This is a genomic window from Nannocystis punicea (assembly GCF_026965555.1).
Taxonomy (GTDB): Bacteria; Myxococcota_A; Polyangia; order Nannocystales; family Nannocystaceae; genus Nannocystis; species Nannocystis punicea.
The window spans coordinates 7830686-7887766 of record NZ_CP114040.1; the positions used below are offsets into that span (position 1 = coordinate 7830686).

Sequence of the window (57081 nt, forward strand, 5' to 3'; positions counted from 1 at the left end):
GGGCCCGCGCCAGCCCGAAGTCGACCACGCGCGGGCGGCCGTCGTCGCCGACCAGCACGTTCTCCGGCTTGAAGTCGCGGTGGACCAGGCCGACGGCGTGGGCCGCCGCCAGGCCGCGCCCGGCCTGCACGTACATCGCCAGCGTCTCGCGCCAGCTCCGCGGCGCCCGCTGCTGCCAGGCGCGCAGGGTCTCGCCCTGGACGAACTCCATGGCGATGTAGACCTGCCCGCGGGCCTCGCCGACCTCGTAGACCTGGACCACGTTGGGGTGCGACAGCCTGGCCAGCGCCTGCGCCTCGCGCTTGCTGCGGGCCGCCGCCTCCGGGTCGTGGTGGCCGGGGTGGACCAGCTTGAGGGCGATCCGGCGGTCGAGCTGCTCGTCGTAGGCGGCGAACACCACGCCCATGCCGCCGGCGCCGACGCGGCGCAGCACCGCGAACCGACCGACCCGCTCCGACTCGCTGGGCGGCCCGAACAACCTGGCCTTCAGGTCAGCCCGTGCCAGCGCGTGCGCCAGCCGCTCCGGGTCGATCCGGAGCGGCGTGTTGCGGACGCTCCGCGGGTCGTCGGACATCCTCCGCGAGTCTAACCCGCAGCCGCGCCGCCCGGGACGCGCGTCCCCGCGCGCTCGCGCGGACCCTCGCGCCCACCCCCCGGAGCGCCTCGCGGGCGGCGGACGAGCCGCGTCGGCGAGGCGAGGCGAACCCGGCCGTCCTGGTCCAAGAACCAGGTGGCGGGAAGCTGTCGACACCGACATGTCCGCCGGGACCGGTCCGTCCGCGCCGCGAAGCCGATCCCGCGCTCGCGCGCCGGGCGGCGACCTCGCGGGCCGTGCCGCCCGGTGCAGTGCGAGGCCGGGCTCGCGGGCGTGCGCGGCGGCGAACGCGGGCCCTCGCTCCCCGACGCACCACTCGGGCATGTCCTTTGGGTCATATCGACGACGCCGGCCTCGTGCAGGCAGCCGGCTCGAACAGCGGCGCCGCGACCAGGCAGCTCACGCGAGCCGGCACGCCTCACGAACATGTCCATCAAGACATGTTCATACGACCAGACTCATGCGATCGCCTCTCGCCCGAGCGAAGGCCGACTGCGCTCGCCGCTCACCCCGCGCGCCCGCGCTCCGCCGCGCGCACCCCTTCGACGCGCCAGGCGAACTCGAGCGGCAGGTCGGGCCCGGCCCCGTCCGACACGTACGCGATCCGGCCCTGCCGGTCGAGGAACCACGTGGTCGGGAAGGACCACACCATGGCGCGCTCGCAGTAGCCGTCGCTCATCGCCACCGGGAAGCGCTGCGGGTGCTCGCCCAGCCACGCCTGGACCTCGTCGGGGCTGCCGATCGCGTGCACGCTCAGGACCTCGACGTCGCGCTGCTTCGCGTGGGCGTCGACGAACTCCTGCCAGCGCGGCAGCTCCTCGACGCACGGCTCGCAGGTGGTGAACCAGAAGTGCAGCACCACCAGCTTGCCGCGCGTCGACTCGCTGCTGACGACCCCGCCGTCGAGGCGGGTGAAGCGGAACTCCGGCGCCGGCTTCGGCTCGGCGGCGATCGCCGCGAACACCGCCTGCCGCCGCTGCTCCCGCGTGCGCGCCAGCATCTTCGCCACGTGCGCGTCGAGGCCGGCCAGGCCGCCGTGCGCGCGCTGCCACGCGGCCGCCAGCCCGCGCCGGCACGGGTCGTCGCCGGGGTCGCCGTCGTAGGCGTCGCTGCAGGCGACGAGGATCCGGTCGGCCTCGTCGGCGTCGCCGCGCAGCCGCGTCAGCTCGGCCTGCGCGAGCGCATGATCGTCGCCCTGGCTGCCTCGCTTGTTCGCCTCGGCCAGCGCCGCCTCGGCGTCTCTCACGCGTCGCTCGGCCAGGCGCACCCGCGCCAGCAGGTCGTACAGCCCGCCCTCGAGCCAGCCGTCCATGCCCTGGAAGGCGTGCCCCCTCGCCTGCGCCGCGGCGACCTCGTTCGCCACCGCCTGCAGCCCCTGGCGCACCAGCGCCTCGGCGCGCTCCAGCTCGGCGCCGCGATCGATCAGGGCGCGCGCGGCCGCGGCGAGGAACTCTCGCAGATCCTTGTGCACCAGCGGTCGCGCGGCGTCGATCGCCGCCACGACCTCGGCCGCCGACTTCGCCGGGTCGGCCAGCGTCGCCTCGAACCGCCGCAGCGCCGCCTCCTCGCGCAGCAGCGGATCGTGCAACCGCGGCCGGGCCAGGAACGCCTCGTCCGCGGTCCGCTGCGCCTCCAGCTGCGCCGCCGTCGGCTTCGCGCTCGCGTACGGGTTGGCGCCGGTGAGCGCGCGGTTGCGGCGAGCGAGCAACGCCTCGGCCGCGGGCGAGTCGGCGAACTCGCCGGCGATCCGGGCCTCGAGCTGCCCGGCCAGGCCCTCCTCGCCGACGAACCGGTACGTCTCCGCCGCCGCGAGCAGCACCGCCGGGCGCTCGCCGGTGCGCGCGAGCGTCGACGAGATGTCCTCGAGGACATCTCGCTTCCTGTCCGCCGGCTCGCGCGGCTGCAGCTGCAGCAGCCACCAGCGCTGCCGGCGGAGCTGCAGCGAGTCGGGCGCGCGCGCGAGGCCGCGGTCGACCCACGCCAGCGCCTCGCTCACCCGATTGGCCCGCAGGAGCTCGGCCCCGAGCAGCGCCGCGGTCGTCACGAACTCCGGGTCCGTCTCTGCCACCTCGTGGGCGTCCGCGAGCGCCAGCGGCAGCTGCGTCGCGTCGCCGGTCCGCAGCCGCGCCACCGCCCGGGCCCACCGCGGCGCCGTCGGATGCGCGGCCGCCAGCGCCATCAACTCGTCGCCGTGGCCCCACTTCGCCAGGGCAGCCGCCCGCAGCCGCACCGCGTCGGGGTGCCCGGCCAGCGCCTCGATCAACGTCGCGGTGCCCGCCAGGTAGAGCGGGCGCGCCGGCTCCGACTCCTCGTGCCACACCGCCATGCGGGCCCACAGCGCCCACGCGTCGCCTGGCCTTTCGGACACCCAGCGATCGGCCAGCGCCGCCGCCTCGAGGTTGCGACCGGTCCGGGCCACGCACGCGAGCCACCACGCCCGCGCCCGCCCGCTGCCCGGGTGCTGCTCGACCAGCGCCGCGCCCTCGGCCGCGCAGCCCTCCCCGTCGTCCTCGGTCAGCCGCGCCCGCAACCTGTCGGCGGCGACCTCGGCGGCGTCGACCGCCGGCGCCTCGCGCGAGACGACCCCCTTCGGCGCCCGCGGCGAGCAGCCGCCGAGGCCCAGGCCGAGCATCAGGCACATGACCTTCAGGACAGATGAACTCCGCAGCATCGCCTCTCTCTCACTCCCAGCCCTGTCGCCGCCGCAGCTCGCGGGCCCACGCCTCGAGCTGCTCCGGCGAGACATCGACCGCCGCGGCCGCGGGCGCGGCCGCCAGCAGCGCCGCGACCCGCTCGCGCAGGCGCTGGCGCCCGCGGGCGATCCGGCCGCGCACCGTCCCCTCCGGCAGCCCGAGCAGCGCCGCCGCCTCGCTGCCCGACAGGCCCTCGAAGTACATCAGCTCGAGCACGATCTGGTCCTCGACCGCGATCTCGCGCAGCGCCTGGACCAGGCACCGCGCCTCCCGCTTGTGCGCCACGATCGAGCTCGGCGACGCCCCCTCGCAGTCCTGCACGCACACCGCGGCGAAGTCGACCGCCTCGCTCCTGCGCTTGTAACGGCCGCGGATGTACTTGCGCAGCACGTTGCCGGCGATCGCGTACAGGAACTGGCGCGCCCCCGCCTCCCCGCGCCAGCGGTCCTTGCCCGCGGTGCAGCCGAGGAAGGTCTGGCCGACCAGCTCGGCGACGTCGTCCTCGCCGCACACCTTGTTGCGGAAGAAGCGGGTGATCGCGTCGAAGTGGCGGTCGACGAACGCCTCGCCGGCCGCGACGTCGCCGGCCTGCCACGCGCCCAGGAGCTCCCCGTCGCCGCGCTCGACCACGGCGGCACTCTACCTCACTGCCCGGCCGCGGTCGACCGCGCCGCCGCACCTCGGCCACGACATGCACGTTCCGCCATGTCTTTTAAAACAGATCGTCGTTCTCACTCGCGGGCGACCCGCGGGAACGCGGCCGGGCTGCGGTAGCCGTCGCGGTCGTAGGCGCGCACTGCGAACAGCCAGTCGTCCTTGCTGAACGGCAGGGTCGCCTCGGTGACCGGGCCCACGTCCACGGCGTGCTCCCACGCCGGCGCCGAGGTGGCCCGGCGCAGCACCTCGTAGCCGGCCACGTCGGGCTCGGGGCTGGCGGTCCAGCGCAGCGTCGTGTCACCGGTCAGCTCGGCCGCCATCAGCTTCGGGTCGCCGGGCGGCGACGGGGCGTTGGCGAGGTGGGCCAGCGCCGCGGCGTTGAGGCGGGCCACGTCGGCCAGGTACGCCGCGTCGACGTGAGCCGGCAGATCGCCGTAGGCCCGCCCCGCCTCCTCGCGCACGTCCTGGTGCTGGCGGTCGTAGTCCTCGGCCACCTCGGTGAAGCGCACGGCCGCGAAGCCCTGCTCGTTGAAGGCCGTGTGGTCGCCGCCGCGGAGGAATCGATCTGGCCGAAAGACCAGGCGAGGTCGCACCGGCAGCTCGTGCAGCGCGGCCACGTCGGCGATCAGGCGCGCCAGCTGCCGCGACGGCGCGTCGGCGAACCCTCCGGTCTGGCGCGCCAGCTGCCACGCGGCCGGGTCGGCGGTCGCCGGCACGCCCTCGGAGAACAGCCGGATCTCCGCGCGATGACTGCCGCCGCGCGGGTCGCTCGGATCGCCGACGATGTCGTTGGAGAGCGCCCCGGCGATCTCGAGGCCCGCCGCCCGCGCCGCCTCGGCGTGACGCCGCGCCCCGATCAGCCCCTGCTCCTCGCCGGCCGTGGCCAGGAACACCAGCGTCGCGTCGAAGCTGCGCGGCGCCATCACCCGCGCCAGCTCGAGCACCAGCGCAGTGCCCGAGCCGTCGTCGTTGGCCCCGGGCGCGTCGGACGTCGCGTCCATCGCGTCGCTCGCCCGCGAGTCGTAGTGACCGAGCACGTAGTAGCGCCGCCGTCGCGCCTCCGGCATCGACCCGGGCAGCACCGCGACCACGTTGACCACCTCGACCTCACGATCGATGCGCTTGCCGTCGGGCGCGACGCGGTGCGCGTCGAAGTCCGCGGTCATCGCCAGCTCGCCGGTGCGGCCGCTCGTCTGCGCCGCGCGCTGCAGCTCGGCCAGCAGCCACCGCCGCGCCGCCCCGATCCCGCGCGTCTCCGACGTGGTGTCGGACAGCGTGTGGCGCGTGCCGAACCCGGCCAGGCGATCGACGTCGGCCCGCAGGCGCGCCGCGTCGATGTCCGCCAGCATCGCAGTGACCGCGGCCGGCGCGGGACCGGCGAGCGACACCGAATCGCCCGCCGGCGCCGGAGCGGAGCGCACCGCGCCGGCGACCGTCGCCGGCTCTGCGGGCTGCGGCGTGGGGCTCACGGGAGCAGCGGCCGGCCCGCCGGGCCCGGCGGAGGGACCGCCGCACGCCAGCACCGCCGCCATGGACATGAACACGCGCTCGCGCAGCACCGCGCGATGGTAGCGGAGCCGGGCGCTCGCGTCGCCGTCGCGCGCTCGACGGCGGCGATCGGGCGGCGCGCGCCGGCGCGGGGGCGGTCTGCCACGACCTGTCCTTTAAGACTGGTGATGCACGCCCGTCGCCGCGGCGCTTCGCCCGATCGCCTCGCCGCCGCCGACGCCGGCCGGCGGGAGCGGCGCTGCCGACCGCCGCCCGCCCGCGGGCCGGCGCCACGCTTGAAAAGGGTCGGATCGGTTCTATGCCCCCTCCGAAGGAAGGATGGCCCGCGAGCGTCGCACCATCGGAGAGCTCCTCGCCGCGTCCGGCGCCTTCGTCGGTGACCACGACGACCTCGTCGAATGCCTCGAGCAGAGCGCCCTCGGGATCCACGTCGTCGACGGCACCGGCGCGATCGTGTGGGTCAACGCCGCGCTGTGCGCCGCGCTCGGCCGCGCCCCCGACGACTGCGTCGGCCGCCACGCCGCCGAGCTGCACGTCGACCCGGATGTCTTTACGGACATCTGGGCGCGGCTCGGCGCCGGCGAGCGCGTGCGCGGGCGACCGGCCCGCCTGCGCGGCGCCTCGGGCACCTGCGACGTCGTCCTCTCGGCCAGCGCCGGCCGCGACGCCCACGGCAACCTCGCCGGCGCCCGCTTCTGCGTGCGCGCGCCGGCCGTGCCCCCCGATCCCGCGGCCGCCGCGATCGTCGACGCCGCCCCGCTGGGCTTCGTGCGGGCGCAGCTCGACGGCACCGTCCTGGCCGTCAACCGGGCCCTGTGCGAGCTGCTCGACCGTCCGACCGCCGAGCTCGTGGGCAGCGACCTGTTCGCGCTCACCCACCCCGACGATCGCCAGTTCGACCAGGACAAGTTCGCCCAGCTGTGCGAGGGCCAGATCCGCAGCTACGCGCTCGCCAAGCGGCTCCTCCGCGGCGACGGCTCGAGCGTGTGGACGCGGCTGCACGCCGGCGTCGTGCGCGGCCCCGAGGGTCAGCCGCGGTTCTACTTCGGCATCGTCGAGGACATCGACGCCCGCCGCCGCGCCGAGGACGACCGCCGCCGACGCGAGCGGCAGTACGAGATCCTCACCCGCCTGTCGCCGGTCGGCATCTTCCTCGGCGAGGCCGACAGCGAGTGCGTGTTCGTCAACGAGGAGTGGGTGCGGATCACCGGGCGCACCCTGCCCGAGGTCCGCGGCGGCGGCTGGCGGCGCGCCCTCCACCCCGACGACGCCGAGCGGGTGATCGCCGGCTGCCGCCGCGCCTTCACCGATGGCGCGCTGTTCACCGCCGAGTGGCGCATGCTCCGGCCCGACGGCGCCACCGTGTGGGTGCTCGGCCGGTTCGCCGGCGTCGTCGACGACGGCGCGCGCAGGCTCTACGTCGGCACCATCACCGACATCACCGCCCGCGTGCGCGCCGAGCTCGATCGGGCCCGCCTCGCGGTCATCGTCGAGAACGCCGCCGACGCGCTGTTCCTGCTCCACTCCGACGGCACCGTGGCGATCTGGAACCCGGGCGCCGAGAAGCTGCTCGGCCGCCCCGGCGACGCGCTCCGCGGGCGCTTCATCGGCGACCTCGTGCCGGGCCACCGCCGCGACGTCGCGGCCGCGCTCCGGCGCGTGCTCGCCGGCGAGGTCGTGCGCGAGATCGAGGCCCAGGTGCAGCGCGACGACGACGGCCTGTCCTCCGTCACGGTCACTGCCTGCCCCGTGCACGACCCGAGCGGCGAGGTCTCGGCGATCTCCGTCATCCTCCACGACGTCACCGAGCTCAAGGACGTCGAGCAGGCGCTGCGGACCAGCGAGGCGAGGTTCCGCAGCCTGGTCGAGGCCACCGCGCAGATCGTGTGGTCGACCAAGCCGAGCGGCGAGGCGTTCGAGGACGCGCCGTCGTGGCGCGCCTTCACCGGCCAGACCTACGAGCAATTGCTCGGCGCGGGCTGGCTCGACGCGGTCGCCCCCGAGGATCGGCCCCGCGTCCGCGAGGAATGGCAGCACATCGCCAGCGGGCGCGAGCCCGGCAGCATGGCGTACCGCCTGCGCCGCGCCGACGGCACCTACGCTCACACCGAGGTGCGCGCGGTGCCGATGTTCGGGTCCGACGGCGAGGTCCGCGAGTGGGTCGGCGTGTGCGTCGACGTCAGCGACAAGCGGCGCATCGAGGAGCAGCGCGAGGCGCTGGTCACCGACCTGCGGCGGGCCATGCACTACCAGGAGATGTTCATGGCCGTGCTCGGCCACGACCTGCGCAGCCCGCTGTCGGCGATCCTCATGGCCACCAGCCTCGGCCTGCGGCGCAGCTCCGACGATCGCACGCGCCGGGTCCTGCATCAGATCGCCAGCAGCGGCCACCGCATGTTGCGGATGATCGAGCAGCTGCTCGACGTCACGCGGATCCGGGCCGCCGGCGGGCTCGAGATCCGGCCGACGCGGGCCGACCTCGCCGCGATCTGCCGCACCATCATCGACGAGCACCAGCAGGCCAACCCCGCCGCGCGGGTCGTCCTCGACGTCCGCGGCGACACCCGCGGCACCTGGGACGTCGATCGCCTGTCGCAGCTGGCCTCGAACCTGATCGGCAACGCCATCCAGCACGCCGAGGGCACCCCGGTGGCCACGGCGCAGGTCGACGGCCGCGACGCCGGCGTGGTCCGCTTCGTCGTCCACAACCGCGGCACGATCGCCCCCGACCTGCTCGGCGCGATCTTCGACCCGTTCCAGCGCGCCGCCAAGGGCTCGGCCAAGACCGCCGGCCTCGGCCTCGGACTCTACATCACCGAGCAGATCGCGCTCGCCCACGGCGGCTCCGTCGCCGTCGAGTCGACGCGCACCGGCGGCACCTACTTCCGCGTCGAGCTGCCGCGCCACCCGGAGCCGGCCACGCTGTCGCCGCCCGGCGCCCGCGACCCGGAGGGCGTGCCGCTCGTGCGAGGAGACGTGGTCGGATGAGCGGCGGCCCCTCTCCCCGCAACTACGAGCCGAGCGGCGGCGGGCCGGCGCTGCAGATGATCGTCGGCCTCGCCCGCGCGATCGCCCAGGCGCGCACCGACCCGGCCGCGATCGTCGAGGTCACCACGCGCACCCTCGTCAAGGACTTCGTCGACGGCAGCGCCGCGCATCTGCAGGCCGGCTTCGACGTCCGCGCCTACGCCCACCGGGACCTCGCCGCCGAGGAGTTCCTGCACGACAGCGTCGCCGCCATGCCGCTCGACCTGCTGCCGACCGGGCGGGTGATCGCCAGCGGCCGCGCAGTGTTCCACGCCCACCTGCCGAGCGACTTCACCGAGGACCTGCCGCCGGAGCTGCGCGCCTACGTGCGGCGGTTCGCCATCACCAGCGTCATCATCGTCCCGATCCGCGCCCAGGACGCCGTCGTCGGCACGCTGTCGCTGTGGCGCGACGACCGGGCGCGGCCGTTCTGCGACGACGACCTCGACACCGCCCACGTGTGCGCCGAGCACGTCGGCCTCGCGCTCGAGCACGCCCTGGTGTTCCGCGCCCTGCGGGACCGAGAGACCCGCTTCGAGCTGGCCGCGCGGGCCACCCAGGAGGTCCTGTGGGACTGGGACGTCACCACCAACCACGTGTTCTGGGGCGACGCCCTGTACGACGCCCTCGGCTGGCCGCGAGACCAGGTGCAGGCGACCTACGCCTGGTGGGCCGACAACATCCACGACGAGGATCGCGAGCGCGTGATGCGAGAGGTCGAGCAGGCGATCCGCGACAACCCCGACCGCGTGCGCTGGCAGCTCGAGTACCGGTTCCGCCGCGGCGACGGCGGCTTCGCCTACATCATCGATCGCGGGTTCGTGCAGCGCGACGAGGCCGGCCGACTGCAGCGGCTCGTCGGCTCGATGCAGGACGTGAGCGAGCGCGTCGAGGTCACCCGGCGGCTGGCGCGGCGCGAGGAGAGCTACCGCGCCTTCGTCACCAGCAGCAGCGAGGCCATCTGGTGCCTCGAGGGTGACGAGCCGGTGCCGATCGACCTCCCCGCCGAGCAGCAGATCGACCTGTGGTACGAGCGCAGCCGGATCCGCGAGTGCAACGACGCCATGGCGCGCATGGTCGGCTACGAGCGGGCCGACGAGCTGCGCGGCGCGCCGATGGGGCTGCTGTTCTCGCGCGACGACCCCCGCCTGCGCGAGCTCTACCGCGCCTTCATCGCCGGCGGCTATCGCCTCGTCGACATCGAGACCGTCGAGCACGACCGCTTCGGCGGCGAGCGCCACTTCCTCGGCTCCCTGCTCGGCACCGTCGAGGACGGCGGGCTGCGCCGCATTTGGGGCACCCGGCGCGACGTCACCGCGCTGACCCGCCAGGCCGCCGCGCCGCACGCCAGCGCCATCTTGCAGGCCGTCTGCGACAACACCCCGGACCTCGTGTTCGCCAAGGACCGCGAGGGCCGGCTGGTGTTCGCCAACCCGGCCACCATCGACGCCATCGGCAAGCCGGCCGAGGCCGTGCTGGGCCGGCGCGACGTCGAGTTCATGGACGCCGGCGTCGGCCGGGACATCAGCGACAACGACCAGCGGGTGCTGACCAGCGGGCGCTCCGATTTCTTCGAGGAGCAGGGCCCCGACGGCCGGATCTTCCTGTCCTCGAAGACCCCCTACCGCGACGCCTCCGGCGCCATCGTCGGCCTCATCGGCATCTCGATGGACATCACCGACCGCAAGCAGGCCGAGACCCGCCTGCGCACCACCCAGGAGGCGCTGTCGCTGGTCCTGCGCGCCGGCCACATGGGCACCTGGATGCTCGACGTCGGCACCGACGCCGCCTGGCTGTCGCGCGAGCTCGAGGACATCCTCGGCCTCGCGCCCGGCGGGGTGCGCGGGGAGAGCAACTTCTACGCCGCCGTCCACCCCGACGACCGCGCGCACTTGCGGGCCGAGATCCACGCCGCGGTGGCCGAACGGCGCGACTACATGATCGAGTTCCGCCTCGTCCGCGCCGACGACGGCGGCGCCCGCTGGATGGAGGGGCGCGGCCGAGCCGTCTACGACGAGTCTGGCCGTCCGACCATGATCTATGGGATAGGTATCGACATCACGCAGCGCAAGCAGGCCGAGCTCGACCTGCGAGAGAGCGAGCAGCTGTTCGCGCGCGCCTTCGGCAAGAACCCCAACCCGATGACGGTCAACGAGCTCCCCCGCGGCGAGTACCTCGAGGTCAACGAGGCCGCGATCAAGGCCCACGGGTTCTCGCGCGAGGAGATGCTCGGCAAGACCCCGCTGCAGCTCGGCGTCCTGGTCGACTCCGACGACGCCGAGCGCTTCAACCGTCTGCTCACGCGCCGCTCCTCGGTCCGCGACGTCGAGATCCGGCAGCGCACCAAGGGCGGGCGGATCCACACCGTCCTGATGTCGGCCGAGCGCATCGAGTACCGCAAGCGCCCGTGCGTGCTCACCGTCGCCGTCGACGTCAGCGCCCGCAAGCGGGCCGAGTGGGCCCTGCTCGAGAGCGAGGAGCGCTTCCGGCAGATCGCCGCCACCATCGACGAGGCGTTCTGGTTGATGGAGTTCTCGCCGCACTGGCGGTTCGTCTACGTCAGCCCCGGCTGGGAGCACGCCTGGCGCCGCGCGCCCGAGGAGCTGTACGGTGACCCCACCCTGTGGACCCGCGCGATCCACCCCGACGACCGCGCCGCCGCCGAGGCCTCGCAGCGCGACCTCGTCACCGGCGCCGTCGACTCGCGCGAGCTCGAGTACCGCGTCGTCCGACCCGACGGCGCGGTCCAGTGGGTCCGCGACCGCGGCACCCTGATCCGCGACGCCGCCGGGCGGCCGTGGCGGGCCGCCGGCATCGCCGAGGACATCACCGAGCGCAAGCTGGCCGAGCGCGAGCGCGAGCGGCTGGTCTCCGACCTGCAGGTCGCGATCGCCGTGCGCGACGACTTCCTCTCGGTCGCCTCGCACGAGCTGCGGACCCCGCTCACCGCGCTCGGCTTCCACCTCGAGCATTTGGTGCGCCTGGTCGACCGCGGCGAGCACGACTCGGCCGTGCTCTCGCGCAAGGTCGACGGCGCGATCCGGCAGATCGAGCGCGTCACCGCGTTGGTCGACAGCCTGATCCACGTCAGCCGCATGAGCCTCGGCCGGCTCTCGCTCGAGCTGACGGAGTTCGACCTCGTCGCCCTCGTGCGCGACCTGGCCGCGCGGGCCGAGCCCGACGCCGAGCGGGCGCGCTGCGAGATCCGCGTCGACGCGCCCGCCCAGCTGGTCGGCGCCTGGGACCGCAAGCAGCTCGACCAGGCCCTGCACAACCTCCTCGCCAACGCCCTCAAGTACGGCGCCGGCCGGCCGGTCGACGTGCGCGTGTTCGAGTCCGGGCGCGACGTCGCGATCGAGGTGCAGGACCGCGGGATCGGCATCGCCGAGGAGGACCGGCCGCGGATCTTCGACCGCTTCGAGCGCGCCGTCTCGTCGGCGCACTACGGCGGCTTCGGCCTCGGCCTGTACATCGCCCGCCGGATCGTCGAGGCGCACGGCGGCGTCCTCGACGTCACCAGCACCCCGGGCCAGGGCTCGACCTTTCGCCTGCAACTCCCGCGTCAGGCGGCGCAACCATGAACGTGGAGAACGAGGGACCGATGAACCGCGCACCGATCATCCTCATCGTCGAAGACGACCGCGACATCCGCGACGTGCTCGCCGAGATCCTCGCCGAGGAGGGCTACCAGGTCCTGGTGGCCGAGGACGGCGCCGACGGCCTCCGGCGGCTCGCCGAGGGCCCGCAGCCCGACCTCATCCTCCTCGACCTCATGATGCCGCGCATGGACGGCTATCAGTTCCGCGAGGAGCAGCGGAAGAACCCGGCCTGGAGCAGCATCCCGCTGGTGCTGCTGACCGCGGGCGTCGAGACCTCCGACAAGATCACCGCTCTGGGCGCGCTCGACGTGGTGCGCAAGCCGGTCAAGATCGACTTCCTGCTCGAGCTCATCGGCGGGGTGGTCCGCCGCGCCGCCTGAGCCGTCGTCACGCGCGCGGCGGGATCGGCTTGCGGTCGGTCGCCAGCCAGGCCGCGCTGACCGCCAGGATCACCGCCCCGATCCAGGCGACCCGATCGACCTCCTCGCCGAACAGCCAGATCCCCGCCAGCATCGCCAGCAAGACCTGCACGTAGCCCAGCGCAGTCGCCCGCCCGGCGCGCACCAGGTGCAAGCCGTAGGTCATGCTCTGCTGATGTAGAAACGTGCAGCCCCCGATCGCCAAAAGGATGGTCCACTCCCGCGGTTCGGGCGCCACCCACGTCGTCGCCGCCCACGGGGCCGACAGGATCGACGCCACCAGGGCGTTGTAGAACACCACCCGCGCCGGATGCTCCGTCGCTCGCAGCTCGCGGATCAGGACGTACACGCCGGCCGAGACCAGGGCGCCGAGCACCGCGACCGTCAGCGCGAACGGGTCGGCGCTCGTCGCCTCTGCCCCGAACAGCGCCTGCGGCTGCGTCACCAGCACCACCCCGACGAAGCAGCCGACGATGAAGACCGTCTCGCGGCCGTCGAGCGCCTCGCCGAGGACCACTGTCGCCAGCAGCAGCGTGAATACCGGGTGGATGTAATGAATGACGATCGCGTCGGCGATCGGCAGGTGCATCAGCGCATAGAAATAACAGGCCAGCGCGATGAACCCGAACAGCCCGCGCAGCCCCAGCATCGTGCGTCGCTTGCCCCATACGGGGATGTCACCACGCGCGAGCGTCCCCAGGGCGAAAGCGACCGTCACCAGGCTACGGACGAGAATCACCTCCGGGAGCGGTACGCGCGCGCCGACCAGCTTCGCCAGCACGCTGAGTCCGCTGAAGAGAATCGCGGCGACGACGAGGTGGACCACGCCCCGCTGCGTGTCTGCCGCCTCCGCGTCTCGCGGGATCTCGACGACACCCACGCGACATTGACTGTACCATGGACCCACGACGTTCGCATGAGCCTCGCTGTCCCTCGCACGTCCGCAGTCACCGCGCACGGCGGCGACTGGGCGCGTGCCTACGCCGGCCCGGAGCGCGCGGCTTGAGTCGTTCCGGCCTCGCCATCGACCCCGCGAATCGACACCTCATCGAGCTGCTGTCGAGCATCTCGTCGGGCATCGCGTCGGTGAACGACCTCGCGGGCTTCGCCCAGGAGATCGAGCACGCGCTCGACCAGCTTTGCGACGCCGAGTACATCGCGCTGTACCTGTGGGACTTCGAGGCGAAGCGGCTGCGGACCTTCGCGGGCCGCGGGTTCTCGCCGACGGAGCGGGCCGAGGCCGAGCGGACCGCGTGGGAGCGGCACCCGGGCAGCGTGTTCCGCGAGCCGCGGCTGCTGCACGTCCCCGACGTCTTGAACGACCGCGAGCAGCAGACCCAGAACAGCGCGCGCAGCTTCGTCGTGCGGTCGCGCCTGTTCATGCCGGTGATGTGCCGCGACGAGGTGCTCGGCGTGATCGGCCTCGCCTCCGGCACCCTGAACCGCTTCACCGACGGCGACATCGCCGTGCTCGGCTTCATCAGTCGGCTCACCGGCGTGGTCTACCGCCAGCTGCTCGACCGCATCGAGAGGCAGCGCGCCGAGACCTCGCTGGCGACCACCGCGAGGCGCCTCCAGCTGGTCGTCGACGCCCTGCCGATCGCCCTCCTCAGCCTCGACCCCGACACGCGCCGGATCTCCCTCGCCAAGGGCGCCGGCCTGCGCCAGCTCGGCCTCGATCCCGCCGCCTGCCTCGGCGCCCGCACCGACGAGGCCCTCGCCGGCTTCCCCGCCCTCTCCGACGCGGTCCGGCGGGCCGTCGCCGGCGACGCGGTGAGCGAGCAGCTGGCCATGGGCGACCGCGTGATCTCGTTCCAGGCCGCGGCCCACCGCGGCGGCGAGCTCACCGTCCTGCTGTTCGACATCACCGACCTGCGGCGCGCCCTCGACGAGCTGACCCTCGCCAACAGCGACCTCGAGCAGGCGCGCGACCAGGCGCTCGAGGCCACGCGGGCCAAGAGCTCGTTCCTCGCGGCGATGAGCCACGAGCTGCGCACGCCGCTCAACGCCATCATCGGCTACACCGAGCTGCTGCTCGAGGAGCACGGCGACCTGGCCTCGCCGGGCTTCGCCGCCGACCTCGAGCGCGTCGGCGCCTCGGCGCGGCACCTGCTCGGCCTCATCAGCGACGTCCTCGACCTGTCGAAGATCGAGGCCGGCAAGTTCGCGCTGCACCCCGAGGACATCGACCTCGGCGCCCTGCTCGCCAGCATCGACGCCGCCTGTCGCCCGGGCCAGCAGCGCCGCGGCAACCGCTTCGTCCTCGACGCCCCCGAGCCCCTGCCCGCCCTGCGCGCCGACGCCACCGCCCTGCGCGGGATCCTCATCAACCTCCTCGGCAACGCCCACAAGTTCACCCACCACGGCACGGTGACCCTGCGGCTGCGCGAGCAGGTCGAGGACGGCGCCCCCCGCGTGGTGTTCGTCGTCGAGGACACCGGCATCGGCATGAGCGAGCCGCAGCTGCGCCGGATCTTCGACAACTTCACCCAGGCCGACGCCTCGATCGCCCGCCGCTTCGGCGGCACCGGCCTCGGCCTCGCCATCACCCTCAACCTCGTCCAGCTGATGGGCGGCGACATCTCCGTCACCAGCCAGCCCGGCGCCGGCTCGGTGTTCACGTTCTGGCTGCCGAGCGCGCCAATCTGACCCTTCGGACATGCCTCGAAGGGCCTGTCTACCGGGTCATGCTTCAACGAGCATGTCCACTCAGCCAGGCTGATCCCGCGGATCCGCGGGCAGCGGCGCGGGGGCGCCGCTCGCCGCCGCCAGCGCCCGCCGCAGCTCGGCGCGGACGTGCCGCTCCACCAGCCCGCACACCAATTGCGGCCACACCAGAGCCGCGGCGATCAGCGTCCAGAACGGCCACTGCAGCTGCACCATCGCGAAGAACAGCAGCGCCGTGAGCGGCAGCGAGATCGCGGTGATCAGCGGCCGCACGAGGCGCTGGCACTCGTGGTCGTTCCAGAACCACCACGTCGGCAGGAATCCCAGGCGCTGCGGTCGGTCCAGGAGCGCGCGGCGAACGAGGAGATCGGGCATGACGGAGCCGCTCGGCGGGCGCTCGAGCGAATAGCACATGCGACCCGAGGCCCCGCGCGCATGCGGGGAAACTCTCGAGCTCGACCCAATTTTCGCCGCCGGTCGGCGACTCCACGTGCCTCGGCGCGCTCGTCCCCGGCGCGCACGGCCGTCGCGCTCGCGGCACGACGGCTGAGTGCGCCGCACCCCACGGGCGAGCGATCTGCGCACTTCGTCGACTTGCTGTCGAGCCGGCTGGCGGACCCCGCGGGCCACAGCCATCGCGCGCCTGCGAGGTCTCCGTTTGCACAGCCTCGCGGGTTGCTCACAGTCCCCGCGCGAGCGCCGGCTCGCGACAAGGAGTCGACCATGAAGTTCGAACCGCAGAAGGAACACCAGTGGCTGCAGCAGCTCGTCGGCGAGTGGACCTGGGAGACCGACGCCTCGACCGACCCCGAATGCCCGGCAGGAGCCACCCGCGGCCGCGAGACAGTGCGCGCGCTCGGGGACCTGTGGATCGTCGCCGAGGGCCACGGGGACCTGTCCGGCGGCGGCCAGGGCGGCACGCTCATGACCCTCGGCTACGACCCGAAGAAGGAGCGCTTCGTCGGCACGTGGGTGGGCTCGATGATGCCCAACCTGTGGGTCTACGAGGGCTCGCTCGACGCCAACAAGCGGATCCTCAACCTCGACAGCGAGGGCCCGGCGATGACGGGCGAGGGCCGCGGCAAATACCGCGACGTCATCGAGCTCGTGGCCGACGATCGCCGGACCTTCTCCGGCCACGCCCTCCAGCCCGACGGCACGTGGCGCCAGCTCATGCGCATGCATTACCGCCGAGTCCGCTAGCGAGTCCGCGGCGCCTGCTCGGTCTCACTCGCCTCTCGTCCGCGGCGGTCGGCGAGCGTGGATGCTGGCGGCAAGTAGTTGGGCACCTCGATCTCCCCGCCAGGAAGCACTTCAGCATGGCCCCTCCTCCGAACGATCAGGCGGCGCAGCCACTTCTCGGCGAGTCCCATCGAGAGGACGGAAGACAGGCCCAGCAAGCCGACCGACAGCCAAGATGGTCGGACGTATGTGAAGATGAGGAAAGCGAACGGCACGTTCACCACCGACCAGAGGATCGTGAAGAACGCGGCCACCATTGGGTCCGTCCGATGGAGTTCATTCCAGAACCAATAAGACGGCAGGATGCCGAAGCGCTGCGGCTTGCTCATGAGCGGACGCGGGCGACGTGATTCGCGCCCCATCACCGCACGCTCGCGCGCTCGCATGAGCGTTTCGATGGTGCGGGGGTGGTGATACCGTGCCATCGCCGCAGGTCTCAGCATCCCTCGGAGTTGACCGGCGCGGTCAGCACGGCGGTGAGGGCGAGGGCGGGTGTCATCGTGAGCGGACCGTAGCGCCCCGGTGGTTGTTGGCAAGCGAACGAGCGAGCTCGGAGGCATCCGAGCCGGCACGCGAGCGGCTCGCGGTGCAGGAACCCGCTCCGCTCGGATCGAAGCGAGGCCTCTCGTCTGTCGCCTTCGCTTGAAGTCCAGCGATCTCGAGCAGATGGCCAGCGCGACCCGGCGTCTGGAACCGCCGCGTTGGCGGTCTGTACGCCGCAGGCTGGGCGGTCCGCCGGCGTTGGACCCGTGAAGCCGCGCCAGAGTGAATTTTCCCGCGGCCGGCGCTACGCTGAAAGCGATGCGTCCGCTCGCGCTCGCTCTCCTCATGCTCGCCGGCTGCAACCGCGACGGCGGTGACATGACGGGCTTCGGCCCGAGCGTCACCACCGCGCCGCCGGCGACCGACTCGACCAGCGTGGACACCTCGACCTCGACCTCGACCAGCTCTGCCGAGGACTCGACTGCGTCGAGTTCGACGAGCACGAGCCACTCCAGCAGCACGACGCACTCGGACGGCGTCCCCGATCTCGGCACGATCCCGGACGGCGGCGATGGGCCGCCCCCGGGCTGCAAGGGGAAGGTCGACTTCCTGTTCACGATCAGCAGCGCGAAGACCATGGAGGACCAGCAGGACAAGCTCAAGGCGAGTTTCCCGGGCTTCGTCGCCACTCTCGAGAGCCAATTCGCAGACTTCGACTACCACATCCTGTCGACCAACACGTTCGGTTCGTGGAACTTGCCGTGGTGCGAGGGCTGCACAGATCTCTGCGCTCAGACGCCCGACTTCCCCTGCAACGCCTCTCTGGAGCCGTGCGACTCCGTCCAGGGCGCCGGCGTCACCTTCCCCCGAGGCGACAATGCGACAAATCAGCGCTGCGACCTCGCCATTGACCGCCGCTACTTCGCGTCCGGCCAGCCCGACCCCGCGGGAGCGTTCCAGTGCATCGCATCGCTGGGGACCAACGGCGGCGCCCAGGTCGCCGAGGCGACGGTCAAGGCCCTCGCGGACGACATGAACGCGCCCGGAGGTTGCAATGAGGGGTTTCTCCGGCCCGACGCGCTGCTCGTCGTCGTCGCCATCCAGGACACCTTCGACCAGGACAGCGAAGGCACCGCGAAGGACTGGAAAGACGCGCTGGTCGACGCAAAGGGTGGTGATGCCGACGCGGTGGTTCTCCTCGTGATCTCGAGCGACGTCGACGACCCCGACAGCCTGTGCGGCTACACCGGGACGATCACCGAGCACGAGCTTCGCACCTGGACCGAGCTGATGCAGCCGAACTCGCTGTTCGGCTCCGTGTGCGCGAAGGACTATGTCTCGTTCTTCGAGACCGCAGCGACAATGATCCAGTCGCAATGCGACGTATTCGTGCCGCAATGACGGCTACGGGTAGAGGCGCAGCGCGAACGCGCGGGGCTGCAGCGCTTCGAACTCGCTCCCGACGACGTAGATGTAGCCCCATGCGTCGAGGGCCAGGCCCGCCGCCTCGTCAGGCCCGTGGCCGGGTCCGTTACGGACCACCTCCCAGACCGGCGCTCCAACCGGCCCGGGAACGGCGAAGATCCATGCGTTCGCGTCGGTCTGCGGCTGCTGGAGCGACCCGGCGATGATGATCTTGCTCTCGCGGTCCTCAGCGACCGCGAAGCCGATCGCGTCCGACGTCGTCGGTTCGATGCGTGGGACACCTGCCTCCCCGTCGGACGAGAACCAACGCGTCAACACGAGGCGCATTGTGCTCTGCTTGTTCCGACCCCATCCCGTGACGACGAAGCCGCCCGCGCGCAGGGGCGCGACGGCCATGCCGCCGTCTTCGTCCATCAGCTCGCCCGGCGATGTCCACTCGGCGAGCGCATCACCGTCCATGCTGTAACGAAGCACCACGGCACGCCGGACGAGATCGAGGTTATCGCCATCGACCTCGCGCTCGCCGACCACGACAATGTCCCCGTTGACGATCGCCACGGCGCGCGCGACCTCGTCGCGCTCGTTGAAGAAATCCTCCTCCGCCGGCGCGGCGAACGTCCGTTCGTCCAGGACCTGACCGCCCGTCGCCGAGAGCCACCAGACCTTGAGGTCGTGCGTCCCTGCGTTGACCTCGTCCGCGCCGACGAGGATCAACACGTCTCCTTCGACGGCGATCGCATGGACCGAGCTCCCGAGCCCCCCGATCGTCGTCGGCTCCTTCCCCTCGCCGAACTTCACCCGCGACATGGCCCACCGCGTCGACCCGCTGTCCGGCATCGTCCACGCCACGAACGCCGCGTCATCTTCATCACCGACCGCGATCGCCGGCCCGCGCCCGCCGCCCGTCACTGCGACCGAGCCGAGCAGGATCGGCTCCCCCTCCGGCTGCCCTTTCGTTCCATCGATGCGCACCGCCACCGCCTTGAGTCCGTCTTTCGTCTCGAAGTAGCCCGCCACGTCGATCCCGTTGCCGCGGATCGCCGCGCTGGTAAAACCGTTGATCGGCCCGGCCTTCACGTAGGGCGGCCAGACGTCGGTCCCGCCGGGCTGGACGTCGATCGTCAGCTCTCCCACGCCCTCGCCGCTCACGCCGTCGGCCGCGTGCGCGACGGCGCGGATCGTGTGCGTGCCGTCGCCGGGGACGTCGTCGGACGTCACCTCGAACACGTGGACGGGGTTCTGCGGCGCCGCGCCGAGCGCCAGCGGCACGTCACCATCGAAGATGTCGACCGACGCGACCGGCCGCGACGTCGAGACCGAGACCTGCACCTCGCCGACGTCGATCATCGGCGACGGCTCGATAAAGATCTCGACCTCGACCGGCACGGCCTTGCCGTCGTCGTCACCGGCGCCCCCCGAACTCGAGCCATCCCCGTGGCTCGCGCTCCCGCCAGCGGTGCTGCCGCCCGGATCGGTCTCGGGAGCGCTCGGATCGGGCGGCGCGTCGCTGGTCGTCTCGTTCGTCGAACTGCTCGAGGTGCTCAGGTCCGGGGGAGCTTCGTCGGAGAGGCCATACCACGCCGGCGCGTGGAAGGAGCACGCTGCAAGCACCAGAATGGCGCACAAGATCTCGAGTACGTGGCGAATCAGCATGGCATCGGCCTCGTTGGCCAGAAATAATAAGCCAGTCTACCCCGTCGCACGCGTAGCCATGGCGTAGGAAGTGTCGGGCGCGACCGCGGCCGACAGGTCCAACCCGTAATGCGCCTTACAATCGTGTCAGTGCCCGCGTCGGGAGCATCGACATCTCAGTAGATTCATAACCTTGGTGTGGATCTCCAGATCCCCGTCGGGCTCGTCTCGAAGCTTCACGAGCGTCAGCAATGGCGTAGAACACCTGTGCGGCGAGAGATCGTGCACGCGCCGCGCTCACCCGAGCGCGCGCTCGAGGTTGAAGGCCGAGCTGATCAGCGACAAATGAGTAAACGCCTGCGGGAAGTTGCCGAGGGCCTCGCCGTGTTCGCCGGTCTCCTCCGAATAGAGGCCGAGGTGGTTGCCGTAGCCGATCATGCGCTCGAACAGCAGGCGGGCCTCCTCGAGCAGGGCCGGGTCGGCGCGGCCGGCCCGGGTCAGCGCCTCGACCAGCCAGAACGAGCACATGTTGAAGGTGCCCTCGCGGCCAGGTAGCCCGTCGGGCAGCTGCTCCGGGTGGTAGCGATAGACCAGGCCGTCGGACACCAGCCCGCCCTGGTCCGGCGAGCGGCGGATCGCCGCCAGCGTCTTCAGCATGCGTGGGTCGCCGGGGCCGAGGAAGAACACCAGCGGCATCAGCAGCGCCGACGCGTCGAGCGAGCGCTCGTCGAACGCGGCCACGAACGACTGCTCCTCGTCGCTCCAGCCGCGGCGGAAGATCGTCTCGTAGATGTCGTCGCGGGCCCGGTACCAGCGCTCGCGCGGGGCCGGGAACGAGCGCTTGTCGGCCAGGCGCAGCGCCCGGTCGAGCGCCACCCAGCACATCACCTTCGAGTTGACGTTGTGGCGCATGCCGCTGCGCGGCTCCCAGATCCCGTGGTCCGGCAGGTGCCAGGCGTCGCTGACGTAGTCGACGATCCGCCGCAGGTGGATCCACGCGTCGTACGAGATCGGCCGGCTGTGCTTGTTGGACAGGTAGACTGCGTCGAGCAATTCGCCGTAGATGTCGAGCTGGACCTGATTGTGGGCGGCGTTGCCGATCCGCACCGGCCGCGCGCCGCGGTAGCCGGCCAGGTGCGGCAGCTCGAACTCATCGATGCACGTCGCGCCTTCGACCGTGTAGATGAGCCCCAGCGGCGCGCCGTCCGGTCGGGGCGGCTCGTGGTAGCGGCGGTCGAGCCAGTTCATGAACGCGTCGGCCTCCTCGGTGAAGCCGATCCGCAGAAATCCGTACAGCGTGAACGCGGCGTCGCGCATCCACGTGTAGCGATAATCCCAGTTGCGCACCCCGCCGGGGTCCTCCGGCAGGCCGCAGGTCGGCGCGGCGACGATCGCCCCGGTCGGCTCGTAGGTCAGCAGCTTGAGCGTCAGCGCCGAGCGGTGCACCGTCTCGCGCCAGCGGCCGCGGTACGAGCAGCGCGACAGCCAGCGGCGCCAGTACGCCACCGTCCAGCGGAACAGAGTCTCCGCCTCGTCGGGATCGGGGCCGCGCGGGCAATGATTCTCGCCGCCGCCGCGAAACACGAACATCGCGTGGTCGCCCTGGTGCAGGCGGAAGCGGGCGCGCACGCCCCCGCGCTCCGCGACCTCCAGCGGCACGTTGGCCGACAGCGACATCGTCACCGCGGGCGAGCGGAACACCGCGCCGTGCTGGGTGAGCTCGACCTCGTGCTCCGCCCGCGCGTAGTCGAAGGCCGGGCGGCACTCGGCGCGCACCCACACCTCCCCGCGGACCGCCCGCACGCGGCGCACGATCTGGTGGTGCCAGCCGTGGTCGAGGTTGTCGCCGACCGGCATGAAGTCCTCGATCTCGACCACCCCGCCGGCGCAGAAGAAGCGCGTGATCAGGATGTTGGTGTCGGGCCAGTAGAACTGCTTGCTCGGCGCCGCCTGGTCCTCGGCGCAGATCCGGAACTCGCCGCCCTTCTCGTCGTCGAGCAGCGAGGCGAACACGCTCGGCGAGTCGAAGCGCGGGTGGCAAAACCAGTCGATCGCGCCGTCGGTGCCGACCAGCGCGATCGTCCGCATGTTGCCGATGATCCCGTGATCGTGGATGGGCAGGTACGCCATCGGGTCACTCCTCGTGGAACCACGTCATTCCGCCGTCGACGAAGTACGTCGAGCCGGTCACGTAGGCCGCGTCGTCCGAGGCGAGGAACGCGGCGATGCCGGCGACGTCGGCCGGCCGCCCGAGCCGCTTCAACGGGATCCGCGCCAGCAGCCCGGCGCGCGCCCGCGGGTCCTCGGTGACGTCGCGGTTGATGTCGGTGGCGATCGCGCCCGGGGCGATCGCGTTGACGGTGATCCCGCGCTCACCGAGCTCGACCGCGAGGTCGCGCGTCAGCATCCGGATCGCGCCCTTGGCCGCGCAGTAGGTCGCGTGGCCGGGGAACGACAGCTCCTCGTGCACCGAGCTGATGTTGACGATCCGCCCGCCGCGATCGCCGGCGATCCACCGCCGCACCACCGCCTGCGCGGTGAAGAACGTGCCCTTGAGGTTGGTGTCGATCACCCGGTCGAAGTCGGCCTCGGTCACCTCGACGAACGGCGCCTTGATCTCCATGCCGGCGTTGTTGACCAGGATGTCGAGGGGCCCGAGCGCCTGCCACGCCTCGGCCACCAGCCGCTCGCAGTCGGCGGTGCGCCCGACGTCGGCCTGCACCACCACGGCGCGGCGCCCCTCGGCCCGGATCGCGCCTGCGACCTCCTCGGCCGCGTCGGCGCTGCCGTAGTAGTTGACGGCGACGTCGGCGCCCTCGCGCGCGAAGCGGAGGGCGATCTCGCGGCCGATGCCGCGGCTCGAGCCAGTCACCAGGGCCGTCTTTCCGTTCAGTCGCATGCGAGCTCCCGCCGCGCCGACGTCGTCTCGCAGCCGGACGACCCGCGGCGACGGATCCCTTGCGGTGCGTGGTCGCGCGTGCGCATCGCCCATGTGTGACGCACGCTCGCCCCACGGGCACGACGAGCGGCTCGGTTTCGCCGCGACGAGGCCCACGACGCGGCCTCGCCCGCGACCACGCGGCCGTCGCTGGCGATCCGCGGAGTTGACGCGACCCGCGACCTCGATCGCGCGCCCGAGTTGACGCGGCCCGCGGGGTGCGCTTGGCTCACCGGGTGGTGATCGTCGTCATGGGCGTGTCGGGGGCCGGCAAGACCACCGTCGGCCAGCGCCTCGCCGCCGCCCTGGGCGCCCGCTTCGTCGACGCCGACGACTTTCATCCGCCGGCCAACCTGGCCAAGATGGCCGCCGGCGCCCCGCTGGACGACGCCGACCGGACGCCGTGGCTGCAGGCCCTGTCGGCGGAGATCGACGGCTGGCTACGACACGACGGCGACGTCGTGCTCGCCTGCTCCGCGCTGCGCGCGGTCCACCGCGCCATGCTGCGCCGCGATCCGGCCCGGGTCGTGTTCGTGTTCCTGCAGATCGACGCCGAGGCGGCCCGCGCCCGCCTGCTCGCCCGCCGCCACCACTTCTTCAAGGCCGACATGCTGGACAGCCAGCTCGAGACGCTCGAGCCGCCCGCCGACGCCCTCACCGTCGACGCCGCCCAGCCGGTCGACGCGGTGGTCGCCGACATCCTCGCGCGGCTGTGACCGCTCACCAAAATATGACTGTTCGGACATGCCCTTGGCAGCATGTCACTGAAGACATGAGACTTTGAACATGTCCGAAGTATCAGCCTAACCAGCTCAGCCGACCGTCAACCCGAGGCTCTTGCGGACGGTGAAGTAGTCGTCGCTGACGCTGTAGAGCGCGAGCTCCTGGATCTTGTCGCGCGGCGTCAGGAACGTGAACCCCTCTCGCTCCTGGTGGATGTGCCGCGCGGCCACGTCGAGGTCGTCGGCGAAGAGGAGGCCGACGCGGTACGCCGTGATCTCGGCGCCGCGTGCCCACCGCCCGGCGTCGAGTGGGTTGTTCGCGTCGGCGAGGCCAGGAACCCGAGGAAGGCCAGGCCGAGGACGAGTCGCCCAGCGCCGCCGCGGCCTCCTGCACGCGCGAGGCGATCAGCTGCCGCAACAGGTCGTCGGTCAGCGGGACGTTCCCCGGCAGCGGCGGCCCCGGCCACGCGGCCCAGTGCCGTGCCCACTCTCGCCAACGCTCCAGCTCCGCCTGCGCCTCACTCATCGACCGCAGGATACCGTCGACCCGCCCGCGGCACCAGCCGCCTCGTCGGCCCCGCGAGCCGCGTTCCCGGGCGTGGCGCGCATTCGTCCGGCGACGCGGGCCGGGCGAGCGTCATGCGTGTCCGTTCGGACATGCTCAAAGGAACATGAAATGAATCATCCCCGGCGCGCCGGCCGTTCGAGCAGCATCAGCGTGGCCGCCATCAGCTCGAGGTGGCCGTGGAAGCGGGCCATGCGGAAGTAGCCGCGGTCGGCTGCGGCCAGGTCGACCACGGCCCACACCGCGAGGCCGGCGCTGAACAGCGCGGCGAGCACGAGGCCGACGTCGCCGAGGTCGCGGCGCAGTTCGGCGTAGCTGGCCCGGAAGGTCGGCGGGGTGTCGCGCCGCCGATCGTCGTCGGGGATCAGCTGCAGCCACACCGCGTAGTGCAGCGACTGCGCGAAGCAGAACAGCAGCACCAGCCGCGCGCCGAGCTCGGCGTCCACACCGGGCGCCAGCCGCCAGCGCTGGAACTCGGCGCTCACGCCCGCGCCGGTCCGCTCGAGCCCGCCGGTCCATGCGACCGCCCACGAGCCCACGGGGCTCAGCAGCAGCAGGACGGCCGCGACCAGCAGCGCCAGCGGCCACCGGTGGGCCCGCCCGCCGCGCTCGCGCCACAGCCACCACAGGCCGACCGCAGCGAAGTTGTGAAGGTGGCCGAAGACCACCTCGGCCATCGCCCCGAGCGCCGCCATCCCGGCCCCGGCGAGCCCCAGCAGCGAGACTGCGGTCGCCCGCCGCCGCCGGTCCGCGCGGGCGACCAGCGCCACCGCGGCGGCGCCGAAGAAGCCCCACACCAGATCGCCGCCGCCGGCGATCCACAACAGCGGCGCGCCGGCCAGCCAGCACAGGGCGCGGCGTCGGCAGTAATCTGTCCGAACGACCAGGTAACGCAGATCGGCCACCACGTGCGGCACGCCCCACACCAGCGGCCCGAGCACGAGCAGCCACAGCGGCAGCAACAGCGTGCCCGCGAGCGCCGTGACGATCATCGCCGAGAACATCACCGCGACCCGCAGCTCGCGGCGGCGTACCAGCCGTCGGCCGACCTCGCCGAGCAGCCGAGCCAGCGCCGCCGCAACCAGTCGGCCCCGGCGATGGTCGCGTCGACCCAGGACCCGCTCGCCGCGGCCGTACCCGCGATCACGAGATGATGTACCGCCGGTTCGGATCGATGACGACGTCGAGGCGCGCGCGCACGCTCGGAGTGACCACCACGCGCCGGGTCACGTCGACGTGGCGGTAGAACACCTGCACCGTGTATTCGCCCGGCGGCAGCTCGCGCAGGCTGAACACCCCGCCGGGATTGGTGAGCCGCTCGCGCTCGCCAGTGATGCAACGGCAGGTCACGATCACGAAGGCGCCGGGGATCGCGTGCCCCGTGTCACGATCGCGGACGACCCCCAGGAGCTGGCTGGCCCGGCCGGCCTCCAGCGGCTCCAACACGACCTCCGGCGGCAAAGCGTCGCGCTCCAGCACCCCGGCTGCGCACGCAGCCGAGACCGCACCCACCACCAGGGAGACGCTCGCCCGTCTGTCCATGCAGCGAGCTTCGCACGGCCGCGGCGCTCGGTCCGCCGACCGCGATCGGACCCGCCACCTCTGCAGGGGCGGGTCCTACGAATATCCTTTAGAACATGTCTTATCGGACATATTTATCCGGACGGCGACCGCGGCGCTCCGTCGGCCGACGCCCGCAGGAGGCCGGCGCACCGGTGAGAGCGCCCCTGCCTACCCGGACGCGTGCACCTGCACCTCGCCGACGCCCTGGTACGTCCCGTACAGCGTCGGCGACGTGTAGATCCGGACCGCGTAGGTCCCGGGCTGGAGCGGCCCGCACGACACCGCGACCGAGCGGGTGCCGGTGAGGTCGCACTCGACCGCCGTGGAGCTGTCCTCGGGGACAGCCTTGACGATCAGGTTGCGCCCGCGCGGGTTGTCGAGGCTCAGCGTGAACTCGCGCTGGACGGTGACCTGCGAGCGGCGCGGCTCGACCAGCTGCAGGCCGTCGGCGAAGAACTTGGGGCGCATCATCGGCTGGCGGGCGAACTCGCCGCGGGTGAGCGGCTGCTCGCGCAGCTGCCAGGCCGGGTCTTCCGGGAAGTGGGTCACCCCGATCAGCGCCGGCGGCACGAACAGGTAGTCGGTGCGGTACTCGCGGACGAACGCGCCGTCCTTGAGGTGGCCGGAGTCCCAGGTGGCGTCGACGAGGTACCAGCGGCCGTCGACGCGCGCGGCGTTCCACGCGTGCGACTCGCCCTCGACCTCGCGCGACAGGCCGCGCGCGTCGCCGACGACCACCACGACCTCGTCGCCGGTGACCGCGGCGATGGCCCGCATCAGGTTGGCGTAGCCGGCGCAGACGGCCAGGCGCGAGGCGAACACCGCCTCGGCGCGCTGGTCGGGGTAGACGTCGCGGTTCAGGTACGACGCCGCGTCGTAGGCGAGGTGGGTGGCGACGAAGTCGTGGATCGCCTTGATCCGCCGCGCCGGATCGGGCTCGCTCGCGGCGAGGTGGCGGCCGACGCTGTCGATGCTGACGCGCGCCTCGTCGGGCATCGCCAGCACCGCCGGGTGCACCTCCGCCGGCGACGGCCAGGCCGGCCCGATCGCCGCCTGCGGCTCGCTCGCGGGCGCGGGCGCGACCTCCGGCGCAGGTGTCGGCTCGGCGCCCGGCTCGGGCGCCGGCGTCGGCTCGGGCGTCGGCTCGGGCGTCGGCTGCGGCCGGCGCTCCCACGGGTCGCTCCAGGCGTCGTCCGCGGGCACCGGCTGCGGCGCCGGGGTCTCGGCCGGCCGGGTCTCGATCAGCTCCGCGTATTGATTGTCGTGCGCCGCCTCGTACAGCCACTGCAGGCCGTCGGCCGCCCGCAGCAGGCCCGCGCGGGCGCGGTCCGCCAGCGGGTGATGGACGCCCTCGAGGAACCAGTCGCCGCGCGTCGAGATCGCGGTGAACGCCGCCTCGGGCCGCGACCACACCAGCGCGGTCAAGAACGCCAGGTTGACCACGAGCGTGCGCAGGACGATCCGGTCCCAGGCGGTCAGCACCCGCCGGTCGCGCAGCGGCGCCCGCCGCCGGCGCAGCAGCTCCGACAACATGTCCCATGCGACAGGTACGATCGGGAACAGCAGCAGCCCCGCCACGCACACCAGCCACACCGGCCCGTTGCGGTAGGCCGCCAGCGACGAGGCCACCCACACCCCGAGGGCCGGCGCCACCACCACCAGGGCCGCCCAGATCGCCCTGAAACCGCAGAATAACAACGTTCCGAGCCAGCTCAGCCGCGCACGCGTCATCCCTGATCAGCCTAGCACGGGCGGACCGGGCGCGCCGGGGTCAGCGCCCGCGCGAACCCGGCGGGCGGCGGCGCTCACTCCGCGGCTCGCGGTGGAACACGAGATCGGTGGTCCTCGGCGCTCACTCGGGCCGCGGCTCGATGTGGAACACGAGGTCGGCGTGGTCCTCACGGCCCAGCGCGTCGCTCACGGTCAGCGCGAACACCCAGTCGCCGGGGGCGGTGAAGTCGACCGCGACCATCCACTTGAAGCCGTCGGGCGTGATCGGCCAGGTCTTGGCAGCCAGCTCGACGGCCCCGTCGTCGGCCATGCGGAAGGCCGGCGCGAGCGTCAGGGTGAGCGGGGGCCGCGGCAGGTCGCCGTTGAACTGCGGGTCGTTGGGCGGCGGATCGGGCCCGACCTCGATGTCGGCCGCGAGCGCGGTCGGGCCGATGTACTCGGGCCACCCGCGGCCCTCGGCGGCGCGCAGGGAGATCGAGAACTGGCCGTTGTCGGTGGCGATCGGCGTGTCGCTGTCGACGTAGGGATTCGGGTCCTCCTCGGGCGTACACGCGGCCACGGCCACGGCCGCGGCGACGCCGACGCAACTGCTGAGAACGGTTCGGACACAGGGCACCATGGTGCACCTCCCGTGGAGGCATACGCCTGCGCGCCGGCCGGGCAACCGCAACGCGTGCGAGCGGCCCGGTCGGCGCGCGCAACGATTGCTCGCGCGCCGCTCGCACGACCTGTCTCATCGACCAGGTGACGCCGGCGCGATCACGACCTCGGCCCGGAGGATGCGGTCGCCGACCACCAGCGCGAGCGCTGCGGGCAGGCCGTCGCGGACCTCGCCGATCCGGGTGTAGCGGCCGTCGAGGTGCGGGGCGCGGGCGTGCATGATGAAGAATTGACTGCCGCCGGTGTCCTTGCCGGCGTCGGCGATCCCCACGGCGCCGCGCGCGAATGGAGCGTCCCCCGGCTCCGAGGGCAGGGTGAAGCCGGGTCCGCCCCACCCCGTACCGCTGGGGTCGCCGCCCTGGACCACGTAGCCGGGCACGACGCGGTGGAACGTCAGGCCGTCGTAGAAGCCGCGCTGCGTCAACGCCACGATCGCGGCCACATGCCACGGCGCGACCGCGGGCTCGAGAGCGACGTCGACGCGGCCGCGCTCGGTGTGCAGCCGCCACAGCAGTGCTTGACCGAGCACTGCCTTCGGATCGTGCGGCGGCGTCGGAGGGGGCGCGGCGGCAGCAGTGCCCCCCGGGTCTTCGCCGCTCGCAGTCTTCACGCAGGCGCGAGCCGCCGCGCGCACGCTCGCGTTGGCGTCGCCCAGCGCGGCGCGGCACAGCTCCAGACCTCGCGCCCCACCCACCGCCGCCAGGGCGCCGGCCAGGCCCGCGAACAGCTCCGCGTCGCGCTCGCCCGTGGCCCGCTCGAGCAGCGCGTCGACGATCGCCGGCGCCGGCTCCGGCCGCGTCGCAGCCTCGCCGAAGCGCCCCTGCACCGCCTCGGCCGCCGTGCCCGCGACGGCGGGCGAGCTGTCCCGAAGGCCAGCCGCGATCGCGTCGCCGACGTCGACCTCGTCCCACAGCCGGACCGCCGCCGCCAGCGCGGCCGCTCGCACCCGCGCGTCGTCGCTGCCCATCAAGGCCGTCAGCCGGGCCCCGCGCGCCTCCGCCGGCCCGCCGAAGCCCTGGCCGATCAGACCTGTCTCGAAGGTCAGCCGCCCGATCTCCGCCGCCGCCCCGGCCGCCTCGGCGCAGCGCAGCGGCGGCCGCCACTCGCCCGAACGGGCCGCCAGCGCCGCCAGGCCGCAGCACAGCCGCGCCCACACCCGCCGCGCGGCCGGCTCTGCCGCCGCCAGCCGGGCCTCGGCGCGCGCGTGGGCCTCGGCGGCCCCGGGCAGGACGTCCTTGCGGCCTGTCAGAACAGACATGCCCTCGAGGACAGGGTGAATGGAACCTGCTCCATCGACCATGTCCTTTCGATCGATCTCCGCGCGCAGCCAGTCCCACAGCGCCGCCGTCGCGGCCGGGTCCGCGAGCTCGCCGAGGCCGCGCACCGCCGCCACGCGCACCCACGGCTCCGGATCGCCCAGGCCGGCGCGCATCGCCGCCAGCGCCTCCGGCGGTTTGCGCCGGGCCAGGCCCTTCAGGGCCGCGGCGCGGACGTCGGGGTCGGTCGCCGCGGTCGCCCGCAGCAGCGCCGCCTCGCCGGCGTCGTGGCCGGCCGCGTGCGCGTGGGCCAGGCCGTAGACCGCCGCGTAGACCCGCTCCGGCGCGCTCTCGGCCGCCATCGCCACCAGCCCGTCGCGCGCCGCGTCGGCCAGCGGCAGCTCGCGCCGGCCGAGGATCCCCAGCACGATCGCCGCCGCCTCGCGCACCTCCGGCGCCTCGCCGGGCTGCAGCGCCGCGGCCAGGCGTACGCTCGCCTCCGCCCCGCCCACGCGGCGCGTGGCCTCGACGATCGCCAGACGCTCGCGCGGCGACGCCTGCGGCCAGCGCTGCCACACCGCCGCCTCGAAGCCCGCGACCTCCGAGCCGAGCGCGCCGGCGACGTCGAGCGCGCGCATGGCCGCGACGCGCGTCGCCTCGTCGGGGCTCGCCAGCAGCTCGCCGAGGCGCGCCAGCGCGGCCGCGTCGCCGATCCGCCCGAGCCCGCGGATGGCAGTCGCGGACGTCCCCGGCTCGGCGGCGAGCCGCGCCAGCTCGGCCGACCCGGCCTCGCGGCGGGCCTCGAGGCGGGCGATCGTCAGGTTCGGCTCGTCCTCGCCGCCCGGGGGCGTCGACGGCCGCGCGCACGCGACGAGCAGCGACAGCGAGGCGGCGAGGACACGGACGGGGCGCGGCGCTTCCATGGTCGGGCTGTACCAGGGCCGCAGCGCCGCGCACAACCCCGCGCTGTCCGCCGGCGTGTCGGCCTTCGACGCGCGCCGGGCGGCCGAACCGTCAGGTCACAGGCACTGCTGACCGCACTCCTGCTGCGCGCACAGACCCAGGGCCGCGATCAGCGGGTTCTGCATCGGGTTGACCCCGCACATCTGGGCGCACATCTGCGGGTTGCCCATGGCCGCGCACTCGAAGAAGCACGCGCAGTCCTCGTCCTCGGCGCAGGCCACCTGCTGCTCGCAGCAGCCGTCCTTGAGGCAGGCGGTGCACTCGTCGTCGTTCGGGTCGGCCGCGCACAGGTCGGGCCCGCCCGTCGTGGTCGTCGTCTCGGCGGTCGTCTCGCCGGTCGTGGTCGTCGTCTCGCCGGTGGTGGTCGAGGTGGTCGTCTCCGGCTCCATCGTGGTGGTGACCGGCTCGCCGGTGCTGGTGCTCGTCCCCGGCTCGGTGGTGGTGGGCGCGACGGTCACCCCGGTCTCGCTGGCCGACGCAGTGCCCTCGGTGACCCCGGTGGTGGTGGTCGTCGTCCCGGGCGCGGTCGTCTCGGTGCCGGTGCCCGTCTCGGTGCCGGTGCCCGTCTCGGTCGTCGTCTCGGTGGCGCTCCCCGTCGCTTCCTCCTTGCCGTTGCAGCCCGGCAGCGCGAGCAAGATCAGGGACAGGCAGGCGGTCGCACGCAGTGAAAACAAGTCATGGCGCATGGTCGAACTCCTGAAAAGACAAGTCCAACCAACACCCTACTTCACGGCTCCGCCGGCCACCACCTCCGCGTCCGACGAGATGTCCTCGGGGTCATGTCCCTACAGCCAGGGAACCCGAGACCTCATATCCCCATTCGCGAGAGCGCATCGACGACGCTCTCGATCGCGGTCGCGATCTGCGGGTGTTCGGCCTCGAACTGACGCGCCGACACACGCAGCAGATCGACCGTCTCGACGTCGGCGATCGCGGCGCCCGGCTGGGTCGCCAGCTCGCCGCCCTGCTGCTGCGCCGCGAGGCGGTCGGCGATCTCGCGCAGCGCCTGCGACAGCATCCCTCGCACCTCGGGATCGGCGGTCGACACCGTCTCGAGCTCATGATGCAAATGTGTAAGCGTTTGGCGCAGTCGGTCCGTGTGGCTCACATGAGGGACCATAGAGGATCTTGGCGGGCTGACAAGCGAGCGGGGCCCCACGGCCCTGGCGGCGCGGCGGCAGGGCGGCTTCCAGAGGGGAGGTGACCGGCGTAGAGTCCCCGATCGATGCAGCAGCCAAGGATCAGCCGTCGGCGTCTGGCCGGCCTCTTCGTCTGGGCCGGCGCGGCCCATGCCCTCCCCGCCTGCGGTCAAGCCGCCCCCACCGAGAAGCACGTGCTCGTGCTCGGAGCGGGTCTCGCCGGCCTCTCTGCGGCCTATGAGCTACAGCAGCTCGGCTACGCCGTCACCGTGATCGAGGGCCGCGACCGCGTCGGCGGGCGCGTGTGGACCCTGCGCGAGGGCTTCGAGGACGGCCAGTTCGCCGAGATCGGCGCGGTGCGGATCCCCGACGTGCACGAGCGGACCCTCGATTACTGCGAGATGCTGGGCCTCGAGCTCGACGAGTACAAGGACGGCTCGCCGCTCTACTACATCGACGGCAAGGCCTTCCAGCACGTCGACGGCGAGCCGTGGCCGGTCGACGGCCTCAACGACGACGAGCTCGAGCTGACTCTGGGCGACTACTGGAGCCGCGAGATCGCGTCGACCTTCGGCGAGTTCGGCGACCCGCGCATGAACGGCTTCCCCAAGCCGGGCATCGTCGAGAAGTACGACGGCATGGTCTACGCCGACTTCCTGCGCATGCGCGGGACCAGCGACGCCTACCTGAAGCTCTACGCCGCCGACAACGGCTCCGAGATCAGCACCATCGGCACCCTCGCGTGGATGGGCGCCGAGGTGGCCGACCAGGCGTGGGGCGCCACGTATCACATCCGCGGCGGCAACGACCAGCTGCCGAAGGGGCTGGCCGAGAAGGTCGGCCTCGACAACATCCTCCTGAGCAGCAAGGTCACCAAGATCGAGCACGACGACGCCGGCGTGACGGTGACCTTCAGCGGGCCCGACGGCGATGAGTCGCTGTCCGCCGACTACCTGGTGTGCGCGATCCCCTTCACCACCCTGCGCGACGTCGCCATCGAGCCGGCGTTCTCGGCCGACAAGACGCGGGCGATCAAGGAGCTGTTCCTGATGAACGCCGGCCGCGGCTACATCCAGACGCGCACCCGCTTCTGGGAGAAGGACGGGATCGGCGGCCTCAAGATCGCCAAGACCGACGGCCCGGCCGAGCGGATCTGGAACCTCAGCGACGTCCAGCCCGGCAGCTCCACCAAGGGCATGATCCAGTCGTACACCCAGAACCACAACGCCGAGGCCTACTGCGCGATCGCCCCCGAGGAGCGCGAGGAGTACTGCCTCGCCGCGGTCGAGAAGTTCTTCCCCGACATCCGCGCCGAGAAGGTCGCCTTCTACCACTTCTGCTGGTCCGACGACCCGTGGGCCAAGGGCGCGTGGACCGACATCCTGCCCGACCAGTGGTGGATCGTCGCCGCCACCCGCCAGCCCGAGGGCCGCGTCGTGTTCGCCGGCGAGCACACCTCCGTGTGGGCCGGCTGGATGCAGGGCGCGATCGAGTCGGGCCAGCGCGCGGCCGACGAGATCGCCGCCATGGGCTGACCGAACGGGCATGTCCCGATGGACATGTTCGAACGGACATTTTCCTCGGGGCATGTCCCCTCGCGCAGGCAGCGACGCAGGCGCGGCCGACCCGCGCACGCGTGACGCTCGCATGACCGACCCGCACGCGTGACGCTCGTACGCCGTCACGAGTTACCCCGCCCCGCGTGGCTCTCGCCCCGCCAACCCACACGCGTGGCCCGCTCTCACGAGCGACGTCCTCGCACGCACGCGCTCGTACGACGTCCTGCCAGCCGCGCAGGACGCGTGGCTCTGCTCCCGAGGTTCCGGACAGCTGTCCCGCCGCGCTCGCCTGACGAGCACGAGCGCCGCTGAGGCTCGTGGTCGCGGTGCTCGCGGCGCACCACGGGGACATGCCCGCGGCGACGCGAGGGAGCGCCGACGCCGCGTGCTCGCCATCTCACCTCGCCGCGGCCGGAGCGCCGGCTTTCTCGCGTGCTTGCGGCCGGCGATCGACCGATCATCGAGCCCGCGCCCTCGCATGTCGGCCACCGCCTCCCGATCGATCTTCGCCAACCGCGACGTCGCGCTCTACTGGTGCGTCCGCCTGTGCTCGATGATGGCCTTCCAGATGCTGGCCGTCGCGGTCGGCTGGCAGGTCTACGAGCTCACCGACAGCGCCCTCGCGCTCGGCTACGTCGGCCTGGCGGGCTTCATGCCGGCGGTGCTGCTGGTGCTGGTGGCCGGTCAGGTCGCGGACAAGTTCGACCGCCGGCGGGTGGTCCAGGCCGGGCACGTGCTCGAGGGTCTGGTGTCGCTGGTGCTCGCGCTCGGCTGCTGGCAGGGCTGGCTCGACGTCACCGGCATCTTCGTCGGCGTGTTCGTGCTCGGCATCGGCAAGGCGTTCGCGGCCCCGTCGCTCAGCGCCCTGCTGCCCGCGCTGGTGACCCCGGACGAGCTGCCGCAGGCGGTCAGTGCCACCAGCGCGGCCATGCAGTCGGCGGTGATCCTCGGCCCCGCGATCGGCGGCTTCGTCTACCTCGCCGGGCCCGGGGCCGTGTACGCCGTCGGCGGCCTGCTGTTCGCCGCCTCCGTCACGCTGCTCGGCGTGATCCGCCGCCCGCCCGCGCCGACGATCGCGGTCGCCGACGATCCCGAGTCGCGCTCGGTGTTCGCCGGCATCCGCTACATCCGCAGCCAGCCGGTGGTCCTCGGCGCCATCTCGCTCGACCTGTTCGCGGTCCTGCTCGGCGGCGCCACGGCGATCTTGCCGATCATCGCCCGCGACCTCGTGCACGCCGGGCCGATCGGCCTCGGCTTCATGCGCTCGGCCCCGGCCGCCGGCGCGCTGGCGATCTCGTTCTGGCTCGCGCGGCGACCGATCGAGCGCCAGGCCGGCCGGGTGATGTTCGCCGGCGTGGCGGTGTTCGGCCTGGCGACGATCGTCCTCGGCCTGTCGACCTCGTTCGTCCTGTCGATGGTCGCGCTGCTGGTGCTCGGCGCGGCCGACATGCTCAGCGTGGTCATCCGCGCCTCGCTGGTCCAGCTCGAGACCCCCGACCCGATGCGCGGCCGCGTCAACGCCGTGAACTACCTGTTCATCGGCGCCTCCAATCAATTGGGCGAGTTCCGCTCCGGCGTCACCGCGGAGGCCATGGGCCTGGTGCCGTCGATCGTGTTCGGCGGGGTCGGCACCCTCGCGGTCGTCCTGCTGTGGATGAAGTGGTTCCCCGCCCTGGCCGAGCGCGACCGCCTCACGGGCGGTTGATGCGTCGTCGGCCGCGAATCACGAGAGCAGGCAAAGGGCGCACGAGGGCGGCGCCTCAGCCCTGAAACGCCGGGCCGGCGACCTCGCGCAGCGGCGTGGTCGACATCGGCGCGCCTCCACCCACCGACTCGGCCGTCGGGTCGAACGCCCGCAGGCACGTCAGGAGCACGTCGGACGTGTTGCCGTCGCTGTAGGGGTACGGCGTGGCCTGGTAGTGGATCCCGGGGTGAATCAGCTGATCGCGGCCGTGGCCGGCGAGGATGATCGGCTGGCGGGCGATGGTGTGCGAGATGCCCTCGGCGCAGTCGGAGCTGCAGTAGAGGATCGACGTGTCGAGCAGGTTCTTGCCGTCGACGTCCTGCCAGGCCTTGAACTTGCGCAGCAGGTCGGCGAAGCGCTCCATGATGTACACCACCCCGTCGTGGACCAGGTCCTGCGCGCCCGCGTCGTGGGTGTGGAAGTGGTGGCCCGCGGTCTGACCGATCTCCGCGAACACGGTCTCGGCGGCGCCGCCGATGAACAGGCAGGTGGCCACGCGGGTGATGTCGCAGGCGAACGCGTACACCAGCAGGTCGCTCATCACCTCGTTGACCGCGGTGATCGGCTCGACCCCGTCGACGTCGACGTTGGCCTCGCCGGGCACGTCGGGCAGGGCGCACAGCGGGGCGGCGGCGGTGATCTTCTTCTCCAGCGCGGCCACGCCGTCGAGGTGGGCGTCGAGGCGGTGGTTGTCGCGCTGGCCGAGGCGGCCGCGCAGGCGGGCCACGTCGTCGCGGACCGCGTCGAGGATGCTGGTCCGCAGCGCGCGGTCGTCGGGCCGCGGCGCGAACGCGCCGAACAGCTCGGTCCACACCTCCTGCGGGTTGAACTTCGGGTACTGCGGCTCGTTCGGGCCCTTGTGCGACAGCGCGAACATCGTCGTGCCCGAGTCCATGATGCTGACGTGCTTGGAGATCCCGAGGTGCACCGACGCGATCGGGGTGCTGTCGCCGATCACCTGCGCGACCCGCTGGTCGATCGTCGGCCCGCCCGCCTTCGAGAACAGGCCGTCGATCTCGACCATCGTGTAGCCGTTGAAGGCGGTCATCCCCTCGTGGTGGGTGATGATCTGCTCGCAGCGGTTCTGCAGCCCGGTCAGCACCGACACGTACTCGCGCACGTCGGCGAGCGGCGCCAGCTGCTCGCTCAGCGGATAGTCCGCGCCGGTCGCGGCCGGCTCGAAGCGCGGCAGCAGCACGCCGTTGCCGAAGAACCACGTCATGAAGCGGGTCGGCAGCGGCGTCCCGTCGGCGAGGGCAGTGCCGTGAGGGTCGAGCATGGCCTCGAGCAGCGGCAGGGCGACCACGGCCTGGGCCGCGCCGCGCAGGAAGGTGCGACGAGCGAGGGGACGTCGGGGCATCGTAGGGCTCCTAGCGGGGGGCAGCGACGGCGCGGAACAGCGGGCTGGCGACCAGGTCGACGAGCAGGCTCTGGACCCGGTGGCCGCCGGTGACGAACCTATCCTCGAGGACATCCAGGGCCGGCAGCTCGCCGAAGGTCTCGAGGTGGCCGAGGCCGCCGCGCACGAAGTTCTTGATCACGCAGGCCGCGGTCCGCGGGTCGGCGGCCAGGACGGCCGCCAGCTCGCGCGCGCCGGCGAATTCGCCGAGGTCGTCGGTGACCGCGGCCGCGTCGATCGGCAGGCCGTTGTCGAGGGTGCGGTACCGGCCGAGGGCGTCGTAGTTCTCGAGCGTGAGGCCGAGCGGGTCCATCGAGCGGTGACAGCCGGCGCAGGTGTCGTCGCTCATGTGCTTCTGCAGCTTGTCCCGCATCGTCTGCGGCTTGTCGGGGTCGTCGGGCGGCAGGTGCGTGTCGACCCCGGGCGGCGGCGGCAAGATGATGCCGCACAGCAATCGGGTGCGAATGAACTGACCGCGGCGGGTCGGCGAGGTCATCGCCGGGTGGGCGAAGCGGGCCAGGAAGCTGGCCTGCCCGAGCAGGCCCGCGCGCCCCTGCTCCGCCGGCAGCGCCACCGCGTGAAAGCCCGGCCCGTCCGGCGCCGGCAGGCCGTACAGCTCGGCCAGCGCCGCGTCGACGAAGGTGAATTCGCTGTCGACGAGCCCGCGGATGTCGCCGTCCTGCTCCCACACGATTTGGTCGATCAAATGCAGGGTCTCCTGCGCCATCGACCCGGCCAGCGCCGGCGAGAATTGCGGGAACAGCTCGGCGCTCTTGCTGATCGTCGGCAGGTCGCGCAGGAGGAACAGCTCGCTGTAGAAGTTCGTCAGCGTCGCCCGGGCCTCCGGCCGCCGCAGCATCGCCGCCGCCGCCGCCCGCACCTGCGCCTCGGTCTCGAGCTCGCCCGCCTCGGCGGCGGCCAGCAGCTCGGCGTCCGGCGTGCGACCGAGCAGGAAGAACGAGATGCGCGCCGCCAGCTCGAGCCCCGTCAATCGCCGCCGCTCCGGCGCATCGACGTCGGGCTCGCCGAGCTCGATCATGTAGAGGAAGTGCGGCGATTGCAGCAGCGCCATCAATTCGTACTCGAGGCCGACCGCGAACGAATCACCCCACGCCCGCGCGTCCTCGGCGATTCGCACCAGCGTCGTCACCTCGCCCTCGCCCAGCGGCCGGCGCCACGCCAGGCGCCCGAACTCGGCGGCCACGGCGGCGTAACAGCTCGCGTCGGGGCCGGCCTCGTTCACGCACGGGACGAATGTCGCCAGCCGCTCGCGGTGGCCCGCGGCGGCCGTCGCGACCGCCCGCGCCGAGGTCTCGCATTGCTCGATGGCGCTCGCCTGCAGCGCCAGCTCCGCCGCGCCGATGGCGTCGAATCCGTGCAGCGGATAGTCCTCGGGGGGCGCAGCCGCAGCCGCCGCCTCGTCGCCGAGCAGGTAGCGGATCGAGCCGACGTAGTGGTGGCGCAGCAGCCGGCGCAGGCCGCCCGGGACTGGCTCGAATCGCGAATCGTCGGGGTCGCCGTCGCTGCCGGCGATCGGCAGGCCCGCGCTCGTCTCGTCTTCGCCGCTCGTGTCCGTGACCTCATTCGCCGGACACGCGAGCAAGGTGAGACACGATGCGACAGTGATCGCCTTGGGGATCGACCGCATCATCGGAGATTCCTATGAACGAACTTCGATCGATGAGCCTCGCGAACCGTCGACCGGATCACTCCGCTCCCGGCGCAGCACGAGTGGCCCAACCTGCCCCCTCGTCGGTCCTGCACGCCTGGCGGCCGCAGCACCGCGGCGGCGCGGCGGGCGTGGGCCTCCACGTCGCTGCTGCGTCAGGCCTCGCCGGGAGCGGCGCTCACCCGCGGCGACTGCAGACAATGCTCGATCGCCGGCGAACCTCGTCGCGCTCGCGGTCCTCACGTCCGACCGCGCTGTTTCGCCTGTGGTGATTCACCGGGGCGCCCCAATCGCCGGCCTGCCGCGTGAGCACGCCGCCACGATCGCCCGGCTCGCCCGGCCGCCGGGTCAGCAGCCGTCGTAGACGTAGGCGCCGTCGTCGGGCGTGACGAGCTCGAGGTCGCGCAGGACGATCGACAGGCCGGGAAAGTCGGCGCACCCGGCGTCGAAGTCGTTCATGCGGTACTCGATGACGAGGACGTGATCGCCGTACGCGTCGGTGTAGACGTCGCACTCCGAATAGCGGTTGCACTCCTCGGCGACCACGAAGTCGGTGCCCATCTCGCTGCGCCGGCCGACCAGCTCCGCGGAGTTCTTCTGGGCGATGGCGAGGCCCGCGGCGTGGGCCGCGTCGGCGAACAGCCGCATGGCGAGCACTGCGTCGTCCTCGTCGAGCCGCCCGCCCGATCGCGAGTACGAGTCGAGGTTGTCGATCTCGATCGCGTCGTAGCCGTCGGTCGCGCACCCGGCGATCCAGTCGCCGACGATCGCGGCCACTGCCGCCCGCTTCTCGTCGCTGCCGACGTCGATCAGCATCTCGTCCCAGTCGGCGTCGATGACCGGCATGCCCTGATCGTCACGCAGCACCAGGTCGGGGTGCTCGCCCTGCCAGAAGCTCTCCTCGTCGGGCTGGATCTGGAAGCCGTTGACGTAGCAGATGTTGTACGCCGACGCTGCCGGCGGGTCGTTGCGGTCGCGGGACACGACGCCGACGCCGGCGGGCAGCGGGTAGGCGCCGCCGAGCTGATAGTCGAAGGCGACGTTCGCCGGCGGGAGCAGGACCCCCGCGGGCGTGCCGGTCTCGGAGCCGGTGTCCGTGTCGCCCGGTTGCGAGCCCGACGAGCCGCACGCGCCGAGAGTCAGGATCAGCAGGGCATGTCTGCGGTTCATGGCGCCCATCATGCCGGCCAGGCCGGCGCCGACAAGGGCGAACATGGCCCGCGCATCGGCGTTCGCGGCGAGCGCACGCACCCCCTCGGGCGAGCGGGCGCGCCGGAGCAGACCGACGAATGGCAAGAGCGCCTCGATCCGCGCGTCGACCCCGGGCGGACGGGCCCGGCGCGGCGCGCCGGCGCGGGGTATACTCGCAGCGGCCCCCGATGCCGCTCACCCGTCGCGCCCTCTCCGGCCAGGCCCTCGCCGCGCTCGCCACCGCCGGCCTGGCCCAGCTGCTGTGGTCGCGCGACGTCGTGGCCGGCGCGGTGCGACCGGCGCTCGGGGCCTGGCTCACGGATCTGGCCGAGATGACCCGGGCCCTGCGCGGCCGGCAGCTCGGCGAGCGCGAGTTCCAGCGGCTGCTCGACGACCTGTGCGAGCGCGTCGACCCGGCCGACCTGCACGCCGCGGTCGACCTCGACGCCCTGATGGCCCGCGCGGCCTTGCCGGACACGGGCGCGCGCAGCGTCGACGTCGACCTCGCCGCGCTGGCCGGCGCGCCGCGGCTCGGCTTCGGCCAGCGCGTGTTCGCCTGCCGCCGCGGCCGCGCGATCGTCCCGCACGGGCACGACGACCTGTGCACCGCCTTCATCGTGCTGTCGGGGCGCTGGCGCGGCCGCCACTACGACCGCCTCGAGACGCACGCCGATCATTACGTCATCCGCCCGACGAGCGACCGCGAGTTCGCGCCCGGCGACCACTCGACGGTGTCCGACCACCGCGACAACGTCCACTGGTTCCAGGCCGAGACCGACCGCGCGTTCGTGTTCAACGTCCACGTCGCCTGCCACGGCCGCGGCGGCGGCTCGCGGGTGTACCTCGACCCGGACGGCGAGCGCCTGCCCGGCGGGGCGATCCGGGCCGCCAAGCTCGACAAGCTCGCCTGCGTCGCCAGGTACGGCGGCTGAGCGGCTCGCCAGCGTCTTGATCTGCTAAAAACCCCGCTCTCGAAAGGACATGTCCATAAGGTCATGTTCTTGAGGTCATGACTACACGAACATGCCCTTTACGACATGTCCATTATGCCCCCTGCGGGAGCGCGGCGACCTCGGCCCGCCTGTCGCTCGATCATGTCCTGAGGGCATGCCCGCCAGAACCTGCCCTTCGCTACATGTCCTTACGCGCTGCCCTGCAGCAGCGCGGCGACCTCGGCCTGCTCGTTGAACTCGGCCCACTGCAGCGGCGTCGCGCCGTACACCGCCTCGCGGGCGTCGAGCGCCGCGCCGTGGCCCAGCAGCGCCCGCACCACCTCGACGTGGCCGTGGCCGGCGGCCACGTGCAGGGGCGTCGGCAGGCCGGGGCCGGCGAGGCCGTCGACCGCGGCCCCAGCCGCGAGCAGGTGCAGCAGCGCAGCCGTGTGCCCCTCGCGGGCGGCGAGGTGCAGCGCCGTCACCTCGGCGGGCGTCTCGCCCAGCAGCCGGCGCGTGCGCGCGTCGACCTCGGCGCCGGCGCGCAGGAGCACACCGAGGACCTCGGGGCGCCCGTTCTTGGCCGCCAGCGCCAGCCAGCAGGCCAGCAGCGCGGGCGGCTGCGGCGAGGCCCGGAGCCGCTGCTCCATCGTCGTCAAATCGCCGGAGACCAGCGCAGTCGCCACGTCGTCGCGCGCCCCGAGCCCGTGGAGCAGCTCGACCTGGGCCGCGTCGCCGCGCGCCAGCGCCAGCGCCAGCGCGGTCAGGCCGTCGTCGGTGTGCGCGTGCAGGTCGGCCCCGAGCTCGACCAGCAGCTTGAGCGAGTTCTTGAGCCCGCGCGCGACCGCCAGGTGCAGCGCGGTCATGCTCGCCGACACGAAGCCCATCCGCTGATGGACCGCGCCGGGGTCGGCCGCGACGATCGCCCGCACCGCGTCGAGGCCGGTGGGCAGCGACGTGAAGATGTCTTCGCGGGCGCCGGCGGCCCGCAGCAGGCGGGCCACCGCCGGCCGGTCCTGATGGCCCTGCGGGGCCCAGCGCACCACGATGGCCCAGCCCAGCGGCGTGAGGGCGAACCACTGATCGCGCGGCTCGAGCGCGGCGCCGTGGGCGAGGAGCAGCTCGGCGACCGCCGGGATGCCCGCCTCGGCCGCCCAGTGCAGCGCGGTGGTGTCGCTGGCCGCCTCGCGCGCGTGCACGTCGGCGCCGGCCTGCAGCAGCGCGGCGACCACCGGCAGCTGGCCGCGGTGGGCGGCGAAGATCAGCGGCGTGCTGCCGAGCCCCGGGTCCCGCGCCTGCGCGAGAGCCGGCTCGGCCTGCACCTGCGCGACCGCGGCGTCGAGCTCGCCGCGCACGATGGCCTCGAACAGCGCGGACCCTGGGGACTCCTCGTGGCTGGTCATGACCCGCGGAGGATCACCCGGTTGCCCGGCCCCGACAAGCCGCGGACCCGCGCATGACCTGGTCTTCAGGACAGCCTCGAGGCCGGGCGCGCGGATCGCCGCGGGCCCCGGGCGCCGGCGATTCGTCAGTCATCCTGGCGACTTGTAAAAATCTTCGAATTTCTTCCGCGGCCGTGTCGATCCAGCCCCGCCTCGTTCGACGTGGTCATGAAGGCCGGACGCGGCGACGCCCCAGGGCGGCGGCGCCGGCCACGAAAGGCAGCGACACATGCGATTCATGATGATGGTCAAGGCCGACCAGAGCTACGAGCAGGGCGCCCCCCCGAGCCCCGAGCTGGTCGAGGAGATGGGCAAGTTCATCGCGGAGACGACGCGGGCCGGCGTCCTGCTCGACACCGCCGGCCTCGCGCCGACGGCCATGGGCACCAAGATCCACGCCGCGAACGGCAAGCTGACGGTGACCGACGGCCCGTTCACCGAGGCCAAGGAGATCATCGGCGGCTTCGCGATCGTCCAGACCCGCTCCAAAGAAGAAGCGATCGAGCTCGGCCGGCGATTCATGCAGCTGCACACGCGCGTGCTCGGCGACTCGTACACCGGCGAATGCGAGATCCGGCAGATGTTCGGGCCGGACGACGCCTGATCCCCGCACTGCCACCATTCACGATCCCCCACCCCACATATTCCAGGAGACCGAATCATGCAGACCTCGTCCGCCAAGAAGCGCGCCCGCGCCGGTATCATCATCAGCGCCCTGCCGGTGCTGTTCCTCCTCGCCGACGCCCTCGGCAAGTTCTTCCAGCCCGAGGTGGTCGTGACCGCCTCGGCCGAGCTCGGCTTCCCGCCCGACACCCTGTTCGCCCTCGGCACGCTCGAGGCGGTGTGTGCGATCCTGTTCGCGGTCCCGCGCACCGCCTTGCTCGGCGCGGTGCTCCTCACCGGCTACCTCGGCGGCGCCACGGCCACCCACGTGATCCACGGCTCGCCGTTCGGCTTCACGATCGGCTTCGGCGTGATCGTGTGGCTCGGCATGCTGCTGCGCGACGATCGCCTGCTGGCCCTGTTCCCGCTCCGCCACCCGCGCTCGCTGTGAGCGTCACGGCTTGGGCGCCACGCACAGCGGGCGCGCCGCCTTGGTGGTGAGGCGCACCGACGTCTGGCTGCCCTTCGGCAGCCACACCACCAGCGCGCGGCCGCGGTGGGCCGCGGTGGTCCAGTAGCCGCCGGGCTTGATGCCCGCGACCTTGGCGAAGCCCTTGGCCTCGGTCGGGTTGGCGAGCTTCCAGCGGGCGATGCCGAGGTACTTGTTCTTGGCGAGCGCCTCGCAGTACTCCTTGGCCCAGTGCTGGTTGCCGGTCTTGCCGAGGACCGACGGCGTCACCAGGTCGCCGGCGGCGATCAGCGGCGGCGGCCCGCTCGGGGCCGTGGGCGGCGTCTCGGGCGTCGCCGCGCCCGTCTCGGCGGCCGGCTCCTCGCCGGTGGTCGCGCTCGGGGCTGGCTCTTCGACCCTGTTCTCGGGGACAGGCGGCGGCACCACCACCGGCTGCTGCGACGGCGTCGGAGCCGCGCCGCCAGCCGTCGGATCGGGCCCGGGCGCGGGGCTCGGATCGACGGTGCGGAGCGCCTCGGACACGATCGTCGGCAGCTCGATCGGCGGCGCGTCGGGGCCGCGGCCGACGTACCACCAGGCCGCGAACGCGGCGGCGCCGAGCACCGCCAGGCCCATCAGGCGCGCCGGCCAGCGCGACGGCGACGACGGCGGCGGCAGCGTCAGCGCGACCGTCGGCGCGAACACCGTCGCGTGGCTGACCGCGGCCGGGCTCTCGAACGGCTGCAGCGTGTCGGCCAGCTCCTTGGCCGACTGGAAGCGGTCGTCTGGCTTTTTGGCCAGGCAGCGCAGGATCACCGCCGACAGCTCGCGCGGGATCGCGGGCTCGCGCGCGTCGACGGGCTCGGGCTCGGCGGTGATGATCGCGATCAGCGTCGCCGGCACCGACGCCGCGGTGAACGGGTCGACGCCGGTGAGCGCCTTGTAGAGCACCGCGCCGATCGCCCAGATGTCGGTGCGGGCGTCGGCGTAGACGGCCCCGTTGATCTGCTCGGGCGCCATGTACTCCGGCGTGCCCATCAGCACGCCGCTGCCGGTCAGGGCCCCGTCGCGGTCGATGAACTTGGAGATCCCGAAGTCCATCAGCTTGAGCACCGCGGGGCCGGTGTCGGGCTGGTGGATGAACAGGTTCTCCGGCTTGAGGTCGCGGTGGATGATGCCGGCGCGGTGGGCCGCGTCGAGCGCGTGGAGGGCCTCGCGGATGAGCGACACGGCGACGGTGCGCGGCAGCTTGCCCTCGCGGGCGATCCGCTGGCCGAGGTTCTCCCCGCGCAGCAGTTCCATCACGATCACCGGGCCGAGCGCGGTCGTCTCGAGGTCGAGGATGTCGCAGATCCCCGGGTGACCGATCCGCGCGGCCACTCGCGCCTCGTTCTGGAACCGCGCCACCATCTCGCGGTTCTTCAGCGCCTCCGGCAGGATCAGCTTGAGCGCCACGTCGCGGTCGACGTGGACGTTCCGCGCCCGCCACACCGCCCCCATGCCGCCGCGGCCGAGCTCGCTGACGAGCCGGAACTTGCCCGCCATGAGCCGGCCCTCGAACGGCAGGACCATGTCCGTGGCCGGACAGCGCAGCGTCGCCTCGTCGTGTTCCGCGTCGCAGAACGGACATGCTTCGAGGTGCGCCCCTGCCGACTCGGCGTTCATCGGGACCCGCAACGTATCACAGGCACCAGCGCGCCGGCTCGCGGCCTTCGGCGAACCGGAGCGCGCCTGTCGCGGCCCGGCCCCCGGGCGTTCCCCGGCGACCCCGCGTGGCGTCCACGGGGATCCCCCGCGGCCACAAGCGCACGCCGCGCAGGCGCCCATGCGCCCGCGCGGGGCGCAGATCGCCCGCGCGCCGCCAGCGGGCGCGCGCGAGCGGATCTGTCCCCAAGGACAGCTCCGGCGAACCGCGCGCCGCCGCCTGCGTGAAGCACGAACCTGTCTCGCAGGTCATCTTCGGCCTCGCCGGGCGCGAGCAGGTCCGATGCGACCTGTCCTTCAGGACACTCCCGATCGCGCCCCTCGCCGGGGCCCGTCTCGCCGTCAAACATCCTCGGGCGCGAGCAGATCGGCCGCAACCTGTTTTTCAGGACACCCCAGCTCGCGCACCTCGGCGGGCCCGTCTCGGCGTCGAGCGTCCCCGGGCGGAGCAGGCCGGGCGCAACCTGTCCTTCGGAACACCCGGCTCGCGCACCTCGACAGAGCCCGTCTCGGCGTCGAGCGTCCCTCGGCAGAGCAGGTCGGGCCGCGACCTGTCCTTCGGAACACCCAGCTCGCGCACCTCGGCCCCGGGCTCGAGCGGGTCCGAGCGTAACCTGTCCTTCAGGACACTCCCGCTCACGCACCCGGGCGGGCCGCCTCGGGAGTCGGCCCGCGATCTGTCCCTTCGGACATCTCCATCCTCGCGCGCCGGGGCCAAGGCCCCCAGCGCCAGCAGCGGCGCCCGGGCATCGACCTGTCTCTCAGGACACCTTACTCGCCGAGCTCCCGTCAGGAGCACTCGGGCGTGCCCATTTCGCCGCACTCTTGCCAGCCGGAGGGGATGCACCCGGACGGCGAGTCGTAGACCTTCTCGGGCATGTCCGGGTGGCAGACCACCGGGATGAAGGGCGGGCAGGCGCCGCCGTTGGCCTGGCAGGCCATGAACTCCTGGTCGCCGTAGTCTGCACACACCTGGTCGTCGACGACGATGTGCGGCGCGCCGTAGAGCGGCTGGCACTCGACGGGCTCGGCCAGGCACTCGGCCTCGTCGAGCGAGCGGCAGTCGTCGCAGAACGCCACCCCCGGCGGCTCGCACTCGACGTACCCGGGCGGCGCGCAGGTCGTCTCGAGCTTGTAGGCCTCCTCGGTGCCCTCGCGGCAGAAGGTCTGCTCGGCGTGGTCGCACTCCTTGGGGTCGCTGCAGCCGAGGAACAGCAGGCCCTGCGCGCAGCCGGGGAACTCGTAGGCGCTGCCGTAGTAGGCCATGCAGCCGTTGGCGGCGCAGTCCGCCTCGCCGAGCTCGAGGCAATCCAGCGGGATGGCCATGCCGGTGGTCGACGTCTCCTGCTCGGTCGTCTGGGCGGAGGTCGTCTCGGACGGGTCGAACATCGACGTCGACGTCCACCAGGTGTCGGCCGGCTCCTCCGTCGTCGCGCCGGTGGTCGCCGCCGTGGTGGCGCCGGTGGTCTCGCCGTCGGTGGCGGTCCAGTCGCCGGTCGTCTCGGCGTTATCGCCGTCGGTCGCGGAAAGATTGCCGAGCTTGGTCGGCAGCTCGCACGCGGCCAGCGCGAGCACGATCGTCAAGATCCGGGGGGAGTAAGCGTAGCGGCTCATGTCGGTTCCTCGCCTCCTCGTCTCCGACCCCTCGCCGATCCGTCATGGACCGCAGCGATTAAAATTCGCGAACCGCTGGGCCACCGCCGACGCCGGGAAGGTGCGGACCAGCGACTGCGCCGCCGACTGGGCCGCCGGCTCGTCGCCGAGCCGGCACAGCGCCTCGACCCGCGCCGCCTCGCGCACGTCGGCCAGCGTCCCGCCCGGGAACCGCAGCGCGTGATCGGCCACGCCGGCCAGCGCGGCCGCGGCGTCGCCGGCCGCCAGCCGGGCCTGCACGCGATCGATCGCCGCCACCTCCGCGGCCAGCTGCGCCCCCGCGTCGCTCGCCGCCGTCTCCCCAGCCTGGCGCGCGCTCGCGTCGTTCGCGGCGGCCTGCGAGGATGTCCTTTTGGACATGTCCTTCGGAACCTGTACCGGGACCACCGGCGGCTCGGGCGGCGAATCCGGCGCCGGCCCGCTCGCGGGCGGCTCCACCGCGCGCACCACCACCGGCGCGCTCGCGGGCGGCGGCGGGCGCTCGGCCGCGCGGGCCGGCTCGCGCGCGACCACCAGGCCGACGGTCGCGGCCCCGGCCACGATCATCGTCGTCGCCGCGGCCGTCTGCGTCGACACCCACGCGGTGAGCCCGGCCGCCGCGCTCGACTTGCCGAGGACCGGCAGCAAGAAGCCCCACGTGCGCGACTCGGCCTCGCGCGGCGGCGCCTGGCGCTGGCGGGTGGCGTCGCGGAGCGACTCGAGGCGATCGCCGGCGACCAGCGCCTGCAGCTGCTGCCGCGCCAGCCGCAGCCGCGAGTACACGGTGTTGAGCGGCAGCCCCAGCTCCGACGCGATCTCCGGCGCGCTCATGCCCAGCAGCTCGGTCATCTCCCACACCACGCGGTTGCCGTCGGCCAGCTCGCCGAGCACGCGCGTCAGCAGCTGGGCGTCGTCGTGGCGCTGCTGCGGCGCCGGGGCCTGCGGGCGGGCCAGCTCGGCGAAGGCCGCGTGGCGCCGGGCCAGCCGCGCCGCCCCGCGGCGGTGGCGGAACGCGACGCGCCGGGTCACCCCGAACAGCCAGGCCCGCGGCGACACCTCGAAGTGCAGCTGGTCGAGCCGGCGATAGGCGGTCAGGAACACCTCCTGGACCACGTCGTCGACCCCGCCGGTCGGCACGCCGAAGTGCTGCGCCGCCGACCACACGAACGCGAACTCGGCGCGGTACAGCGCCTGGAAGCGGTGCAGGCGGGGTTCGTCGAGCTGAGCGGATTCGCGCATGGTCCTCGCGGCTTCGGCCGTCACCCACGATTCTCCGCGTCCGGACCGATCCGTCACCATGGGTCCCCGAATCGCATCTCGACCCCGACGAGCAGCCGGCCCGACGCCCAGGACGGGGCCCACAGCCGCCTCGGCTCCGGGGAGGCCTCGAACTCGAACTTGGGATGGAGCGGCGACAGCGCCAGCTGCAGCGCCCCCCACACGCTCCAGCGGGCCCCCGCGTGCCACGCCAGCCCGGCGCCGACCACGCCCGCCAGCCAGCCCTGCGCCGCCCGCCCCGAGATCGGCCCGCGGGCCTCGCCGCGCATCGCCCCCGCCTCGAGCCCCACGCACAGCGGCACCTCGATCGCCCCGCGCCCCAGCCGGCCGCAGCCGTGCACCGCCCCCGCGAACAGCCCGGCCCGCACCTCGACCTGCACCTCCGGCAGCTCGACCTGCCGCCCCTGCGGCGCGACGAACAGCCCCTGCACCTCGAGCCGCCAGCGCGGCCACAGCACCCCGCCGGCCACCCCGACCGCGCCGGTGATCTGCGGCACCGCCCCGAGCTCGCCGCCGCCGTGCACGCGCGCGAAACCGCCTGCCTTTTTGGACCTGCGCGAAGGGACAGGCTCCGGCGCCGGCGGGGGCGAGACCGGCTCGAACGGGACGTCCAGCGGCTCGTCGGTGACCGTCGCGGGGTCCGGCGCGGCCGCGGCCTCGGGATCGGCGGGCTCGGCAGCGGGCTCGGGCGCGGGCTCGGCCGGCGCGGGCACGCGGGCCGGCTCGACCGCGGCGGCCACCAGCAGCGCGACGACGTCGGCCAGCGCCGCGCACGACGGGTCGGTGACCGTCCGCGTCTCGCCGCGCTCGCCGGCCGTCAGCCGCAGCCGCAGGGTGAACCCGCGCCCGGCGTCGCGCATCACCGTCGCCTCGACCTCGGCCTCGTCGGGCGTCAGCGGCCGCCCGAGCCGACGCCCGATCGCCGCCAGCACCTCGTCGCGCTCGGGGCAGCCCGGCGGGGCCCGCCACTCCAGCGCGACCTCGGGCGGCGTGGGCACCTGCGCCGCGCCGAGCAACGGCGCGAGGGCGAGGCGCACGAGCATCGTACACCCAGGATACCACGCACCCGTCGGCCGGCGAGCGCCGGGCGCGGACGCGCCCCGTGTGGCGAACTCTCGCGCCGCGAACGAGGCGATCGCCCGCACCCTCCGGTCGCTCCGACCGAAGTCTCGGCACATCCCATCAAGCGCTCGCTCTGTTCGCCGGTCCGGCCCTTCGTCGTCGCTGCGCCCGCGAGACCTCGCTCGCCCGGCCTTTCCTCACCGACGCTTCGATCGCACGACCTTTCTTCCCCGGCCCGTCGCGCCTTTCGTCGCGGACACCTTCGGTGCATCGCTCGTCGCTCCTTTCATCGCGGACACCTTCGATACCTCGCTCGCGACTTCCGTCGCGGACCTCTTCGGTGCCTCGCTCACCACCGAGGATCTCGAGCGGCTCTCGATCCTCGACCTCGGCTCGAGGCCCGCCGCGCCGAGGAGAAGCTGCTCCACCAGCTGCCGCTCGCCGCCCAGGTCATCCTCGAGCTGTACTCCTGGGAGCAGCTCAGCCGCGCCTTCCGTCGCCGAACCTCGCTCGCCGCGCCGGGCCACGGACGTCGTCCGCCGATCGCCCGGCCTCCGCGCGCAGATCCGCCCGCCCCGATTCACCGCTCGGGGGTGAGGCCGATCGTCGCACCACCCGGCGACGCCGGCGCACCGCGGCTACGCTCGTCCGCGCGTGAACCTCGAGGCCTGGCTGCGGCCCCTCATCTTCGTCGCCGGCGTCGGCCAGATCGCCGTCGCCGTCGGCTCGCTGGCCATCCCGCGCCAGCTCGGCTGGCGGCGCAAGCTGGAAGGCACCTCGCCGCTGATCCGGCAGATGTTCTGGGTCTACGCCGGCTACATCCTCGGCACCAACCTCGCCTTCGGCCTGCTGTCCGCGCTCGCCCCCGACAGCTTGCTCGACCGCAGCCCGCTGGCGGCCGTGGTGTGCACATTCATCGGCCTCTACTGGTTCACGCGGGTCGTGATTCAGTGGACCTACTTCGACCTGTCGGAGCTGCCGCGCTCGCGCTTCAACACCGTCGCGCGCTTCGCCCTCGAGGCCGCGTTCGTCGCCCTGACCGTCGTCTACGCGGCCGCCGCGTGGGTCAACTGCAGCGGTTCCCCGGCCGCGCCCGAGGCCCATGCCGAGCGCCGCGCCTTCTAGCCTCGCCGTCGCGATCGCCGGCGCCGCGCTGGTCGGCGTCCTCGCCGTCGGCTTCGCCCTCACGCGGCTCCGCAGCCGCGCCCTCGCCCGCGCCCTCGCGTGGCTCGCGGTCGTCGCCGGCCTCGTCGCCGTCCTGCTCGCCTGCCCCGAAGCGCCGCCCGGCTTTCGCATGTTTGCGATCTGCGGCGTCGTCCTGTTCGCCATGAAGGGCGTCGTCGCCGTCGAGGAGCGCCACGCGCACGATCGCCGGCTCGCCGCGGTCCCGTGGATCGCCTGGGCCGCCTTCTGGCCCGGCATGCGCCCCGAGCTGTTCGCCGCGATCCCGTGGCGGCCCCTGCCCGGCGCCGGCGCGCTGCTGCGAAAGGGCGCGGTGCGCCTCGGCCTCGGCGTCCTCCTGCTGCTCGCCGCTCGCCTCGCGTTCGCCCGCTCCGAGCTCCTCGCCGCCGCGCTGGCCCTCCCTGGACTCAGCCTGGTGCTCCACTTCGGCCTGTTCAACCTGCTCGCCGGCGCCTGGCGCCTGCTCGGCGTCCCCACCTATTCGCTGTTCGATCGCCCGCTCGCCGCTCGCAGCCTGTCCGAGTTCTGGAGCCGCCGCTGGAACCTCCCCTTCACCGAGATGACGCAGCGGGCCGTCTATCGCCCCTTGCTCGCCGCCCTCGGCCGCGACCGCGCCGCAGTGGTCGCCTTCGCCTTCTCCGGCCTGCTGCACGAGCTCGCCATCAGCCTGCCGGTGCGCGCCGGCTACGGCCTGCCGCTGCTCTACTTCGTGCTCCACGGCTGCGCCACCCGCATCGAGCCGCGCCTGCGCCCGGCCTTCGCCCGTCGCCCGTGGCTGGCCCACGCGTGGACGCTCGCCTGGCTGGTGGTGCCGATGCCGCTGCTGTTCCACCCGCAGTTCGTCCGCGGCGTGGTCTGGCCATTGCTCGGTCTCGGCTGAATCGAAGGTTCCAGGCGCGGGCATTGATGACATGCCCCGAAGGACATGTTTTATTGAACCTTGCTGCAGCCTGCCCGCTCGATCACCGACCCACCAATCCCGTCAACGACCGCCGCGTTCGCGCCCGCCCCGCGCGATCTCGCCGGTGTCCCCGCTCCCTGGCGTTCACCCGAGCTGCTACGATGGCGCCGTGAACTTCGCAGCCCGGCTCGTCCCCCATCGTTCGACCTGGGACGTCGTCCGCCTCACCTGGGGCCCGTTCTTCGCCGTGATCGCGCTCGTGCTCCTCGGCAAGGCGCTCGAGGGCGCGGCGCCGGCGGCAGCGAACGCGCTCGCCCTGCTCGCCGGCCCCGCGTTCATGGTCGGCATCCTCGCCGTCACCTTCATGTGGCGGCGCGGCCCGGAGCTCACGGTCGCCGACGGCACCCTGGTCCTCGCCGTTCGCCGCGTCCCCGTCGGCGACGTCCAGGCCAGGGTCTCGCAGCACGTCTTCAAGGTCCAGGCGCGCTTCAGCAGCGGCACCTACTGGCTGCCGCTGCTGTCCCTGCGGTTCCCCGACGGCGGCGAGGTCCGGATCGTCCGCCCGGAAGGCGGCAGCCGGGATCGGGGCCGCCGCCCGACGCAGGCGCCGAACTACAGCCTCGAGCCCCGCCAGTGGGACGAGCTCGTCGCCCTGTTCGGCGCCGGCGATCGCTGAGCCCCGCTCACTGCACGCAGGCGTTCGGCCCGACGCTGACGTCGTCGATGCTCCAGCTGCTGACGAGGAAGACGCCGGTGCTGCCGACGTTGAAGCACCACCTGGCGCGGAAGTCCGCGTTCTTGTGGGCGGTCACGTTGTACGAGACGAACTTCCACGCGTTGTCGTAGTTGCCGGGCGAGCCGAGCGTCTCCCAGAGCACCACCCAGTTGGTGCCGTTGAACACCGACAGCGTGTTCTTCATGTACGGCGTGTAATCGCTGTTGAGCCAGCGCTGGAACGACAGGTAGACCTCGGCGGGGGCCGCCGACAGATCGATCGTCGGGCTCTCGAGGCAGTAATAATCGTGGACGGTGGTGTTGGGGATGCAGCCGCCGATGACCACGCCGGCGACGCCGTTGTCGTCCGTCGGCGTGACGTCGGACGCCGGGTCCTGGCCGCTGTTGCAGCCGACCGACGCGGCCGCGGGGCCGATCGCCCACTGCGTCCCGAGGGTCCAGCCGGCGCTGTTGTCGGAGAAGTCCTCGGTGAAGATGTCGTCGAGCGACCCGCCGCACACGCCGGCCTGGCACACCTCGGTGTTGGTGCAGGTGCTGCCGTCCTCGCAATCGGTGCCGTCGGCGGCCTCCGTGGCGAAGCAGCCGTTGACCGCGTCGCAGCTCGCGGAGTGGCAGGCGTCGGCCACGTCGCTGCAATCGAGCGGGGTGCCGCCGCCGCAGGTGCCGTCGCTGCACACGCTGTCCTCGAAGCAGACGGTCCCGTCCTCGCACGCCTGGCCGTCGTTGACAGGCTCGGCGACGCAGGTGAAGCCCGGCATCTGGCACACGCCCTGGGTGCACTCGCCGTCGAGCATGTCGCAGTCGGAGTCGACGAGGCACAGCGGCGCGGTGCACATCCCCAGCGCGCAGGTCCCCGACAGGCAGTCGCTGTTCTCCAGGCACAGCTCGTCGCCGAGGCAGCCGGTGCAGGTGGCGCCGCCGCAGTCGACGTCCGTCTCGTCCTGGTTCAGCACGCCGTCGCCGCAGCTGGCCGGCGCGCACATGCCGTCGGTGCACACGCCGCTGGTGCAGTCGGTCGCGTCGGCGCAGGCGAGCCCGTCGCCGCAGGCCGGGCAGGTCGGGCCGCCGCAGTCGACGTCCGTCTCGTCGGCGTTCTTGACGAGGTCCTCACAGGACGGCGCGACGCACACGCCCCCGACGCAGCTCGCCACCTCGCAGTCGCTGTCCTGCCCACATTGTTGACCATCGGCGCACGGCGAGCAGGCGGCGCCGCCGCAGTCGACGTCCGTCTCGTCCTGGTTCAGCGTCCCGTCGTCGCAGGAGGCCGCCGGCTCGGTGGTGCCGTCGCCGGTGCTGCTCGGGTGGATCGTCGAGTCCGACGTCGCCGTATCGTCGGTCGTCGCCGGGCCGGTCGTGCTCGTCGACGTGGTCGGCGTGCCCGTCGTCGTCGTCGGCTCGTCCGTGGTCACCGGGGTCCCGGTCGAGCCCGGCTCGCCGGTGCTGCTGCTCGTGCTCGCGGAGTCCTGGGCGTCCGTGGTCGTCCCGCCCGCGTCGCTGCAGCCCGCGAGCGCCAGGGCGCCGACAAGAAGAGATAGATGTGTCCTAGGGTTCGTCATCATCGCTCAGCGTGCCATCCCCCCGCACCCGGGCGGAAGTCCGCCGATTGTGGAGACTCGGCGAATGGTGGCAGCGCGCAGACCGCCGCGCATCTCGAGGTCGGATGTATGTAAGCACAATGTCTCCAGGCAGGCGGCAGGGCCGCGAAGCGACATTGGCGCCGACGATTGTAGATACCACGGTCGGGCCCAAAGGTCGCCCGCCAGGGGGAATTACGTTATTTTCGCCGGACGCGTCCCTACCGCCGACGTCTCGTGATGAACGTCGCGCGCCGCGGAGTTGGAATGGCTGGCATCGGCGGGGTCCCACCGCGGCTGCGGCGCGACGACGACGACGATCCCCCCTACCCCACCGCCTCCGCAGCGCGGACTGTACGTGCTCAGCCCGCGACGCGGCTTGCACATCGCCGGCAGCTCGCCGCAAAAGCTGCGGCGCGGCCCGCACGTCACCAGCCGATCGCCACCAGCATGTACTCCGGGTCCTCGTGCGAGATATACGTCGAGTACGATCCGACGTCGTCGTAGGGGAACCCGTACGCCTTGCCGTCGAGCCCGTGGTCATGCCAGAACTTGGCGTAGAAGTTGGCGGGCTCGGCCGTGTAGAACTCGCCGGGATCGTCCCAGAAGCCGTCGATCGCCAGAGTCCCGTCCGGCATGAACGTCCCCGCCTCCGCGCCCACGTGGCGGAAGATCGCCGCCGACAGGTTGGGGTGCGCCGCCAGGCCGGAGCCGTTCGGCCCGGGCTTGGCGATCTGCAGGCCGTTGTTCGCCCACATCTCGTCGATGAACGCCGCGTAATAATCGGCGTACATCCCGCCCTCGCCGAACTCGCCGGCGCCCGGCTCGACGATCCGGTACGGCGCGAACGGCGGCTCCGCCAGGTGGCGGAACGCGGGCGGGACCGCGTCGCGGAACTGCTGGAACGTCACCTCGCGGTCGTCCGCGAAGGTCTGGTAGTCCTCGCCCACGGTCGCCTCCCAGCCGTCGGCGCAGTGCAGCAGCAGCGCCAGCTTGAGGCCGAACGCGTCGACCCGGGTGGTGTTGCCGTTGTACTGATTGGGCCCGATCGTGTGCTCGATGAAGTCGAAGAACTTGCTCTTCGACGGGTCGCCCTCGCAGTGGATCGGCTCGCCGGGCGCGCAGATGTAAAAGTACATCCGCCCCGACGCGTTGGCCGGCATGTCGTAGGTCGGCTGCTCGGCGATCGAGTGCAGCTCCGAGATGTCGCCGCTCTTGAAGCTCCAGAACACCTCGCTGTCGTCGAACTTGCCGTTGGTGCGGTTGAGGAACTTGAACGTCATCACGTTCGTCGCCGGGGGGATGTCGGAGTGGTCCCAGAACTCCTCCGGATCGGTCGGCCCCTCGCCGGTCGAGGTCGACTCGCCGGTGGTCGGCTCGTCGCCGGTGCCGGTGCTCGCGCTCGTGCCCGTGCTGGTGCCCGCGCCCGTGCTCGTGCCCGGGTCGGTCGTCGGCGCCTCCTGCCCGGTCGACGCCGGCGTGTCCCCGGGCCCCGCGCTCGTCGTCGTGCTCGCGGCAGTGTCCGTGCCGTCGCCGGGGAGCGGGGGCGTGCACGCCGAACCGGCCGCGGCCGCGGCGATCAGCAGACCATGAATCGAAGGCTGCGTGCGCATCGTACGGTCCTCCGGATCAGGGGCAGCTCGCGGGCGCGCTGACGTACTGCTGGCCCAGCTCCGTCAATTGGCCCGACTCGCCGAGCAGGTCGATCGACGGCGTCGCGTCCCAGCGGCCGGTGAACCACGCGTAGCGGGCGACCTGCGGCTCGGCCTCGAGGTATTCGAGGGCCGCCTGCATGTATTGCTTCTGCACCTCGACCGACTTGTCCTCGGCGTCGAGGCACGAGAACTCCGTCAGCCAGATCGGCAGCCCGTACTTCTTCATCTCGCCGATGTACCAGGTGAGGGCGTCGCCCGTGCACGCGTACCAGTGGACCGCCAGGTGGTCGACGCGGCAGCCCTGGCAGGCGGCGAAGAACTCGTCGAACCACTCGAACGGGTCGGTCTTGTTGCAGTCGCCGCCGCAGTAGTTGAGCGCCGGCGACACGATCTCGAGCCCGTGGGCGTCGGCGACCGCCTCGACCTGCGGCCACAACATCGCCGCCTCCTGCGGGGTCAGGTTGGCCTGGGCGCCGAAGTTCGGCTCGTTGAACGCCAGCAGGTAGCGCGCCCCCTCCGGGATCGGCGGGTCCTGATCGAGCGACCCCCCGCCCCACAACATCGGCGCGAACTCGACGTCGAGCGACGCATAATCGCCGACGTCCTGATCGGGCTGGACCGCCCAATTGTACCACCACGACACCCCCGGCGCGAGCGCGGCCATGTCGGCGTGCGAATGATAGCCGTAGGCGATCCCCCGCTTGCACCCCGAGCGATCGACGCCCTCCGTGTCGGTCGAGCTGCCAGGATCGGTGGTCGGCTCGTCGCCGGTGCTCGTCGGCGTCCCCGGCCCCGTCTCGCTCCCGCTCCCCGGCCCCGTCTCGCTCCCGCTCCCCGGCCCCGTCTCCGTCCCGCTCCCCGGGCTCGTCTCGCTCCCGCTCCCCGGGCTCGTCTCGCTCCCGCTCCCCGGGTTCGCATTGGTCGACCCGTCCGAGTCGCCGTCGCTGTCGCTGTCCCCCGGGGTCGAACCACAGGCGGCCGCGACCGCCAATCCAAGCAACCATTGCATGCGAATCATCATATTCAAGTCCTCCGTCAATTGGGCAAGCGCAGCCCGAGCGCGTCGGCGATCGCCGCCTGCGGCAGCGCCCCCGGCAGCTCCGGCAGCAGGGGCGACAGGGCCGGCGGCACCTGCTCGGGGTGGACGATCGCCAGCTGGACCGTGCGCGACGCAGTGTCCATCAGGATGATGAAATAGCGGTAGCCCGCGATCGGCCGCCGGAACGCCGCGCCGGGCCCCTGGTCGGGCGTCGCCACCGCGCCCTCGGCCGCCTCCACGTTGTCGCCCTTGTCGATCAGGTCGACCTCCGGCCCGAGCTGCGACACGTCGCATTGGTCGCCGCACGGCCCCTCGCCGACGTACCCGGCGTAGCCGAAGAAGTTGGTGCTGAACACGCCGAAGTTCTGGTACTGGTTGTTGTCGTTGACGACCTCCCACACGTTGAACTGGCCGCAGCCGTCGCCCAGGTACCATTCGTCGGGGTTCTTGGCGTAACACTGGCAGCTCGAGAACGACCCCGCGCGCACCAGCTCGCCGAGGCTCAGGCCGATCCACGGCGCGTTGTACCAATTGCCGGTCATGTCGTCCGAGCACGGCTCGCCGACCTCCTCGGCGTCCGCCATTCGCGCCAGCAGCACGAACAGCTTCGAGCCGGCCCAGCCGTCGTACTGCGTATCATCCGAGGCCGGACAGAACGGCACGCTGCCCTCGCCGCAGGCGAACGGTGCGGCGGTCGAGACGTTGACCAGGCACTCGGTGCCGACAATCCCGTGGAACCCCATCGATTCGGTCTCGTTGCCCTTGAACGCCAGGCCCTGCCCGTCCCCCGGCCAGCGCTCGTCCCAGCTCGACGCCAGAGTCCACTGATCGGCCCCGCCCGGCTGATACGCCGCGAATTGCTTGAGCTGCAGCGGCCCGCGCAGCGTGAGGATCAGATCCTCGTCCCACGGCGTCAGCTGATCGCCGGCGACCTCGTGCTGCGCCAGGCAGCAGGTGTCGTTCTCGAACGCGTCGCACGGGCCGACGGCCGGATCGCGCCGGCTCGGGTACCAGCCGGGCGCGCCGATCTGCTGGAACGTGATCGTGCCGCCGTGCGACGGCGCGTCGAGCTCGTCGGCGTCGAATTCGGCCGGCCCCAGGCCGTCGCCGCCCCCGGTCGGGTCATTGCCGGCATCGGGCTTGGGCCCCCCGCTCGGGTCCGGCCCGGTGGGGTCCGGTCCACCCGTCGGATCGACGCTGCCCGAAGTCCCGGTGGGGGGCTCGCCACCCGTCGGCTGCACGCCCCCGGTCGGGCCTTCACTCGTAGGTGCCGCACTCGTCGGCCCTGCGCTGGTGGTGCCCTCGGTCGGCTGCTCCGACCCGGAATTGGTGCACGCCAGCAAGCACGCGAGCGCGAGCGTGCCGTGAATCGACCTTGTCCGCCGCATCCTCGACCTCCCCGAACGCGACCACTCTACCGCGACTCGCGGCGGCGAATCCATCGCGATCGTCGTGGCGTGAATGAAGCAGTTGCGCTCACACCATGCAAAACGAGGTGATGCGTCGCGTCCTCATCTCCGCTTGCCGAGGCCGTGCGGCGCTGCGCCGGCCTGGTCCGCCGCCCGACAGGGGTTCCACGACCCACGCCCGCGCGCGCCCAATTGCTAAGAGTCGCGGAGCGACCCGCAGTCACGGCTCGCTGGCCACGAGCAGCCCCTCGGGGGTCGCAGGAATCCGGACCGCCCCGATCGGCGCCCCGACCACGATCACGTCGCGACCGTCGGCGGTGAACTCCACATTGAACGGCGTGTTGCCGTGCAGCCGCGCGATCGTCCCGGCGAAGGCGCCGTCGTGCGCGTCCCACAGGCCGATCGCGCCGCTGCGATCGACCGCGACGATCCGCGCGC

At 72.6% G+C, this 57081-nt stretch carries 48 protein-coding genes (2 of these 48 only partly in view); 16 read left to right on the top strand and 32 right to left on the bottom strand.

Going from position 1 to position 57081, the window contains the following annotated elements; all coding sequences use genetic code 11:
• From O0S08_RS30050 to O0S08_RS30065, 4 genes are all read right to left on the bottom strand, one after another.
• On the bottom strand, positions 1–574 hold the 5' end (the start) of the coding sequence (locus O0S08_RS30050; protein WP_269032780.1) for a WD40 repeat domain-containing serine/threonine-protein kinase. It extends 2915 nt beyond the left edge of the window; only the first 574 of its 3489 coding nucleotides appear in the window; its start codon is at positions 572–574; its stop codon lies off the left edge, out of view.
• Between the two features lie 526 nt (positions 575–1100).
• Entirely contained in the window at positions 1101–3266 is a 2166-nt protein-coding gene (locus O0S08_RS30055; RefSeq protein ID WP_269032781.1) for a TlpA disulfide reductase family protein, read from the bottom strand.
• Between the two features lie 10 nt (positions 3267–3276).
• Positions 3277–3918 (bottom strand): RNA polymerase sigma factor, encoded by a 642-nt coding sequence (locus tag O0S08_RS30060; RefSeq protein ID WP_269032782.1) that lies wholly within the window; start codon positions 3916–3918, stop codon positions 3277–3279.
• Between the two features lie 101 nt (positions 3919–4019).
• Complete coding sequence (locus tag O0S08_RS30065) at positions 4020–5504, bottom strand: M20/M25/M40 family metallo-hydrolase (protein WP_269032783.1); 1485 nt, start codon at positions 5502–5504, stop codon at positions 4020–4022.
• 268 nt (positions 5505–5772) lie between these two features.
• Here O0S08_RS30065 and O0S08_RS30070 point away from each other — a divergent pair, with 268 nt between their 5' ends.
• The 3 genes from O0S08_RS30070 to O0S08_RS30080 are packed head-to-tail and all read left to right on the top strand — an operon-like array spanning position 5773 to position 12460.
• The gene (locus tag O0S08_RS30070; RefSeq protein ID WP_269032784.1) at positions 5773–8442 is read left to right on the top strand and encodes a PAS domain-containing sensor histidine kinase; all 2670 of its coding nucleotides are present in this window, start codon (positions 5773–5775) and stop codon (positions 8440–8442) included.
• Entirely contained in the window at positions 8439–12062 is a 3624-nt protein-coding gene (locus tag O0S08_RS30075; protein WP_269032785.1) for a PAS domain S-box protein, read from the top strand. Before O0S08_RS30070 ends, O0S08_RS30075 begins: the two co-directional genes overlap by 4 nt.
• A gap of 20 nt (positions 12063–12082) precedes the next feature.
• Positions 12083–12460, top strand: a complete 378-nt coding sequence (locus O0S08_RS30080; protein WP_269032786.1) for a response regulator transcription factor — start codon at positions 12083–12085, stop codon at positions 12458–12460.
• Between the two features lie 7 nt (positions 12461–12467).
• Here the strand turns inward: O0S08_RS30080 and O0S08_RS30085 are convergent, their stop codons facing one another.
• Positions 12468–13379 (bottom strand): DMT family transporter, encoded by a 912-nt coding sequence (locus O0S08_RS30085; protein ID WP_269032787.1) that lies wholly within the window; start codon positions 13377–13379, stop codon positions 12468–12470.
• 122 nt (positions 13380–13501) lie between these two features.
• Between O0S08_RS30085 and O0S08_RS30090 the strand changes: the two genes are divergently transcribed.
• Positions 13502–15148 (top strand): sensor histidine kinase, encoded by a 1647-nt coding sequence (locus O0S08_RS30090; protein WP_269032788.1) that lies wholly within the window; start codon positions 13502–13504, stop codon positions 15146–15148.
• 60 nt (positions 15149–15208) lie between these two features.
• Here O0S08_RS30090 and O0S08_RS30095 read toward each other — a convergent pair whose 3' ends face one another.
• Positions 15209–15541, bottom strand: coding sequence for a hypothetical protein (locus tag O0S08_RS30095; protein ID WP_269032789.1), 333 nt, complete (start codon positions 15539–15541; stop codon positions 15209–15211).
• Positions 15542–15889: 348 nt separating this feature from the next.
• Here O0S08_RS30095 and O0S08_RS30100 point away from each other — a divergent pair, with 348 nt between their 5' ends.
• Complete coding sequence (locus O0S08_RS30100; protein ID WP_269032790.1) at positions 15890–16369, top strand: DUF1579 domain-containing protein; 480 nt, start codon at positions 15890–15892, stop codon at positions 16367–16369.
• Here O0S08_RS30100 and O0S08_RS30105 read toward each other — a convergent pair.
• Entirely contained in the window at positions 16366–16833 is a 468-nt protein-coding gene (locus tag O0S08_RS30105) for a hypothetical protein (protein WP_269032791.1), read from the bottom strand. The genes O0S08_RS30100 and O0S08_RS30105 overlap by 4 nt on opposite strands.
• 376 nt (positions 16834–17209) lie before the next feature.
• Between O0S08_RS30105 and O0S08_RS30110 the strand changes: the two genes are divergently transcribed.
• The gene (locus O0S08_RS30110; RefSeq protein WP_269032792.1) at positions 17210–18292 is read left to right on the top strand and encodes a hypothetical protein; all 1083 of its coding nucleotides are present in this window, start codon (positions 17210–17212) and stop codon (positions 18290–18292) included.
• A 3-nt stretch (positions 18293–18295) separates the two neighbouring features.
• Here the strand turns inward: O0S08_RS30110 and O0S08_RS30115 are convergent, their stop codons facing one another.
• Positions 18296–19450 (bottom strand): hypothetical protein, encoded by a 1155-nt coding sequence (locus O0S08_RS30115; RefSeq protein ID WP_269032793.1) that lies wholly within the window; start codon positions 19448–19450, stop codon positions 18296–18298.
• Between the two features lie 148 nt (positions 19451–19598).
• Here O0S08_RS30115 and O0S08_RS30120 point away from each other — a divergent pair, with 148 nt between their 5' ends.
• Positions 19599–20036: a hypothetical protein gene (locus O0S08_RS30120; protein WP_269032794.1), complete on the top strand. Its 438-nt coding sequence runs from the start codon at positions 19599–19601 to the stop codon at positions 20034–20036.
• Positions 20037–20245: 209 nt separating this feature from the next.
• Here O0S08_RS30120 and O0S08_RS30125 read toward each other — a convergent pair whose 3' ends face one another.
• The gene (locus tag O0S08_RS30125) at positions 20246–22078 is read right to left on the bottom strand and encodes a glycoside hydrolase family 15 protein (RefSeq protein WP_269032795.1); all 1833 of its coding nucleotides are present in this window, start codon (positions 22076–22078) and stop codon (positions 20246–20248) included.
• Between the two features lie 4 nt (positions 22079–22082).
• Positions 22083–22847: an SDR family NAD(P)-dependent oxidoreductase gene (locus O0S08_RS30130; RefSeq protein WP_269032796.1), complete on the bottom strand. Its 765-nt coding sequence runs from the start codon at positions 22845–22847 to the stop codon at positions 22083–22085.
• 257 nt (positions 22848–23104) lie between these two features.
• On the opposite strand from O0S08_RS30130, the gene O0S08_RS30135 reads away from it, so the two are divergent.
• Positions 23105–23602 carry a gluconokinase gene (locus O0S08_RS30135; RefSeq protein WP_276082552.1) on the top strand — a complete coding sequence of 166 codons (498 nt, stop codon included), beginning with the start codon at positions 23105–23107 and terminating at the stop codon, positions 23600–23602.
• Positions 23603–23698: 96 nt separating this feature from the next.
• Here O0S08_RS30135 and O0S08_RS30140 read toward each other — a convergent pair whose 3' ends face one another.
• From O0S08_RS30140 to O0S08_RS51160, 9 genes are all read right to left on the bottom strand, one after another.
• Positions 23699–23839 (bottom strand): hypothetical protein, encoded by a 141-nt coding sequence (locus tag O0S08_RS30140; protein ID WP_269032797.1) that lies wholly within the window; start codon positions 23837–23839, stop codon positions 23699–23701.
• Positions 23840–24289: 450 nt separating this feature from the next.
• Positions 24290–25165: a hypothetical protein gene (locus O0S08_RS30145; protein ID WP_269032798.1), complete on the bottom strand. Its 876-nt coding sequence runs from the start codon at positions 25163–25165 to the stop codon at positions 24290–24292.
• A gap of 11 nt (positions 25166–25176) precedes the next feature.
• Entirely contained in the window at positions 25177–25320 is a 144-nt protein-coding gene (locus O0S08_RS30150) for a hypothetical protein (protein ID WP_269032799.1), read from the bottom strand.
• Positions 25317–25715 carry a carboxypeptidase-like regulatory domain-containing protein gene (locus O0S08_RS30155; protein WP_269032800.1) on the bottom strand — a complete coding sequence of 133 codons (399 nt, stop codon included), beginning with the start codon at positions 25713–25715 and terminating at the stop codon, positions 25317–25319. The genes O0S08_RS30150 and O0S08_RS30155 overlap by 4 nt, the downstream gene beginning before the upstream one ends.
• A gap of 189 nt (positions 25716–25904) precedes the next feature.
• A complete protein-coding gene (locus O0S08_RS30160; RefSeq protein WP_269032801.1) occupies positions 25905–27467 on the bottom strand; it encodes a transglutaminase domain-containing protein in 1563 nt (520 codons plus the stop codon).
• A 121-nt stretch (positions 27468–27588) separates the two neighbouring features.
• Entirely contained in the window at positions 27589–28086 is a 498-nt protein-coding gene (locus O0S08_RS30165; RefSeq protein WP_269032802.1) for a hypothetical protein, read from the bottom strand.
• Positions 28087–28200: 114 nt separating this feature from the next.
• Complete coding sequence (locus tag O0S08_RS30170; RefSeq protein ID WP_269032803.1) at positions 28201–30306, bottom strand: peptidylprolyl isomerase; 2106 nt, start codon at positions 30304–30306, stop codon at positions 28201–28203.
• Between the two features lie 96 nt (positions 30307–30402).
• On the bottom strand, positions 30403–31032 hold the full coding sequence (locus tag O0S08_RS30175) for a hypothetical protein (protein ID WP_269032804.1): 630 nt from the start codon (positions 31030–31032) through the stop codon (positions 30403–30405).
• Positions 31033–31154: 122 nt separating this feature from the next.
• Complete coding sequence (locus tag O0S08_RS51160; RefSeq protein WP_308477859.1) at positions 31155–31637, bottom strand: DUF4404 family protein; 483 nt, start codon at positions 31635–31637, stop codon at positions 31155–31157.
• Between O0S08_RS51160 and O0S08_RS30185 the strand changes: the two genes are divergently transcribed.
• Together O0S08_RS30185 and O0S08_RS30190 are read left to right on the top strand one after the other, a co-directional pair.
• The gene (locus O0S08_RS30185) at positions 31572–33020 is read left to right on the top strand and encodes a flavin monoamine oxidase family protein (protein ID WP_269032805.1); all 1449 of its coding nucleotides are present in this window, start codon (positions 31572–31574) and stop codon (positions 33018–33020) included. The two genes, O0S08_RS51160 and O0S08_RS30185, sit on opposite strands and share 66 nt — an antisense overlap.
• A gap of 502 nt (positions 33021–33522) precedes the next feature.
• Positions 33523–34749 carry an MFS transporter gene (locus tag O0S08_RS30190; protein WP_269032806.1) on the top strand — a complete coding sequence of 409 codons (1227 nt, stop codon included), beginning with the start codon at positions 33523–33525 and terminating at the stop codon, positions 34747–34749.
• Positions 34750–34804: 55 nt separating this feature from the next.
• On the opposite strand, the gene O0S08_RS30195 is transcribed toward O0S08_RS30190, so the two are convergent.
• The 3 genes from O0S08_RS30195 to O0S08_RS30205 form a co-directional block, all read right to left on the bottom strand.
• Complete coding sequence (locus tag O0S08_RS30195; RefSeq protein WP_269032807.1) at positions 34805–36148, bottom strand: DUF1552 domain-containing protein; 1344 nt, start codon at positions 36146–36148, stop codon at positions 34805–34807.
• A 10-nt stretch (positions 36149–36158) separates the two neighbouring features.
• Positions 36159–37838 carry a DUF1592 domain-containing protein gene (locus O0S08_RS30200; protein ID WP_269032808.1) on the bottom strand — a complete coding sequence of 560 codons (1680 nt, stop codon included), beginning with the start codon at positions 37836–37838 and terminating at the stop codon, positions 36159–36161.
• A gap of 366 nt (positions 37839–38204) precedes the next feature.
• Positions 38205–39071 (bottom strand): endo alpha-1,4 polygalactosaminidase, encoded by an 867-nt coding sequence (locus O0S08_RS30205; protein WP_269032809.1) that lies wholly within the window; start codon positions 39069–39071, stop codon positions 38205–38207.
• A 164-nt stretch (positions 39072–39235) separates the two neighbouring features.
• On the opposite strand from O0S08_RS30205, the gene O0S08_RS30210 reads away from it, so the two are divergent.
• Complete coding sequence (locus O0S08_RS30210; protein WP_269032810.1) at positions 39236–39979, top strand: hypothetical protein; 744 nt, start codon at positions 39236–39238, stop codon at positions 39977–39979.
• Between the two features lie 209 nt (positions 39980–40188).
• On the opposite strand, the gene O0S08_RS30215 is transcribed toward O0S08_RS30210, so the two are convergent.
• Positions 40189–41382: an ankyrin repeat domain-containing protein gene (locus O0S08_RS30215; RefSeq protein ID WP_269032811.1), complete on the bottom strand. Its 1194-nt coding sequence runs from the start codon at positions 41380–41382 to the stop codon at positions 40189–40191.
• A 277-nt stretch (positions 41383–41659) separates the two neighbouring features.
• Here O0S08_RS30215 and O0S08_RS30220 point away from each other — a divergent pair, with 277 nt between their 5' ends.
• Together O0S08_RS30220 and O0S08_RS30225 are read left to right on the top strand one after the other, a co-directional pair.
• Positions 41660–42025, top strand: a complete 366-nt coding sequence (locus tag O0S08_RS30220; RefSeq protein WP_269032812.1) for a YciI family protein — start codon at positions 41660–41662, stop codon at positions 42023–42025.
• A gap of 57 nt (positions 42026–42082) precedes the next feature.
• Positions 42083–42475, top strand: a complete 393-nt coding sequence (locus tag O0S08_RS30225) for a DoxX family protein (protein WP_269032813.1) — start codon at positions 42083–42085, stop codon at positions 42473–42475.
• A 3-nt stretch (positions 42476–42478) separates the two neighbouring features.
• On the opposite strand, the gene O0S08_RS30230 is transcribed toward O0S08_RS30225, so the two are convergent.
• From O0S08_RS30230 to O0S08_RS30245, 4 genes are all read right to left on the bottom strand, one after another.
• The gene (locus O0S08_RS30230; RefSeq protein ID WP_269032814.1) at positions 42479–44137 is read right to left on the bottom strand and encodes a serine/threonine-protein kinase; all 1659 of its coding nucleotides are present in this window, start codon (positions 44135–44137) and stop codon (positions 42479–42481) included.
• An 828-nt stretch (positions 44138–44965) separates the two neighbouring features.
• Positions 44966–45790 carry a hypothetical protein gene (locus tag O0S08_RS30235; RefSeq protein WP_269032815.1) on the bottom strand — a complete coding sequence of 275 codons (825 nt, stop codon included), beginning with the start codon at positions 45788–45790 and terminating at the stop codon, positions 44966–44968.
• A 42-nt stretch (positions 45791–45832) separates the two neighbouring features.
• A complete protein-coding gene (locus tag O0S08_RS30240; RefSeq protein WP_269032816.1) occupies positions 45833–47047 on the bottom strand; it encodes an RNA polymerase sigma factor in 1215 nt (404 codons plus the stop codon).
• A 53-nt stretch (positions 47048–47100) separates the two neighbouring features.
• The gene (locus O0S08_RS30245; protein ID WP_269032817.1) at positions 47101–48129 is read right to left on the bottom strand and encodes a hypothetical protein; all 1029 of its coding nucleotides are present in this window, start codon (positions 48127–48129) and stop codon (positions 47101–47103) included.
• A gap of 673 nt (positions 48130–48802) precedes the next feature.
• Here O0S08_RS30245 and O0S08_RS30250 point away from each other — a divergent pair.
• From O0S08_RS30250 to O0S08_RS30260, 3 genes are all read left to right on the top strand, one after another.
• A complete protein-coding gene (locus O0S08_RS30250) occupies positions 48803–49273 on the top strand; it encodes a hypothetical protein (protein ID WP_269032818.1) in 471 nt (156 codons plus the stop codon).
• Positions 49251–50210, top strand: a complete 960-nt coding sequence (locus O0S08_RS30255; RefSeq protein ID WP_269032819.1) for an MBOAT family protein — start codon at positions 49251–49253, stop codon at positions 50208–50210. The genes O0S08_RS30250 and O0S08_RS30255 overlap by 23 nt, the downstream gene beginning before the upstream one ends.
• A 190-nt stretch (positions 50211–50400) precedes the next feature.
• Positions 50401–50907 (top strand): hypothetical protein, encoded by a 507-nt coding sequence (locus tag O0S08_RS30260; protein ID WP_269032820.1) that lies wholly within the window; start codon positions 50401–50403, stop codon positions 50905–50907.
• Between the two features lie 7 nt (positions 50908–50914).
• On the opposite strand, the gene O0S08_RS30265 is transcribed toward O0S08_RS30260, so the two are convergent.
• The 5 genes from O0S08_RS30265 to O0S08_RS30285 form a co-directional block, all read right to left on the bottom strand.
• Entirely contained in the window at positions 50915–52525 is a 1611-nt protein-coding gene (locus O0S08_RS30265) for a hypothetical protein (protein ID WP_269032821.1), read from the bottom strand.
• A gap of 443 nt (positions 52526–52968) precedes the next feature.
• Positions 52969–54153, bottom strand: a complete 1185-nt coding sequence (locus O0S08_RS30270) for a beta-1,3-glucanase family protein (protein ID WP_269032822.1) — start codon at positions 54151–54153, stop codon at positions 52969–52971.
• Positions 54154–54169: 16 nt separating this feature from the next.
• Entirely contained in the window at positions 54170–55204 is a 1035-nt protein-coding gene (locus tag O0S08_RS30275) for a glycoside hydrolase family protein (protein ID WP_269032823.1), read from the bottom strand.
• A gap of 26 nt (positions 55205–55230) precedes the next feature.
• A complete protein-coding gene (locus O0S08_RS30280; RefSeq protein ID WP_269032824.1) occupies positions 55231–56622 on the bottom strand; it encodes a DUF2403 domain-containing lipoprotein in 1392 nt (463 codons plus the stop codon).
• A 241-nt stretch (positions 56623–56863) separates the two neighbouring features.
• Positions 56864–57081, bottom strand: partial view of a WD40 repeat domain-containing serine/threonine protein kinase gene (locus O0S08_RS30285; protein WP_269032825.1) — the final stretch only. The gene runs 3214 nt beyond the window's last position; 218 of the gene's 3432 nt are visible here — the last part of the coding sequence; its start codon lies off the right edge, out of view; it ends in the stop codon at positions 56864–56866.

Bases quoted from the DNA above. Each gene is read 5' to 3' on its own strand.
- O0S08_RS30130 (WP_269032796.1), bottom strand. From the start codon at position 22,847: ATGCGACTGAACGGAAAGACGGCCCTGGTGACTGGCTCGAGCCGCGGC.
- O0S08_RS51160 (WP_308477859.1), bottom strand. From the start codon at position 31,637: ATGGGCCGCGCCGGCCCAGACGAAGAGGCCGGCCAGACGCCGACGGCT.
- O0S08_RS30075 (WP_269032785.1), top strand. From the start codon at position 8,439: ATGAGCGGCGGCCCCTCTCCCCGCAACTACGAGCCGAGCGGCGGCGGG.
- O0S08_RS30055 (WP_269032781.1), bottom strand. From the start codon at position 3,266: ATGCTGCGGAGTTCATCTGTCCTGAAGGTCATGTGCCTGATGCTCGGC.
- O0S08_RS30210 (WP_269032810.1), top strand. From the start codon at position 39,236: ATGCCGCTCACCCGTCGCGCCCTCTCCGGCCAGGCCCTCGCCGCGCTC.
- O0S08_RS30110 (WP_269032792.1), top strand. From the start codon at position 17,210: ATGCGTCCGCTCGCGCTCGCTCTCCTCATGCTCGCCGGCTGCAACCGC.
- O0S08_RS30105 (WP_269032791.1), bottom strand. From the start codon at position 16,833: ATGGCACGGTATCACCACCCCCGCACCATCGAAACGCTCATGCGAGCG.
- O0S08_RS30100 (WP_269032790.1), top strand. From the start codon at position 15,890: ATGAAGTTCGAACCGCAGAAGGAACACCAGTGGCTGCAGCAGCTCGTC.
- O0S08_RS30145 (WP_269032798.1), bottom strand. From the start codon at position 25,165: ATGATCGTCACGGCGCTCGCGGGCACGCTGTTGCTGCCGCTGTGGCTG.
- O0S08_RS30175 (WP_269032804.1), bottom strand. From the start codon at position 31,032: ATGCGCCATGACTTGTTTTCACTGCGTGCGACCGCCTGCCTGTCCCTG.
- O0S08_RS30190 (WP_269032806.1), top strand. From the start codon at position 33,523: ATGTCGGCCACCGCCTCCCGATCGATCTTCGCCAACCGCGACGTCGCG.
- O0S08_RS30125 (WP_269032795.1), bottom strand. From the start codon at position 22,078: ATGGCGTACCTGCCCATCCACGATCACGGGATCATCGGCAACATGCGG.
- O0S08_RS30195 (WP_269032807.1), bottom strand. From the start codon at position 36,148: ATGCCCCGACGTCCCCTCGCTCGTCGCACCTTCCTGCGCGGCGCGGCC.
- O0S08_RS30225 (WP_269032813.1), top strand. From the start codon at position 42,083: ATGCAGACCTCGTCCGCCAAGAAGCGCGCCCGCGCCGGTATCATCATC.
- O0S08_RS30240 (WP_269032816.1), bottom strand. From the start codon at position 47,047: ATGCGCGAATCCGCTCAGCTCGACGAACCCCGCCTGCACCGCTTCCAG.
- O0S08_RS30265 (WP_269032821.1), bottom strand. From the start codon at position 52,525: ATGATGACGAACCCTAGGACACATCTATCTCTTCTTGTCGGCGCCCTG.
- O0S08_RS30200 (WP_269032808.1), bottom strand. From the start codon at position 37,838: ATGATGCGGTCGATCCCCAAGGCGATCACTGTCGCATCGTGTCTCACC.
- O0S08_RS30205 (WP_269032809.1), bottom strand. From the start codon at position 39,071: ATGTTCGCCCTTGTCGGCGCCGGCCTGGCCGGCATGATGGGCGCCATG.
- O0S08_RS30185 (WP_269032805.1), top strand. From the start codon at position 31,572: ATGCAGCAGCCAAGGATCAGCCGTCGGCGTCTGGCCGGCCTCTTCGTC.
- O0S08_RS30220 (WP_269032812.1), top strand. From the start codon at position 41,660: ATGATGATGGTCAAGGCCGACCAGAGCTACGAGCAGGGCGCCCCCCCG.
- O0S08_RS30230 (WP_269032814.1), bottom strand. From the start codon at position 44,137: ATGAACGCCGAGTCGGCAGGGGCGCACCTCGAAGCATGTCCGTTCTGC.
- O0S08_RS30080 (WP_269032786.1), top strand. From the start codon at position 12,083: ATGAACCGCGCACCGATCATCCTCATCGTCGAAGACGACCGCGACATC.
- O0S08_RS30070 (WP_269032784.1), top strand. From the start codon at position 5,773: ATGGCCCGCGAGCGTCGCACCATCGGAGAGCTCCTCGCCGCGTCCGGC.
- O0S08_RS30215 (WP_269032811.1), bottom strand. From the start codon at position 41,382: ATGACCAGCCACGAGGAGTCCCCAGGGTCCGCGCTGTTCGAGGCCATC.
- O0S08_RS30270 (WP_269032822.1), bottom strand. From the start codon at position 54,153: ATGCGCACGCAGCCTTCGATTCATGGTCTGCTGATCGCCGCGGCCGCG.
- O0S08_RS30275 (WP_269032823.1), bottom strand. From the start codon at position 55,204: ATGCAATGGTTGCTTGGATTGGCGGTCGCGGCCGCCTGTGGTTCGACC.
- O0S08_RS30280 (WP_269032824.1), bottom strand. From the start codon at position 56,622: ATGCGGCGGACAAGGTCGATTCACGGCACGCTCGCGCTCGCGTGCTTG.
- O0S08_RS30120 (WP_269032794.1), top strand. From the start codon at position 19,599: ATGTCGACCGACGCGACCGGCCGCGACGTCGAGACCGAGACCTGCACC.
- O0S08_RS30155 (WP_269032800.1), bottom strand. From the start codon at position 25,715: ATGGACAGACGGGCGAGCGTCTCCCTGGTGGTGGGTGCGGTCTCGGCT.
- O0S08_RS30170 (WP_269032803.1), bottom strand. From the start codon at position 30,306: ATGGAAGCGCCGCGCCCCGTCCGTGTCCTCGCCGCCTCGCTGTCGCTG.
- O0S08_RS30160 (WP_269032801.1), bottom strand. From the start codon at position 27,467: ATGACGCGTGCGCGGCTGAGCTGGCTCGGAACGTTGTTATTCTGCGGT.
- O0S08_RS30255 (WP_269032819.1), top strand. From the start codon at position 49,251: ATGCCGAGCGCCGCGCCTTCTAGCCTCGCCGTCGCGATCGCCGGCGCC.
- O0S08_RS30095 (WP_269032789.1), bottom strand. From the start codon at position 15,541: ATGCCCGATCTCCTCGTTCGCCGCGCGCTCCTGGACCGACCGCAGCGC.
- O0S08_RS30165 (WP_269032802.1), bottom strand. From the start codon at position 28,086: ATGGTGCCCTGTGTCCGAACCGTTCTCAGCAGTTGCGTCGGCGTCGCC.
- O0S08_RS30245 (WP_269032817.1), bottom strand. From the start codon at position 48,129: ATGCTCGTGCGCCTCGCCCTCGCGCCGTTGCTCGGCGCGGCGCAGGTG.
- O0S08_RS30235 (WP_269032815.1), bottom strand. From the start codon at position 45,790: ATGAGCCGCTACGCTTACTCCCCCCGGATCTTGACGATCGTGCTCGCG.